General features: G+C 66.0%; 52 protein-coding genes and 1 pseudogene (2 of these 53 only partly in view). 25 read left to right on the top strand and 28 right to left on the bottom strand.

All coding sequences use genetic code 11. From position 1 onward, the window contains the following. The 9 genes from AB0J47_RS12140 to AB0J47_RS12100 all read right to left on the bottom strand — a co-directional run. On the bottom strand, positions 1 to 177 hold the 5' portion of the coding sequence (locus AB0J47_RS12140; RefSeq protein ID WP_364344138.1) for a glutathione peroxidase. The gene continues 309 nt to the left of window position 1, outside the view; 177 of the gene's 486 nt are visible here — the first part of the coding sequence; its start codon is at positions 175 to 177; its stop codon lies beyond the left edge, outside the window. Next, on the bottom strand, positions 174 to 1400 hold the full coding sequence (locus tag AB0J47_RS12135; RefSeq protein ID WP_364344135.1) for a cytochrome P450: 1227 nt from the start codon (positions 1398 to 1400) through the stop codon (positions 174 to 176). Before AB0J47_RS12135 ends, AB0J47_RS12140 begins: the two co-directional genes overlap by 4 nt. Before the next feature lie 26 nt (positions 1401 to 1426). Then, positions 1427 to 3022 carry a succinic semialdehyde dehydrogenase gene (locus AB0J47_RS12130; protein ID WP_364344132.1) on the bottom strand — a complete coding sequence of 532 codons (1596 nt, stop codon included), beginning with the start codon at positions 3020 to 3022 and terminating at the stop codon, positions 1427 to 1429. 100 nt (positions 3023 to 3122) lie between these two features. Then, the gene (locus tag AB0J47_RS12125; RefSeq protein WP_364344129.1) at positions 3123 to 4730 is read right to left on the bottom strand and encodes an acyl-CoA synthetase; all 1608 of its coding nucleotides are present in this window, start codon (positions 4728 to 4730) and stop codon (positions 3123 to 3125) included. Between the two features lie 12 nt (positions 4731 to 4742). Beyond that, positions 4743 to 5987, bottom strand: a complete 1245-nt coding sequence (locus AB0J47_RS12120) for a hypothetical protein (RefSeq protein WP_364344126.1) — start codon at positions 5985 to 5987, stop codon at positions 4743 to 4745. Next, the gene (locus AB0J47_RS12115) at positions 5981 to 6532 is read right to left on the bottom strand and encodes a nuclear transport factor 2 family protein (protein ID WP_364344123.1); all 552 of its coding nucleotides are present in this window, start codon (positions 6530 to 6532) and stop codon (positions 5981 to 5983) included. Before AB0J47_RS12115 ends, AB0J47_RS12120 begins: the two co-directional genes overlap by 7 nt. Next, a complete protein-coding gene (locus tag AB0J47_RS12110; RefSeq protein WP_364344120.1) occupies positions 6532 to 6747 on the bottom strand; it encodes a ferredoxin in 216 nt (71 codons plus the stop codon). The genes AB0J47_RS12115 and AB0J47_RS12110 overlap by 1 nt, the downstream gene beginning before the upstream one ends. Then, on the bottom strand, positions 6744 to 7550 hold the full coding sequence (locus tag AB0J47_RS12105; RefSeq protein ID WP_364344117.1) for an SDR family oxidoreductase: 807 nt from the start codon (positions 7548 to 7550) through the stop codon (positions 6744 to 6746). The genes AB0J47_RS12110 and AB0J47_RS12105 overlap by 4 nt, the downstream gene beginning before the upstream one ends. Continuing rightward, entirely contained in the window at positions 7550 to 8755 is a 1206-nt protein-coding gene (locus AB0J47_RS12100; RefSeq protein ID WP_364344114.1) for a cytochrome P450, read from the bottom strand. Before AB0J47_RS12100 ends, AB0J47_RS12105 begins: the two co-directional genes overlap by 1 nt. Positions 8756 to 9045: 290 nt before the next feature. Between AB0J47_RS12100 and AB0J47_RS12095 the strand changes: the two genes are divergently transcribed. The 10 genes from AB0J47_RS12095 (at position 9046) to AB0J47_RS12050 (ending at position 19721) form a co-directional block, all read left to right on the top strand. After that, positions 9046 to 10569 carry an aldehyde dehydrogenase gene (locus AB0J47_RS12095; protein ID WP_364344111.1) on the top strand — a complete coding sequence of 508 codons (1524 nt, stop codon included), beginning with the start codon at positions 9046 to 9048 and terminating at the stop codon, positions 10567 to 10569. A gap of 18 nt (positions 10570 to 10587) precedes the next feature. Continuing rightward, positions 10588 to 11340 carry an SDR family oxidoreductase gene (locus tag AB0J47_RS12090; RefSeq protein WP_364344108.1) on the top strand — a complete coding sequence of 251 codons (753 nt, stop codon included), beginning with the start codon at positions 10588 to 10590 and terminating at the stop codon, positions 11338 to 11340. Next, positions 11337 to 12239 carry an NAD(P)-dependent oxidoreductase gene (locus AB0J47_RS12085; protein ID WP_364344105.1) on the top strand — a complete coding sequence of 301 codons (903 nt, stop codon included), beginning with the start codon at positions 11337 to 11339 and terminating at the stop codon, positions 12237 to 12239. Before AB0J47_RS12090 ends, AB0J47_RS12085 begins: the two co-directional genes overlap by 4 nt. A gap of 97 nt (positions 12240 to 12336) precedes the next feature. After that, positions 12337 to 12726, top strand: coding sequence for a carboxymuconolactone decarboxylase family protein (locus AB0J47_RS12080; protein ID WP_364344599.1), 390 nt, complete (start codon positions 12337 to 12339; stop codon positions 12724 to 12726). Positions 12727 to 12738: 12 nt separating this feature from the next. Next, on the top strand, positions 12739 to 14205 hold the full coding sequence (locus AB0J47_RS12075; RefSeq protein ID WP_364344102.1) for an FAD-dependent oxidoreductase: 1467 nt from the start codon (positions 12739 to 12741) through the stop codon (positions 14203 to 14205). Between the two features lie 11 nt (positions 14206 to 14216). Further along, positions 14217 to 14795: a TetR family transcriptional regulator gene (locus tag AB0J47_RS12070; RefSeq protein ID WP_364344099.1), complete on the top strand. Its 579-nt coding sequence runs from the start codon at positions 14217 to 14219 to the stop codon at positions 14793 to 14795. A 78-nt stretch (positions 14796 to 14873) separates the two neighbouring features. Then, positions 14874 to 15692 (top strand): alpha/beta hydrolase, encoded by an 819-nt coding sequence (locus AB0J47_RS12065; protein WP_364344096.1) that lies wholly within the window; start codon positions 14874 to 14876, stop codon positions 15690 to 15692. Positions 15693 to 15746: 54 nt separating this feature from the next. Further along, positions 15747 to 16172 carry an acyl-CoA thioesterase gene (locus AB0J47_RS12060; protein WP_364344093.1) on the top strand — a complete coding sequence of 142 codons (426 nt, stop codon included), beginning with the start codon at positions 15747 to 15749 and terminating at the stop codon, positions 16170 to 16172. 81 nt (positions 16173 to 16253) lie between these two features. Continuing rightward, complete coding sequence (locus AB0J47_RS12055; protein ID WP_364344090.1) at positions 16254 to 17030, top strand: ABC transporter ATP-binding protein; 777 nt, start codon at positions 16254 to 16256, stop codon at positions 17028 to 17030. Positions 17031 to 17204: 174 nt separating this feature from the next. Beyond that, complete coding sequence (locus AB0J47_RS12050) at positions 17205 to 19721, top strand: FtsX-like permease family protein (protein WP_364344596.1); 2517 nt, start codon at positions 17205 to 17207, stop codon at positions 19719 to 19721. Here the strand turns inward: AB0J47_RS12050 and AB0J47_RS12045 are convergent. Both AB0J47_RS12045 and AB0J47_RS12040 read right to left on the bottom strand, forming a co-directional pair. Next, positions 19705 to 19941, bottom strand: a complete 237-nt coding sequence (locus tag AB0J47_RS12045) for a hypothetical protein (protein ID WP_364344087.1) — start codon at positions 19939 to 19941, stop codon at positions 19705 to 19707. The genes AB0J47_RS12050 and AB0J47_RS12045 overlap by 17 nt on opposite strands. Then, the gene (locus AB0J47_RS12040; protein ID WP_364344084.1) at positions 19938 to 20279 is read right to left on the bottom strand and encodes an ADP-ribosylglycohydrolase family protein; all 342 of its coding nucleotides are present in this window, start codon (positions 20277 to 20279) and stop codon (positions 19938 to 19940) included. The genes AB0J47_RS12045 and AB0J47_RS12040 overlap by 4 nt, the downstream gene beginning before the upstream one ends. Before the next feature lie 217 nt (positions 20280 to 20496). Here AB0J47_RS12040 and AB0J47_RS12035 point away from each other — a divergent pair, with 217 nt between their 5' ends. Continuing rightward, positions 20497 to 21324, top strand: a complete 828-nt coding sequence (locus tag AB0J47_RS12035) for a phosphatase PAP2 family protein (RefSeq protein WP_364344081.1) — start codon at positions 20497 to 20499, stop codon at positions 21322 to 21324. A gap of 1 nt (position 21325) precedes the next feature. On the opposite strand, the gene AB0J47_RS12030 is transcribed toward AB0J47_RS12035, so the two are convergent. The 4 genes from AB0J47_RS12030 to AB0J47_RS12015 all read right to left on the bottom strand — a co-directional run bounded on the left by AB0J47_RS12030 (position 21326) and on the right by AB0J47_RS12015 (position 29068). After that, on the bottom strand, positions 21326 to 22486 hold the full coding sequence (locus AB0J47_RS12030) for a VWA domain-containing protein (protein WP_364344078.1): 1161 nt from the start codon (positions 22484 to 22486) through the stop codon (positions 21326 to 21328). A gap of 100 nt (positions 22487 to 22586) precedes the next feature. Beyond that, positions 22587 to 25037: a DUF5682 family protein gene (locus AB0J47_RS12025; RefSeq protein ID WP_364344593.1), complete on the bottom strand. Its 2451-nt coding sequence runs from the start codon at positions 25035 to 25037 to the stop codon at positions 22587 to 22589. An 84-nt stretch (positions 25038 to 25121) separates the two neighbouring features. Beyond that, complete coding sequence (locus tag AB0J47_RS12020; RefSeq protein ID WP_364344590.1) at positions 25122 to 26204, bottom strand: AAA family ATPase; 1083 nt, start codon at positions 26202 to 26204, stop codon at positions 25122 to 25124. Positions 26205 to 26218: 14 nt separating this feature from the next. Continuing rightward, complete coding sequence (locus AB0J47_RS12015) at positions 26219 to 29068, bottom strand: DUF5691 domain-containing protein (RefSeq protein ID WP_364344075.1); 2850 nt, start codon at positions 29066 to 29068, stop codon at positions 26219 to 26221. A 475-nt stretch (positions 29069 to 29543) separates the two neighbouring features. Here AB0J47_RS12015 and AB0J47_RS12010 point away from each other — a divergent pair, with 475 nt between their 5' ends. The 4 genes from AB0J47_RS12010 (at position 29544) to AB0J47_RS11995 (ending at position 33450) form a co-directional block, all read left to right on the top strand. Continuing rightward, positions 29544 to 31970 carry an AAA family ATPase gene (locus tag AB0J47_RS12010; protein ID WP_364344072.1) on the top strand — a complete coding sequence of 809 codons (2427 nt, stop codon included), beginning with the start codon at positions 29544 to 29546 and terminating at the stop codon, positions 31968 to 31970. Between the two features lie 40 nt (positions 31971 to 32010). Continuing rightward, entirely contained in the window at positions 32011 to 32517 is a 507-nt protein-coding gene (locus tag AB0J47_RS12005) for a hypothetical protein (RefSeq protein WP_364344587.1), read from the top strand. Between the two features lie 253 nt (positions 32518 to 32770). Continuing rightward, positions 32771 to 33157, top strand: a complete 387-nt coding sequence (locus AB0J47_RS12000; RefSeq protein WP_364344069.1) for a YchJ family protein — start codon at positions 32771 to 32773, stop codon at positions 33155 to 33157. A gap of 17 nt (positions 33158 to 33174) precedes the next feature. Continuing rightward, a complete protein-coding gene (locus AB0J47_RS11995; protein ID WP_364344066.1) occupies positions 33175 to 33450 on the top strand; it encodes a SelT/SelW/SelH family protein in 276 nt (91 codons plus the stop codon). 32 nt (positions 33451 to 33482) lie between these two features. Here AB0J47_RS11995 and AB0J47_RS11990 read toward each other — a convergent pair whose 3' ends face one another. Beyond that, positions 33483 to 33710 carry a zinc ribbon domain-containing protein gene (locus AB0J47_RS11990; RefSeq protein ID WP_364344063.1) on the bottom strand — a complete coding sequence of 76 codons (228 nt, stop codon included), beginning with the start codon at positions 33708 to 33710 and terminating at the stop codon, positions 33483 to 33485. 151 nt (positions 33711 to 33861) lie between these two features. Here AB0J47_RS11990 and AB0J47_RS11985 point away from each other — a divergent pair, with 151 nt between their 5' ends. Next, the gene (locus AB0J47_RS11985) at positions 33862 to 35439 is read left to right on the top strand and encodes a carboxylesterase/lipase family protein (RefSeq protein ID WP_364344060.1); all 1578 of its coding nucleotides are present in this window, start codon (positions 33862 to 33864) and stop codon (positions 35437 to 35439) included. 213 nt (positions 35440 to 35652) lie between these two features. On the opposite strand, the gene AB0J47_RS11980 is transcribed toward AB0J47_RS11985, so the two are convergent. The 3 genes from AB0J47_RS11980 to rfbD all read right to left on the bottom strand — a co-directional run bounded on the left by AB0J47_RS11980 (position 35653) and on the right by rfbD (position 38705). Beyond that, positions 35653 to 36732, bottom strand: a complete 1080-nt coding sequence (locus tag AB0J47_RS11980) for an NDP-sugar synthase (protein ID WP_364344057.1) — start codon at positions 36730 to 36732, stop codon at positions 35653 to 35655. 115 nt (positions 36733 to 36847) lie between these two features. Beyond that, positions 36848 to 37747, bottom strand: coding sequence for a glycosyltransferase family 2 protein (locus AB0J47_RS11975; protein WP_364344054.1), 900 nt, complete (start codon positions 37745 to 37747; stop codon positions 36848 to 36850). 91 nt (positions 37748 to 37838) lie between these two features. Continuing rightward, positions 37839 to 38705: a dTDP-4-dehydrorhamnose reductase gene (gene rfbD / locus AB0J47_RS11970; RefSeq protein ID WP_364344051.1), complete on the bottom strand. Its 867-nt coding sequence runs from the start codon at positions 38703 to 38705 to the stop codon at positions 37839 to 37841. A 297-nt stretch (positions 38706 to 39002) separates the two neighbouring features. Between rfbD and AB0J47_RS11965 the strand changes: the two genes are divergently transcribed. From AB0J47_RS11965 to AB0J47_RS11955, 3 genes are all read left to right on the top strand, one after another. Continuing rightward, on the top strand, positions 39003 to 40424 hold the full coding sequence (locus AB0J47_RS11965; RefSeq protein WP_364344584.1) for an LCP family protein: 1422 nt from the start codon (positions 39003 to 39005) through the stop codon (positions 40422 to 40424). 18 nt (positions 40425 to 40442) lie between these two features. Then, positions 40443 to 41165, top strand: a complete 723-nt coding sequence (locus AB0J47_RS11960; protein WP_364344048.1) for a TIGR03089 family protein — start codon at positions 40443 to 40445, stop codon at positions 41163 to 41165. A gap of 103 nt (positions 41166 to 41268) precedes the next feature. Continuing rightward, on the top strand, positions 41269 to 42582 hold the full coding sequence (locus AB0J47_RS11955; protein WP_364344045.1) for a cytochrome P450: 1314 nt from the start codon (positions 41269 to 41271) through the stop codon (positions 42580 to 42582). Positions 42583 to 42585: 3 nt separating this feature from the next. Here AB0J47_RS11955 and AB0J47_RS11950 read toward each other — a convergent pair whose 3' ends face one another. Beyond that, positions 42586 to 43608: an NAD(P)/FAD-dependent oxidoreductase gene (locus AB0J47_RS11950; RefSeq protein ID WP_364344042.1), complete on the bottom strand. Its 1023-nt coding sequence runs from the start codon at positions 43606 to 43608 to the stop codon at positions 42586 to 42588. A 237-nt stretch (positions 43609 to 43845) separates the two neighbouring features. Here AB0J47_RS11950 and AB0J47_RS11945 point away from each other — a divergent pair, with 237 nt between their 5' ends. Continuing rightward, on the top strand, positions 43846 to 44436 hold the full coding sequence (locus AB0J47_RS11945) for an XRE family transcriptional regulator (RefSeq protein ID WP_364344039.1): 591 nt from the start codon (positions 43846 to 43848) through the stop codon (positions 44434 to 44436). A gap of 121 nt (positions 44437 to 44557) precedes the next feature. After that, positions 44558 to 45478: a class A beta-lactamase gene (gene bla, locus AB0J47_RS11940; RefSeq protein ID WP_364344036.1), complete on the top strand. Its 921-nt coding sequence runs from the start codon at positions 44558 to 44560 to the stop codon at positions 45476 to 45478. Positions 45479 to 45567: 89 nt separating this feature from the next. On the opposite strand, the gene AB0J47_RS11935 is transcribed toward bla, so the two are convergent. Further along, positions 45568 to 46269, bottom strand: a complete 702-nt coding sequence (locus tag AB0J47_RS11935) for a response regulator (RefSeq protein WP_364344034.1) — start codon at positions 46267 to 46269, stop codon at positions 45568 to 45570. Beyond that, positions 46266 to 47954 carry a sensor histidine kinase gene (locus AB0J47_RS11930; protein ID WP_364344031.1) on the bottom strand — a complete coding sequence of 563 codons (1689 nt, stop codon included), beginning with the start codon at positions 47952 to 47954 and terminating at the stop codon, positions 46266 to 46268. Before AB0J47_RS11930 ends, AB0J47_RS11935 begins: the two co-directional genes overlap by 4 nt. Positions 47955 to 48063: 109 nt before the next feature. On the opposite strand from AB0J47_RS11930, the gene AB0J47_RS11925 reads away from it, so the two are divergent. Both AB0J47_RS11925 and AB0J47_RS11920 read left to right on the top strand, forming a co-directional pair. Then, a complete protein-coding gene (locus tag AB0J47_RS11925) occupies positions 48064 to 49422 on the top strand; it encodes a cation:dicarboxylase symporter family transporter (RefSeq protein ID WP_364344028.1) in 1359 nt (452 codons plus the stop codon). A gap of 27 nt (positions 49423 to 49449) precedes the next feature. Next, entirely contained in the window at positions 49450 to 49671 is a 222-nt protein-coding gene (locus AB0J47_RS11920) for a hypothetical protein (protein ID WP_364344025.1), read from the top strand. Between the two features lie 74 nt (positions 49672 to 49745). Here the strand turns inward: AB0J47_RS11920 and AB0J47_RS11915 are convergent. Both AB0J47_RS11915 and AB0J47_RS11910 read right to left on the bottom strand, forming a co-directional pair. Next, positions 49746 to 49961 (bottom strand): annotated as a pseudogene (locus AB0J47_RS11915) (DUF4287 domain-containing protein). 183 nt (positions 49962 to 50144) lie between these two features. Next, the gene (locus AB0J47_RS11910) at positions 50145 to 50570 is read right to left on the bottom strand and encodes a DUF4267 domain-containing protein (RefSeq protein ID WP_364344022.1); all 426 of its coding nucleotides are present in this window, start codon (positions 50568 to 50570) and stop codon (positions 50145 to 50147) included. Positions 50571 to 50674: 104 nt separating this feature from the next. On the opposite strand from AB0J47_RS11910, the gene AB0J47_RS11905 reads away from it, so the two are divergent. After that, positions 50675 to 51259 (top strand): TetR/AcrR family transcriptional regulator, encoded by a 585-nt coding sequence (locus tag AB0J47_RS11905; RefSeq protein WP_364344019.1) that lies wholly within the window; start codon positions 50675 to 50677, stop codon positions 51257 to 51259. Between the two features lie 55 nt (positions 51260 to 51314). Further along, complete coding sequence (locus tag AB0J47_RS11900) at positions 51315 to 52778, top strand: NAD(P)/FAD-dependent oxidoreductase (protein WP_364344015.1); 1464 nt, start codon at positions 51315 to 51317, stop codon at positions 52776 to 52778. An 82-nt stretch (positions 52779 to 52860) separates the two neighbouring features. On the opposite strand, the gene AB0J47_RS11895 is transcribed toward AB0J47_RS11900, so the two are convergent. The 4 genes from AB0J47_RS11895 to AB0J47_RS11880 all read right to left on the bottom strand — a co-directional run. Next, positions 52861 to 53781, bottom strand: coding sequence for a cation diffusion facilitator family transporter (locus AB0J47_RS11895; RefSeq protein ID WP_364344012.1), 921 nt, complete (start codon positions 53779 to 53781; stop codon positions 52861 to 52863). A 296-nt stretch (positions 53782 to 54077) separates the two neighbouring features. After that, on the bottom strand, positions 54078 to 55298 hold the full coding sequence (manA, locus tag AB0J47_RS11890; protein ID WP_364344009.1) for a mannose-6-phosphate isomerase, class I: 1221 nt from the start codon (positions 55296 to 55298) through the stop codon (positions 54078 to 54080). After that, positions 55298 to 56521: a tobH protein gene (locus AB0J47_RS11885; protein WP_364344006.1), complete on the bottom strand. Its 1224-nt coding sequence runs from the start codon at positions 56519 to 56521 to the stop codon at positions 55298 to 55300. The genes manA and AB0J47_RS11885 overlap by 1 nt, the downstream gene beginning before the upstream one ends. 241 nt (positions 56522 to 56762) lie before the next feature. Then, positions 56763 to 57247, bottom strand: the 3' end of a protein-coding gene (locus tag AB0J47_RS11880) for a phosphomannomutase/phosphoglucomutase (RefSeq protein ID WP_364344581.1). The gene runs 886 nt beyond the window's last position; the window shows 485 of its 1371 coding nt (coding positions 887-1371); the start codon falls outside the window, past its right edge — the gene reads right to left on this strand; its stop codon occupies positions 56763 to 56765.

The following is a 57247-nucleotide window of genomic DNA, read 5'->3' as shown; positions in this document are numbered from 1 at the left end:
CACGCTGAAACCGCGTTCGCCGTAAATTTTCTGAAGTTCGACGAGCCCGGTGTACTGCGGTGTCAGCCCACACTTAGAGGCCACATTGACCAGCAGTACCGCCTTGTCTCCGACCAATTCGCCCAGTGTTGCCGGGGCGCCGGAGAGGGTACGTAGGGGAATGTTGCGGATATTCATTCGTATCGCACCTGCCAGTTCTTGATTCCGTTGATCCACCCCGATCGCAACCGTACCGGATCGGCGACCTGGCTGATCTCGGGCATCTCATCGGCGATCGCATTGAACATCAGGTCGATCTCCAGTCGCGCCAGATTCGCCCCGACGCAATAATGCGCACCGGTGCCGCCGAATCCGACGTGCGGATTCGGATCGCGCAATACGTCGAAGGTGAACGGATTTTCGAAGGCGTCCTCGTCGAAGTTGGCCGAACTGTAGAAGATTCCCAACCGTTGGCCCTGCTTGATCTGCTGTCCGCCGAGTTCGGTGTCCTGGGCGGCGGTGCGCTGGAAGGCATTCACCGGGGTCGCCCAGCGCACGATCTCATCGGGTGCGGTGCGCGGCCGCTGCGCCCGGTACAGCTCCCACTGCTGCGGATGGTCCACGAAGGCCTTCATGCCGTGGGTGATGGCATTGCGGGTGGTCTCATTGCCCGCGATGGCGAGCAGGATGACGAAGAAGCCGAATTCGTCCGAACCGAGTCCTTCGCCGTCGACATCGGCATGCACCAATTGGCTGACGATATCGTCGACCGGACAGGCGCGCCGCTCTTCGGCCATGTTCCAGGCATAGCCGAGGATTTCGGCGAAGGCGGTGGTGGCGTCGCCGTATTCCGGATCGTCGTAGTTCAGCGTCTGGTTGGACCATTCGAACAGCTTGTGGCGGTCGTCATTCGGTACGCCGAGCAGTTCCGCGATGGCCTGCAGCGGCAGTTCGCAGGCCACCTGCTGGACGAAATCGCCGCCGCCGCTTCGCTTGGCCTCGTGCACGATTCGCGCCGCGCGTTCGGCGAGCGTGGCGCGCAGGCCCTCCACCGCACGCGGGGTGAAGCCCTTGGAGACGATCCGGCGGATCTTGGCATGCTTGGGCGCATCCATATTGACCAGCAGCGCACCGGTGAGTTCGATCTGCTCCGGAGTGACATCGTCGGGCAGCCGGATGATCGCGCCCTTCTGTGCCGAGGAGTAGATTTCCGGGCTGCGCGAAATCTCCTTCACGTCTTCGTGTTTGCTGACCACCCAGTAGCCGCCGTCACGAAAGCCGCCCGAGGTCGCATCCGGCTGCGCGCACCACCACACCGGCGCCGTGCGGCGCAGGGTTGCGAATTCCTCGACCGGCATGCGGTTTTCCCACAGCCCCGGGTCGGTGAAATCGAAGCCTGCCGGGAACGCGGGCGCTGCCATAGCTACCTCCTGGGGTGAAAAGTGTTTCAGCGCAGCCTGAGTCGGCGCATGAGTCGTAGCGTCGTCAGCGTCGTCTTCAGTTGCTTCTCGTAGGGCAGGCCCGCGCGGGCCGCCATGACCTGGCGCTTCTGCACGCCGATATTCACGGTGTCGGTGTATTTGAGCAGGCCCTGATCGCCATGCCTGGTGCCGACGCCGGATTGTTTGACGCCGCCGGACGGGGTGCCCTTGGCGGCGTAGGTGGTCACGAAGCCGTCGTTGATATTGATATTCCCGGCCTCGAGCTGCGCGCCGATGCGGTTGGCGCGGGCCAGGTCTCGGCTCCAGACGCTGGCATTCAAACCGTAGGTGGTGTCGTTGGCGAGCCGGATGGCCTCCTGCTCGTCGGTGAACCGGTAGACGCTCACCACCGGACCGAAGGTTTCCGCGGTCGCGTGCGTCATCTCCGGGGTGACATCGGTCAGCACGGTGGGTTCATAGAATGCCGGGCCGATATCCGCTCGCGCTTTGCCACCGGTCAGTACTGTCGCGCCCTTCGCCCGGGCGTCCTCGACATGCGCCGCGACTCGCTCCATATGTTGCACCGATACCAACGAACCGAATTCTGGTGTGAAGTCGTAAGCCGCGCCGATCTCGGCGTTCAATTCCTCCGCGGCTGTGACCAATCGGCGCACGAACTCGTCATACAACTTGTCCTGCACATAGATCCGCTCGATGTGCATACATGCCTGGCCGGAATTCGCGAAGACCGCGAATGACGCACCGGGAATCACCTCGTCGAGATTCGCGTCGTCCAGCACGATCATCGGGTTCTTGCCGCCGAGTTCGAGGCTGCAGCCGATCAGATTGCGGCCCGCGCCTTCGCCGACCACCCGTCCGGTCGCGGTGGAGCCGGTGAACATGACGAAGTCGGCATTGTCGATCAAGGCCGGCCCCACATCGGGACCCTCACCGCAGACGACCTGGAACAGCCCCGTCGGCAGACCCGCCCGATACAGCAGCTCCACCCCGAATAGCGCGCACAGCGCGGTCTTGTTATCGGGCTTGAGTACGACGCCGTTGCCCGCCATCAGCGCGGGCATCGAATCCGACAGTGCGATGGCGAATGGGAAATTCCACGGCGCGATGACCGCGACGACGCCCTTGGGGCGGTGTTCCTCGGTCGAGGTGGTGATCAGTGGCACCGGGCCGCCGCGCCGCTTGGGCGCGAGCGCCCGGCGTGCGGTCTTCAGGTAGTGGCTGATGACCATCGGGACATCGCAGGATTCCTCGAAGGCCATGCGGCGGGTCTTACCGCAGCCGATCTGGATCAGGTCGGCAATGGTTTCGTATTCGGCGAGTATCAGGTCGTGTGCGCGTTGGAAGACCTCGAGGCGGCGCTGCAGCGGCCAGGCGGCCCACTCCTTCTGGGCCGCGCGTGCGGTCGCATAGGCGGCGGCGACGTCCTCGGGCGTCGATTGCGGTAGTTCGCCGACCACGGCGCCGGTGTAGACCTCGACCATCGAATACGCAGCGGCGGTGCCGGAGGCCGCGATCATTTCGGTGAGCCTGCCGATCAACGTTTCGGTGATCCGGGCGGGCAGCGCCGGTGCGGAATCCTTCTTTGCTTCGGTTGTATTCATCGGACCTTCTCCGTGCTGACGGCATATGCCCTCAAATTAGAACACGTTCTCATCACGACTGTCAGCGGCTTGATGGGGGATGACCTGGTCGAATGCATATTCAGTCCGCCTGATGATCCGGTGCGCGGCTCGCCGCGAACTCGCGTGCCCAGCGGTAGTCGGGCTTGCCGCTCGGGGCGCGCGTAACGACGTCGGCGAGCCAGATCTGCCTCGGCACCTTGTACCCCGCGAGGTGCTTGCGCACGTGGCGCTCCAGCGCGGCGAAATCCACCTCGGCACCCGCTACGGATATGACCGCGGCCACCTGCTGGCCCCAACGCTCGTGCGGTACCCCGATCACTACCGCGTCATAGACGGACTCATGCGCCTTGACCACACTCTCGACCTCTTCGACGAAGACCTTCTCGCCGCCGGTGTTGACGACCATATTGCCGCGCCCGATCAGTGTTACCGAGCCGTCCGGCTCGACCCTGGCGCGATCGTCGGTCACCACGATCCGGGCACCGTCGACCGTCTTGAACAGTCGCTCGGTCTTCTCCGGATCCTTGTAATAGCCGATCGGCACCGCGCCGGTCTTGGCCAGCCAGCCCTCGGCACCGGGTTCGACCGGTCGTCCCGCATCATCGACCACTATCGCGCCGCGCCCGCTCTGCACCCGCGGACCGCGGCCTGGATTGTCGTCCTTCTGCGCGAAACCGATACCGCCGAAACCGGTTTCGGAGGAGCCGATGGAATCGGAGATGATCGTCGACGGAAACAATTCCAGCAGTGCGTTTTTCACCGGCTGCGACAGCAGCGCGGCACCGGAGCCGATGGCGACGAGCGAGGAGGCGTCGACCGGTGCGGCACGGTAGGCATCGATCAGTGGACGTGCCATGGCATCGCCGGTGATCACCATGATCTGTGGGCGGCGCTGTTCGACCACCTGCCACACTCGCCGCGCATCGAATTTGGGCTCGAAGATCACGGCATTGCCGGACCACAGGGCGGTGAAGGACGGCATCATGGCGGCGGCGTGGATGAGCGGCGGGAGCACGAACCAGGTGCTCGGTTCGCCCTGCGCGCCGACACGGGACTGTTGATATTCGTCGGAAACCGGTTCATTCGTGTAGAAGTCGATGCCGCCGCCGAGAACCCGCCACATATCCTCTTGCCGCCACATGACGCCCTTGGGTCGGCCGGTGGTGCCGCCGGTGTACATCATGAACAGGTCGTCGGGGCTGCGGTCTATGACGCGGCGGGTGGGGGAGCCGCTGAGCAGTGCCTGCTCGAACGAGGCGGACAGGTCTGCCGGGGCGATGGTGTCGGCGGGTGGCCGATCGACGATCAGCACCCGGATCGACGGCGTTTCGGCGAGTGCTTCCAGCGCCGTGTCTGTGTATTTCTCATGGCACACAAGCACTTCGAGATCCGCGTTGTCATAGAGGTAGCGCAGTTCTTCGACGCCGTAGCGGTAGTTGATATTGATCGGCACTGCCCGCGCCTTGAAACAGGCAATGAGGGTGGTCATGGTCTCGATGCCGTTGTGCATCTGGAAACCCACGTGCGTACCGTGGCCGACGCCGATCGAGCCGAGATGATCGGCGAGCCGATTCGCGCGGGCCTCGAGTTCGGCGTAGGTGAGTGCGAGATCGCCCTCGATCAGCGCGGTGCGCTGCGGCATCGCGTCGACCGCGTGCTCGAAGAGGTCGGCGAAGTTGTGGGACATGGCAATTCACTCTCAGTGAATGACGGTGAGCGGTAGCGGGATGCCGCGGTCGGTGAAGGTGAAGGCGGCGCCGGTGCTGATCCGGGTAATGGCCACCTCGGTCGCCTCCTTGAACGGCGCTGCGGCGAGAGCTATCTCAGCGGTCCAGCCGTGTTCGTCAGCGGCGGCGGACCTGACGCCGAATCGCGGGTTCACGCCGCGCACCATGGCTTCCAGTGGTGCGAGATGCTCGGGATCAGTCAGCGTTGGCCAGGTGCGGTCAGTGCTGGCATCGCTGTGCCACGGCACCCGCAACTGCACCGCATCGTCGGCGACGGAGACGTCGAGTTTGCTGTACGGCAAGGGATTCCACGCCGGATGCAAACGCAATACCGCTGCCAACGCGGTTGGATCGTCACCGAGCCCGAGTGCGTTGCGAATCCGCTCGGAGGTTATTCCGGCGATGCCCGTGAATTGTTTGCGGCCGATATCTGTTGCGGTGTCGGCAGATCGAGCGCGCACAGCAGTCATGAAACCGATGGTGAGCAGGTGGTGTTGCAGGCAGACCTCGTCGGCCATCCGCACCAACGCCGATTTGGAGAAGTCCGCGAAGCGCAGATCACTGAGCAGCGGACCCGCGTAATCGCTTTGGCCCGGATCGTCCTTATCGATCGGGGCCAACTCCAGCAATGCGGCTCGGGAATTGGCGACCACCTCGGCATTCGGCGGTGTGGGCGGTGGAATATGTGTCGGGTCGATGATGACGGTCCACGCGCACACCGGCTTTCGGTCCGCTGGCTGACGCGGCGGCCGGTGGATCGGCCGAACCTGGGCATGCGGATTGGTGGCGAGGGCGGTCGCATCGAAGGTCGGATCCTCGATGTCGTGGCACATGGAGACCACGAACTCCTCGCCGAGCGGCTCCACATCCGCCAGCGCGCCGCAGTGGTCCAGCCAGAACTCGCCGTGATCGCGATCCTCGACGCGGAACCGGAAGTCCATGAACTGCGGCGGCGCACCGATATCGAGTTGCAGACCTTTGAAGATCGTCGGCACGTCATCGCCGTCGAAATCGAGCGCGCGGCGCATGCGGCGGGTGTAGACCGGACTGGCCAGCTGCCACTCCTCGATGGCGACCGCCGCCATGCCCTCGCGCCCGAATGCGCCGATGGAGTGCGCCATTCCGGACCGGTCGATCAGATGACCGCACAGCAGCAGTTCGGGCACCAGCGTCGCCAGCTGGGCCCGCGACAATCGGTCGAAGCTCGATATCACCACAGTGGAACCGGTGCTTCGCCGATCCGATACCAGCCCGGCAGCGTCTTACCGGAGACCGAACGCTGGATGCGCTTGTGCATCCCCGCCGTCAGCGCATTGTTCTGGATCATCTCCACGAACAACTGCGAGACATTGCCGAAGTCGAAAAAGTCACGCTGCCAGGTCCATTGGTAGTTGCCGCCGTAGCGGAACCAGCTGCCGCCGATACCCTCCGGACTGTAGTTGCGGCCATCGGGTCGCTTGTTATCGCTGATCTGTTTCCAGAACCCGATGACATCGCCGCTGCGCTCATCGATGACGAACTGTTGGTACGGATAGGACCAGCCCTCCAGCCCCTCCATCTCCTGACCGAGGGCGAGTTCCCGGATCTCGGCCCGCCCGACCGCCATGAATTCCTGTGTCGGTCCGTAGTTCCAGCCGTAGGTCGCGTCCTCGGTGTACATCTCGGCGAGCGGTTTCCAATCGCCCTTTTCCTCGCAGCGCTGGTTCTCCAGCACCCAGCGCCGGACCATCTCGTCGAGTTCGGCGCGGTCGAAATCTGGCATTACCGTGTTCCTTTCACGGGGTCGTCGTCCCGGATCGATAGCGCTTGGGTGGGGCAGTAGCGCACCGCGCGTTCGATATCGGCGCGGTCTTCGGGACCCGGTGTCGGGTCGAGGATTTCGACCTTGCCGCGCTTGGGCACGGTGAAGGCCGAGGGTGCTTCGTCCTGGCAGACGGCATGCCCCTGACACAGATCCAGATCGGCGATGATCCTCAAGGTCGGCTCCCGTCCTCGGCATTCGGTAATGGACGCAGCGGGGCCTCGGGCTGGACCTCGATCAGCACGAGATGTGCCCCGCGCGGTGCGCAGACCACGGCAATGACCGCAGCGGCCAGATCGCCGGCACGCAGCATGTACGGATGACGGGCGAAGCCCCAGGTCTTCCAGTCCTCCAGCATCGGCCCGACTACCTCGGGCGTGGAGTTCATGCCCATGCCGGTCAACGTCGGACCCGGGCGCACGAGTGACGCGCGAACCCCGCTGCCCTCCAGCTCCATTCGCATCTGCTGGACCATTGCCTCGAGCCCGGCCTTAGCCGCGCTGTAGGCGCCGGTGCGCGGGCGCGGTTCCTCGGCGCAGTCGGAGCTGATCAAGACGAAATCACCGCGCTGCCTGCGCATCATCCCCGGCAGTACCCGGTGCACCAACCGGTGCGCACCGACCAGATGCACCTGTACCTGCTGCAGGAACCGTTCCGGTTCCATCTCGTGCACCAGCGAGAATTCGATATCGCCCGCACCGGAGACCAGGATTTCGGTGGGTCCGAGGGTGTCTTCGGCCATGGTGACGAATTCGTCGATGGATGCGGGGTCGGTGACATCGAGCTGATGGGCGAAGGCCTCGCCGCCGTTGGCGCGGATCTTGGCCGCCAGCGCCTCGCATTGATCCACCCGGCGTGCCCCGAGCGCGACGGGATGCCCGAGTTCGGCCAGCGCCTCGGCCGTCGCGGCGCCGATACCGGAGGACGCCCCGGCCACAATCGCCGGTCGACGCATCGGATTCGGTTCGAACCGTGGCATTATTTGGCCTCCACGATGATGGGCAGGTTGGCGAACCCGCGGACATTGCTCGAGTGCACGCGCTTGATCCCGGCGTGGACGACGTCGTAAGACCGCACGCGCGAGGTGAATTCGCGCAGCGCGACGGTGGCTTCCAACCGGGCGAGGTGTGCGCCCAGGCAGAAGTGCACGCCCGCACCGAAACTGGCCATTGCGGCCTTATCGGTGCGTTCGATGCGGTAGCTGTCGCCGTCGGTGAAGACCTCCGGGTCCCGATTGGCCGAACCGATCAGCAGCAGCACCTTCGCGCCCTTCGGGATGGTCCGGCCGTGCTGGTCGATATCCACCGCGGCACAGCGCGCGACCATCTGACTGGAGGTGTCGTAGCGCAGCGTCTCCTCGACCCAGTCGGTGACAAGCTCGGGTTCCGCGACGACCTTGGCGTATTCGCCCGGATTGCGCGCACTCCAATACAGCGCATTGCCGAGGAGTTTGGTGGTGGTCTCGTTACCGGCCACCACCATCAGGAACATGAAGCCGATGATCTCCTCATCGGACAGGGAGTCTCCGTCGATTTCGGCATCCAGCAGCGCCGAGGTGAGATCCATTGTCGGAGCGCGTCTTCGCGCGGCGACCAGATCCGCGTAATAGGTGAGCAGCGTGATCGATGCCTGCGCGGCGGCCATCGGGACATCCAAAACGCCGTCCTCGCGGTGCAGCACCAGATCAGCCAACCTGCGGATCTCCGCACGGTCGGCCTCGGGCACGCCCATTAGTTCGGAGATGACATCCATCGGGAGTTTGCCAGCGACCTCGTCGATCCAGTCGAACTCGCCGGTCGCGAGTGCCGGTTCGAGGTAGGAGAGTGTCAGTGCCCTGATCCGGTCTTCCATCTCGGCCACCCGCTTGGGGGTGAAGCCCTTGTAGACGAGTCGGCGCATGCGCATGTGCCGCGGATCGTCCATGGCCAGGAACGACATCACCCGACTCGCGTGCGGGCCCCAGGCCGCCGGATCCAGCGAGACCCCGTTGGCGCTGGACAGGCGGACGCTGTCGCGGAAGGCCGCGGTCACATCCGCGTGCCGCGACAGCGCCCAGAAATCCAGATCGGCGTTGTGATAGAGCGGCGCCTCGGTGCGCAGCCGCTCATAGGTGGGGTAAGGGTCCTCGTGGAACGCGTAGTCGTAAGGGTCGAAGGTCAGGGGCTCCAGTGAGGCGGCCGTCATCGCGATAACCCGGAATTCGAGAACCGGTTCTCATCAATGACCGGTGCCGCGGCATTGATGGGAGACACATAGCTGGACATGTGTCTGGACGGTACCAGCGGCGCGCCGGAATCGACAGGGGTTTCCTGAACAATCTGTGTAGGGATGAGGCTCGGGCCGAACAATGGCTGGTAGTTCTTCTCGGGTGCCCTCAGGCTAGCTTGCGAGCGCAGTTCTGAAACGGGTTCTTGCGCATGGGAGCGAAGCGAGACTATATTCCGTACACCTGTCCAGACAGTATCGGAGCCTTTATGAATGCAGCATCGCGCAGCGATTCGGTGAGCGGCGGTGATCGGGCGACGGGTGGGCGCAGCATCCTGCCCGCCGACGGTTCGCGCCTGCTGATCGGCGGCAAACTGGTCACCGGTGGGGACGGCGTCTTCGCGACGGTGAACCCGGCGACCGAAGCCGTCATCGGTCAGGCCGCGAATGCGAACGGCGCGGATATGGACGCGGCCATCGCGGCCGCGCGCACCGCCTTCGACGATACGGACTGGTCGCGTGATCACCTCTTCCGCGCCCGCTGCCTCGAACAGTTGCACACCGCATTGCAGGCAAATGTGGACGAACTGCGCGAGATCACCGTCGCCGAGGCGGGCGCACCGACCATGCTGACCAGGGGGCCGCAACTCGAAGGCCCGGTCGCGGACCTGTCCTTTTCCGCATCGCTGGCCGAAACCTACAGCTGGGAAACCGATCTCGGCACCGCGACCCCCATGGGCATCAAAAGTCATCGGGTGCTGCGCCGGGAGGCGGTCGGCGTGGTGGGTGCCATTACGCCGTGGAACTTCCCGCACCAGATCAATTTCGCCAAACTGGGTCCCGCGCTCGCGGCCGGAAATACCGTGGTGCTCAAGCCCGCCCCGGATACCCCGTGGTGTGCGGCGGCCGTCGGCGCGATCATTGCCGAGCAGACCGATATTCCGCCCGGCGTCGTCAATATCGTGACCTCCACCGATCACGGTCTCGGCGCGCAGCTCACCACCGATCCGCGCGTCGACATGATCAGCTTCACCGGTTCGACCCAGACCGGTAGATCGGTAATGACGGGCGCGGCGACGACTTTGAAGAAGACCTTCCTCGAACTCGGCGGCAAATCGGCATTCATCGTGCTCGACGATGCGAATATCGCGGGAGCCTGTTCGGTGGCGGCGTTCTCGGTGGCCGTGCACGCGGGACAGGGATGTGCCCTCACGACCCGACTGCTGGTGCCGCGCGCGGCATACGACGAAGCCATCCAGGCCGCGGCCGCCACTCTGTCGAGCATTGTGCCCGGTGATCCGGCCGATGCGCGCACCGTCTGCGGACCGCTGATCTCCGAACGCCAGCGGGCCAGGGTGGAGCGGTATCTGGAGATCGCGCGCGCCGAAGGCGGCCGGATCGTAGTCGGCGGCGGCCGACCACCGGGCCGCGAGCGCGGGTACTTCATCGAACCCACCCTGATCGCGGATGTGCCGAATACCGCGACGGTCGCTCGCGAGGAAATCTTCGGCCCCGTGCTGGTGGTGATACCGCACGACGGGGACGACGATGCGATCCGGATCGCCAACGACTCACCGTACGGGCTCTCCGGCTCGGTATGGGGCACCGACCCGGACCGAATTCGGCACGTCACCAATGGCGTTCGGACCGGCACGATCGGCGTCAACGGCGGCATCTGGTACTCCGCCGACGCACCGTTCGGCGGCTACAAACAATCCGGCATCGGCCGGGAAATGGGCGTCGCCGGGTTCGAGGAATATCTGGAAACCAAGCTCGTCGCGACCGCCGGATAATTATTAGGAGCTGATTTCATGACTCGATTCCCGGGAAAGACCGCCATCGTCACCGGCGCCGCCCAAGGCATCGGCGCCACATACGCCAAGGCGCTGGCCAACGAAGGCGCCAATGTCGTTGTCGCCGATCTGAATGCCGAACGCGGTAAGGCCGTCGCGGCCGAGATCACCGCCGGCGGCGGCAGTGCCATCTTCGGCGAGGTCGATGTGGCCGATCCGGAATCGGCCACCGCCCTCGCCGAATTGACCGTCCGCGAATTCGGCGCGATCGACCATCTGGTGAACAATGCCGCCATCTACGGCGATATGAAACTCAACCTGCTGCTCAGCGTGCCATGGGACTACTACAAGAAGTTCATGAGCGTGAATATGGACGGCGCGCTGAATATGACTCGCGCGGTGTGGCAGCACATGGTCAAGGCGGGCGGCGGATCGATCGTCAACCAGTCCTCCACGGCCGCATGGACCTACTCCAGCTTCTACGGCCTGGCCAAGGTCGGTATCAACGGCCTGACCCAGCAACTCGCCTTCGAACTCGGCGGTTCCAACATCCGCATCAATGCCATCGCACCCGGCCCCATCGATACCGAAGCCACCAAAACCGTGACACCGAGCGTCATCGTCGACGATATGGTGAAACGGTTGCCGCTCAAGCGAATGGGAACACCGGATGATCTGGTCGGCGCCTGCCTGTATCTGCTCTCGGACGACGCGAGCTGGGTCACCGGGCAGATCTTCAATGTCGACGGCGGACAAGTGTTCCGGTCATGAGTGAGCGCAGCGAGCGAACTATCGGCACGGCTGGCGAATTGCCGGTCGGGTTCATCGGTTTGGGCAATATGGGCGCACCGATGGCCAAGAGTCTGCTGTCCTGGCCCGGCGGACTCACCGTCTGCGATATGCGCCCCGATGCGGTCGCGCCGCTGACCGAAGCCGGTGCGGCATCGGCGGTTTCGGCCGCCGAAATCGCCGAGAAGGCGGCCGTCATCTCGGTGACCGTTCTGGACGATGCGCAAGTGCGGGCCGTGGTCACCGGACCGGACGGGGTATTGCGAACGGCCGCCCCGGGCACCGTAATCGCCGTGCACTCCACCATCAGCGACCGGACCGCCGAACAGTTGGCGGGCGAATGTGCCGAATACGGCGTCGAATTGGTGGACGCACCGATCAGCGGTGGTGCGGCCGGGGCGACGCGCGGCAAGCTCGCGGTGATGGTCGGCGGCAGCGATACGGCGTTCGAGCGGGTGCGCGGACCGTTCGGCTGCTTCGCCGATCTGGTCGTGCACGCCGGACCGGTCGGCGCGGGCACCCGAATGAAGTTGGCGCGCAACCTCTTGCACTTCATCGCCTTCACCGCCGCCACCGAGGCGCAGCGGCTCGCCGAAGCCGCGGATTTGGATATCACCGTGCTGGGCAATGTCGTCCGGCACTCGGACGCCGTCACCGGCGGCCCCGGCGCGATCATGCTGCGCGACCGCACCGCGCCGATCGAACCGAATGATTTCTGGCTGCCGATCCTGAGCCATGTGCGTGATCTCGGCGAAAAGGATCTGAGCCTGGCCCTGGATCTCGGCGCGCGACTCGGCGTCGAACTGCCGCTGGCGGAACTGGCTCTCGACCGCCTCGGGCCCGGGCTCGGCGTGCCAAAGGAAAGGGAATCCAATGAGTGAAGCATCGCGTAGCGATTCGGTGGAGGGTGGCGGTCGGGTGACGGGTGGGCGTGCGAACGGATCAGCGGATTCCGTGCGTCAGCGCGGGCTGGCCAAGATGGCCGAGGTCTACGGCACCGAATTCCAGAACTACCCCAGCGACCATTTCGCCATGACGGCCGATCATCTCTTCGCCGAAATCTGGTCGCGTCCCGGACTCACCATCCGGGACCGGCGACTGATCCTGCTCGGCGCGCTCACCGCCCAGGGGGCGATGGATACGGCGGGTATCCAGATCGGCGCGGCCCTACGCAACGAGGAGCTGACCGAGGCGCAGCTGCACGAGATCGCGCTGTTCCTCTGCTATTACGTCGGCTGGCCAAGTGGCACCAAACTCGACCTGTTGGTGGGAACGATTGTCGCCCAACAGAAAAAGGCGGCGCGTAAGAAGTCCGAACAGGCAGGGGAGTCCGATTCGCCTGTGCTGTCCGAAGACGTGAGCAAGTGAGGAACGCGAAACATGTCTGATGCCGCAAAGATCCGGCCGCTGCGTGCCGACGCGATCGCCGCGTGGGATTTCGAGGCGGATGTCGTCGTCGCCGGATACGGCATCGCCGGTGTCTGCGCCGCTATCGAGGCCGCCCGTGCGGGTGCCGACGTGCTGATCCTGGAACGCACCGGCGGCTGGGGCGGCGCGGCGGCCATGGCGGGCGGATTCATCTACCTCGGTGGTGGCACGCCCTTGCAGCAGGCGCTCGGGTTCGAGGACACACCGGAGAATATGGAGACATTCCTGCAGGCCGCGCTGGGGCCGGGACAGGATCGGGCGAAGATCGCGGACTACTGCCACAACAGCGTCGAGCACTACAACTGGCTGGTCTCCTGCGGTGTCCCGTTCAAGGAGGAGTTCTGGGGTGAGCCCGGCTGGGAGCCGCCGCACGACGAAGGTCTGATGTACTCCGGCGGCGAGAATGCCGCGCCGTTCAATGCGATCGCGAAACCCGCTCCGCGCGGCCATGTTCCGCAGATGGCGGATAAGAAGATCGGTGCCAAGAGCGGCGGCTACATGCTGATGAAGCCGCTCGCCGACGCCGCCGAAAGTCTCGGTGTCGGTGTCGAATACGACATCAGGATCCGGCGGCTGGTGATCGACGAGAGCGATCGGGTGGTCGGCGTCATCGCGACGCGCTTCGGCAAGGAGGTCGCGGTCCGCGCCGAACGCGGGGTCGTGCTCGCCACCGGCAGTTTCGCCTACCACCAGCAGATGATCGAAGGCTATGCGCCGCGGCTGATCGGGCGGCCCGCCGCCGCCATCGAGGAGCACGACGGCGTCGGCATCCTGGTCGCGCAGGCGCTGGGTGCGGAGTTGGCCCATATGGATGCCACCGAGGTGGCGTTCTTCGGTGATCCGCAGCTGTTGGCGCGCGGCATCCTGGTCAACGGGCGCGGTCAGCGCTATATCCCGGAGGACACCTATCCGGGGCGGATCGGGCAGGCGACGCTGATCCAGCAGGAGAATCAGGCATTTCTGGTCATCGATGAGCAGTCGCTCGAGGCGGCGCTGGCCACGGTGACATCCACGCCGTTCTTTCGGCAGCCGCCGACCTGGGCGGCCGAGACGGTCGCGGAGCTGGAGTCCGATATGGGTCTGCCGGAGCGCGCGTTGCAGGGCACCGTCGATTGCTACAACTTGCACGCCGCCGACGGCAAGGATCCGTTGCTCGGGAAGAAGCCCCAGTGGGTCAAGCCGATCGGCACCCCGGTCGCGGCGTTCGATATGCGGGGATTCACGGCGGGTTTCACCCTCGGCGGGCTGCGCACCGATCTGGATTCGCGGGTGCTGCACGTCTCCGGGGAACCGATTCCCGGTCTGTTCGCCGCGGGCCGCTGCACCTCCGGACTCTGTGCCGGCGGCTATGTCAGCGGTGCGTCCCTCGGTGACGGCAGCTTCTATGGCCGACGCGCCGGTCGTGCCGCCGCAAAGTAGGATCTAGACACATGTCCGAAGGTGAGTCCATCATCCTGGAGGCGACCCGGCGTCGCCTCACCGAGAAGCAGGCCGACACCGTCGACAAGCTGACCAGGGCCGCAGTGGAAGTGCTTGCGCGCGAAGGCTTCGCGGGGATGACCATCCGCATGGTCGCCGCAGCGGCCGGTGTCGGCACCGCCACGGCGTATACCTACTTCTCCTCCAAGGAACACCTCGTCGCCGAGATCTTCTGGCGTCGCCTGTTCGCCAGTTCGGCTCCCGTCAGCGAGGATCCGGACCCCACGGTCCGGGTCGTCGCCGAGCTGCGCAATATCGCCATGCTCGTCGCCGATGAGCAGGAACTCTCGGGCGCGGTGACCAGTGCCCTACTCGGCCGCGATCCCGATGTGGCCCATCTCCGCGCGCGGATCGGGATGGAGATCCGCAAACGACTGGTGCGCGCTCTCGGTCCCGACGCCGACCAGGACGTAGTCGAATCCCTGGAACTCCTCTACGCGGGCGCGCTCGTCCGCGCGGGTATGGGCTACGCCTCCTACTCCGAAATCGCCGACCGCATCGAGAAGTCGGCGCTGCTGATCCTGAAGTAGGGCGCTTACCTGTGAGGTAATCGACTTCATTATCCGGGCTCGCAATGATGGTGGGGCACCTCATGATTGGAGAAACCGATGCCCTACTTCGAATCGCACGACGGCACCGCACTGCACTACCAGGACTGGGGGTCCGGGCAGCCGGTGCTTTTCCTGGCCGGTGGCTGGTTGAGCAGCACCTCGTGGGAGTTGCAGATGCTGCCGCTGTCCAAGCAGGGGCTGCGGTGCCTGTCCTACGACCGGCGTGGACACGGCAAGTCGGACTGGGTCGGGCACGGCTACGACTACGACACGCTGGCCGCGGATCTGGCGGCATTCCTGGAACATCTCGATTTGCGCGAGGTCACCGTGGTCGCACATTCGATGGCGGGCGGTGAGATCGTCCGATACCTGACCCGGTACGGCAGCGATCGGATCAGCCGGGTCGCGCTGGTCTCGGTGACAATGCCGTATTTCGCGCAGGCCGAGGACAATCCGAACGGCGTGCCGAAGGCGGTTTTCGATGCGGTTGGTGCGGCGCGCGCCGCGGACCGGCCGCTGTGGATGGAGCAGAACGCGCAGGCATTCTTCGCGACACATTTGGGCAACCAGGTGTCCTCGGCGCGGATCGCCTGGATGGTCCAGAAGTGCATGGACTGTTCACTTCTGGCGGCGGACGAGATCATGAATACGATCTACAACGCCGACTTCCGCGACGAGTTGCGCGCACTCACCGTGCCCACGCTGGTCATCCACGGTGACGCCGACGCTTCGGCCCCCATCGACCTCTGCGGTCGGGTGATCAAGGACCTGATTCCCGGCAACACCTACAAGGAATACCCGGCTACCGGCCACGGCATCATGATCTCGCACGCCGCGCAACTCAATGCCGACATCCTCGATTTCGTCAAGGCATGAGGCTCGATGCGGTAGCGGCGGATTCTTGTCGTACCCCGCCGCTACCGTGAGCCCATGGGATTCGCGCTCTCGCTCACGGTGTCGCCCGAGGATATCGATGGCAACGGGCATATGAACCAGGCCGTTTATCTGCAATACGCGGAACGAGCGCGGTGGGCCTGCCTGCGGGAGGGCGGCTTATCCCAGGAGAAGCTGCTGGAGGCCGGAGTCGGGCCGATCTCGCTGCAGGTGACGCTCCAATTCAAACAGGAACTGTTCGTGGGCGACGAAGTCACTGTCACTTGCGATTTCGCCTGGGATGGCAAGACCCACCGGACCATCCAGGAGATCCGCAAGGCGGACGGCACGATCTCCGCCGAGATCGTCGGCGTGGGCGGTCTACTCGATCTCACCGAACGGCGCTTGGTGCCGGACGGCGCGCGCTACTTCCGCGACCTCGCGCAGGATCCCACGGTCTTCGGTCTGGGCCGGTCGGAGTAGTTCTAAGGGTTCATTGAGACCTCGAGAGTTGGGGGACGTCCCTGATGGCGCGGGCGCGCGATACCGGACAGACTGGATCCCATGACTTCGCACGCCCTAGGTGCCGACCTCGAGAATTCGGCAGCCGCCACTACTGTGGCGGCCCGCGCCATCGACCTGGTGAAGGTCTATGGACACGGAGATACGCAGGTCAGGGCACTGGATGGGGTATCGGCAGAGTTCGTGAAGGGGGAGTTCACCGCGATCATGGGGCCCTCCGGATCGGGCAAATCGACCCTGATGCACTGCCTGGCCGGCCTGGACAGTGCCAGCACCGGAACCGTGCGGATCGGTGATACCGATCTCGCCGAGCTTTCCGATAAGCAGATGACCAGGCTGCGCCGCGATCGCATCGGCTTCGTCTTCCAGGCGTTCAACCTGGTGCCGACGCTGACCGCGCAAGAGAACATCACCTTGCCGCTGGATATCGCGGGCCGCAAGCCTGACCAGGACTGGCTGGATACGGTCATCAAGCGGCTCGGGCTCACCGATCGACTCACACACCGGCCCAGCGAACTGTCCGGCGGGCAGCAGCAGCGCGTGGCCTGTGCGCGGGCGCTGGCAGGGAAGCCGGAGATCATCTTCGGTGACGAGCCGACCGGCAATCTCGACTCGCGCGCCTCGGAGGAGGTGCTCTCGATCCTGCGCGCGGCGGTGGACGAATTCGGGCAGACCGTCGTCATCGTCACCCATGAGCCGCATGCGGCGGGATATGCCGACCGGGTGGTGTTCCTCGCCGACGGTCGCATTGTCGACGAGTTGCGTGATCCGACCGCCGAATCGGTGCTCGACAAGATGAAGTCGCTGGAGCAGGTGTAGTGAGCGAGCGTCAGCGAGTGAACCAAAGACACAGCGCGCCTTCGCGCACGACGGAGCCGAGGGTCAGCGAGGCGCAGTCGTGAGCGAGCGTCAGCGAGTGAACCAAAGACACAGCGCGCCTTCGCGCACGACGGAGCCGAGCGTCAGCGAGGCGCAGTCGTGAGCGGCAAACCGATGCGCAAGGTGGTCTTGCGCAATCTCGCCGCGCACAAGGTGCGCCTGGCATTGACCCTGCTATCGGTGGTGCTCGGAACCGCATTCATCGCTGGCTCATTCGTCTTCACCGACACGTTGCAGCGCACCTTCGACGGAATCTTCGCCAATCAGGCCAAGGGCGTCGATGTTCGAGTGAGTCCGCAAAAGCAACAGGCACAGGGCATCCCGCTCAGCATGGTCGATCAGATCTCGAAGATGGACGGGGTGCGGGCGGTCGCGCCGAGCGTCAACGGACCGTTGGTGCTGCTGTATCCGGATGGCAAAAAGGCCGTACAGACCGGTGGCGCACCGACTTTCGGTCAGTCCTATATTCCGCCGGATAAGGCGGTCGCCGAACCGGATAAGTTCGTTCACGGCGTTCCGCCCGCGCACGAGGGCGAAATCGCGCTCAATACCGGCGGTGCCGAACGCGCGGGTCTGCATGTCGGTGACAAGACCAAAGTGCTGGTTCCCTCACACGGTAACCCGATCGACGTCACCCTCACCGGAGTCTACGAAGTCCCTTCGGACACCGGCGGATTCATCGGCGTGCTGTTCGACGACACGCAGGCCCGCCAGCTGTTCACCGACGGTTCGCATGTCGCCTATGTCGATATCGCGGCCGCCGCCGGTACGCCCGGCGACGAACTGCGCGACAGCATCGCGAACGTACTGGTGGATTACAAGGTGCAGAACGGCGATCAGGTGCGCGCCGATCTGAAGAAGGAAGTCTCCAACGCGCTCAACTTCATCAATTACTTCCTGCTCGCCTTCGGTGCGATCGCACTGATCGTCGGCACCTTCATCATCTACAACACCTTCTCGATGATCGTGGCCCAGCGGCTGCGTGAGCTGGCGCTACTGCGCGCGGTCGGCGCGAGTCGACAACAGGTGGGCCGATCCGTGGTCACGGAGGCACTGGTCATCGGATTGATCGGCAGCACAATCGGTTTGGCGTGCGGCATCGGTCTGGCCTTCGGGCTTTCGGCACTGCTCAACGCATTCGATCTCGGCCTGCCGACCGGATCGCTGACGGTGCTGCCGCGCACGGCGATCGTAGGACTGCTCGTCGGGCTGCTGGTGACGGTGGTCAGCGCCTATGCGCCCGCGCGTCGCGCCGCCAAGATTCCGCCGGTGGAGGCCATGCGCGAGGAGTTCGCCTCGACCGGTGAATCGCTGCGGCTGCGGACCGGAATCGGTATTGCGCTGGCCGTCGCGGGTGTGGTGCTCGTGGTGCTCGGTGCGCAGAAGACCGGCGGCCATGCCGCATTGACGGTCGGGATCGGCGCACTCGGCCTGATCTTCGCGGTACTGCTGGCCGCACCCGCATTGTCGCGGCCGGTGGTGGGCGGTCTCGGGGTGCTGCTGCGGCCGTTCGGTCCTATTGGTCGGATGTCGCGCAATAATGCCGCGCGCAACCCACGGCGCACTGCCGCAACGGCTTTCGCGCTCACCCTCGGTCTGATGCTGGTGACCGCGATCGGCATGCTCGGCGCATCTGCGAAGGCCAGCGTGACCGTGCTCGTCGACAAGGGTGTGAAGGCCGACTACGTGCTGGCCGGACCGCAGCTGATCGGTGTGCCGCTCGGCGCGGGTGACGCGGTGCGCAAATCGGTGCCCGGGGTGGCGGATGTGGTCGGCTTGCGCGGTGTCACGTTCAAGGTGGGCGATGAGCAGCTGACCGGCACCGAATTCGACGGCTCGCCCGACAGCGTCCTCAACTACGACATGATCGAGGGCACCAACACGCTGGGTGACCGCGATGTCATGGTGTCGGAGAACGAGGCCGACAAGCGCGGCTGGAAGGTCGGCGATCAGGTCACCGTGACGAGCCTCGGGTTCAAGAAGATTCCGGTCAAGGTGGTCGGCATCTACAAGAAGACGCCGTTGCTCGGCCCCTTGGTGGTGTCGCCGGTCATGTACGACGAGGTGATGCCGGTCAACTTCCGGACCAACCTGTTCATGTTCGTCAAGGCCGAGCCCGGTGCCGACCTCACCCGGATGCGTACCGATCTGGAGAATGCGACCGAGCAGTTCGTCGTGGTCCAGGTGCAGGACCGCGAGGAGTTCAAGGGTGCGCAGGGCAAGCAGATCAATACGCTGCTCGCCATCCTGTACGGGCTGCTCGCGCTCGCGGTGGTGATCGCGATTCTCGGCATCGTCAATACTCTGGCGCTGTCGGTGGTGGAACGCCGTCGAGAGATCGGCATGTTGCGCGCGGTCGGCATGCAACGGGCGCAGGTGCGCCGAACCATCTATCTGGAATCCATGCTGATAGCGGTATTCGGTGCGATCGTCGGGATGCTGCTCGGTCTCGGCCTCGGTGTCGGCTTCCTGCGAACCCTGCGTGACCTGGGCATCGATGAGATCGCCATCCCGTGGAACCAACTGGTGCTGGTGCTCATCAGCTCGGCCGTGGTCGGTGTGCTGGCCGCGCTGTGGCCAGGTATCCGTGCCGCCCGTACGCCACCGCTGGCGGCTATCGCGGATCTGTAGGTCCTAGCCAGGGAACCTCGGGTGCGGGCATCCGTCCGCCCTCGTGCGCGGCCAGTTCGATGGCGGTGGCGAGGGCGGTCGAGGTCTCCGCGTGGTTGTTGTGCCGGGTGAATTCGGTGCGGGCCAGGTCGAGTGCGGAACCGAGGTCAGCGCCTCGGGACAGACCCGCGATTATCGCGGCTAGGACCTCGAAATGCGTCGGCTTGTCGTATTCGCTCATCCGACCCGGCAATGGTGCCCCGCAGGCAGTCGGCCGCTCGGATTGCCCTGGGTGAGTGCCGCTGTGTCACAGCCGAATTCGAAGATCTGTCGGATGGTCCTCCGGCGGTCGAGACCGCAGGGTGCCGCGCGGACGACGGCCGCGCAGCCCTTGGAGTCATTGATGGGTGCGGTCCGGGTGCCGAGCGGGCCCGGTTCTCGCCGCTCGGCCGCTCGCCGTAGGGCGGAGATCGCGGCGCGGGTGTTGCCGCGCTGGCTCATGAGTTCCTGCGACAGGATGCTCTGCGGTGCGTAGGGCTGGCGCGGGATGGTGTGCCGCGTACACCGCGCCCATGCCACCGCGGCTCAGTTCCCGTTCGATTACGTTCTCCGCGAATACATCACCACGGCGCAGCGAGCGGGCCCCTCCAACGCGTCGAGATCGCCGAGCAGCCTATCGGAGATGTGTCTGTCCGGTCACAGTGTGCTGAGTCTGGCTAACGAGCAATGCTACGGTAAGCGGAGGTAGTTACTCCGTTTAACATGTGGGGTTGGATGGGGAAGGAGGCCGCTGGCAATGGTGGCAGTGGGTCTCGGTGGTCCGAACGTGGATTTTTCGCCCGCGTTCGGCGGCATCGCCGAGAAGATGGGGGCGGCGGTGCACGGCCGCGGCGGCGAGGCGGTTCGACAGCTCGCATTGATCACCGTGCTTTATCTGGCCTATCGGGTGGGGCGGATGTTCACCGCCGACGACACCGTGCACGCGCTCGGCAATGCCAGGGCCATGCTCGGGCTCGAGGATAAGCTCGGGCTGCCGGAGGAGACCACAGTGCAGGCGGTATTCCTGCACCGGGGTTCTCTCGCGGTACCGGCCAATTTCTATTACGCCACCGCACATTTCACGGTGGCGGTCGCGGTGCTGTTGTGGCTGTGGGCCTTCCGGCCGGAGCACTACCGCTGGACCCGCAACCTGATGGTGGCATTGACCGGGGCCGCGCTCATGGTGCATGTACTGATACCGCTCGCACCGCCGCGCATGCTGCCCGACTACGGTTTCGTCGACCTCGCCGCAGTCCACGGCCAATCCGTCTATGGCTCACCGGATTCCGGCGGACTCTCGAACCAGTTCGCGGCCATGCCCTCGCTGCATGTGGGGTGGGCCCTGCTGCTGGCCTTCGCCATGGTCGCGGCGACCGGTAGTTCCTGGCGGTGGCTGGCATTGGCGCATCCGGTGCTCACCACCGTCGTCGTGGTCGGGACCGGCAATCACTACTGGCTCGACGCGATCGTCGCGGTGGTGCTGCTCGGGTTGGCGGCGCTGCTGCATCCGCTGGTGGTGCCCGCCTCGGCTACGGCGTGGGGCGCCATGGGGCCGGTGGGTCCGCAGCCGGTGCCGACGCGCTGAATCAGCTGGTTCCGGCATTTCGGTTGGCCCAGGCTTGGACATCGCCGCGGTCCAGGGCCAGCGCGAGCAGGTCGGGGAACTTGTCGGGGGTGCAGGCGAAGGCCGGTACGCCGAGGGCGGCCAGAGCGGCGGCATTGTCGTGGTCGAAGGCAGGAGCGCCGTCGTCGGAGAGGGCGAGCAGCACTACCACCTGCACTCCGGATTCCCGCATGGAGTTGACGCGGCGCAGCATCTCTTCACGGATACCGCCCTCGTAGAGATCGGAGATGAGGACGAACAGAGTGTCGGCCGGGCGGGTAATGAGCGACTGGGAGTAGGCGAGGGCGCGATTGATATCGGTGCCGCCGCCGAGTTGGGTGCCGAAGAGCACCTCGACCGGATCGGTGAGTTGTTCGGTCAGGTCGACGACCTCGGTATCGAAAACGACCAGAGATGTTTTCAGCGAGCGCATGGAGGCCAGGACCGCGCCGAAGACGGAGGCGTAGACCACACTCGAGGCCATCGAGCCGGATTGATCGATCGCGAGGACTACGTCCCGGCGCACCGCCTGCGCCTTGCGGCCGTAGCCGACCAGGCGTTCGGGCACCACGGTCCGATGTTCGGGGAGGTAGTTGGCCAGGTTCTTGCGGATGGTGCGGTCCCAGTCGATATCGCGCAGCCGAGGTCGGGTGACGCGGGCGGCGCGATTCAGTGCGCCGGAGACCGCGGCGACGGTGTGCGCGGCAACGCGCTGTTCGATTTCGCGGACCACCTTCTCGACCACCATTCGCGCTGTCGCCTTGGTGGTTTCGGGCATCACCCGATTAAGGCTCAGCAGGGTTCCGACCAGGTGCACGTCGGGTTCCACCGCTTCGAGGAGTTCCGGTTCCAGCAGGAGCTGGGTCAGATTGAGGCGATCCACGGCATCGCGCTGCATGACCTCGACAACGGTGGACGGGAAGTAGGTGCGGATATCGCCGAGCCAGCGGGCCACCTTCGGTGCGGAGCCGCCCAGTCCGGCGGAGCGTTTACCGGAGGTCTGATCATCGGTGTTGTAGAGCGCTCCGAGGGCTCGATCCATCGCCTCGTCGTCCGCGGCACCCAAGCCGCCCAGGGGTTGTTCGGCGGCGGTGCCGAGCACCAGACGCCAACGCCTGGACTGCGTTTCATCGATCGCGTTCATCCGGTCACTCCGAGGAGGTAGGTGACGGCAGGATGCCGCCACATCGTGGTTCGGGATTGATCGAGAGGCCCGAGCGCGGTGCCGAAGGAGCATGTCGGACTCATACCGGTACTCCCAGGATGTCCGCGACTGTGCGCATAGCGACGATCCCGCGTTCGACATCGAACGTCGTGTCCTCGCCGGTACGCGATGCGCCGGAGCCGGTGTCGCGCACCGCCTGGCCGATGGCGCGGCGCTCCCCGGATTCGAACGCGCCGAACGTGCGGCGCAGTAACGGCAGGATCTCGACGAACATATCGTCGCCGAGACCGCGCAGCCAATCGTCGATGAGCCGCAACAACTCTCGGTCGTGGACCAGCAGTAGCCCGCGACCGCCGAGGAACCCGTCGATCCAGGCCGCCTTGCCGGCGGCCGTATTGCCGATCGACAGTGCGGCCGAAAGCCTACGCGCGGACTCGGTTTCGTCGATGCGTCCGGCATCGGCGAGCAATCGGACGGCGCGGCCGACGAGGGCGCCGTGCACATCGTCACGGTCGGCCACGCGGTGCAGGGCGGCGAGCCATTCGCCGGTTGCCCAGTCGTTGTCGCGGGTGTGGATGGCGGTGTGCGCGGCATCGAGTTGAGTGCGCAGATGTTCGGCGGCGTCGGTATCGAGGCCGGTCACCGCGCCGGGCAGGCCCGCGCAGATTCGCACGAGCAGACCGTCCGCGACGTGGGCGAGTGCCTCGGTATCGGTGCCGCGGACGTCGCCGTAGCGCAGTGTGCGGGTCAGGCCGGGAAGGGCGGCGAGCAGGTGGGTTACGTCGTGGTCGAGTGCCGCCGCCGATTCCAGGCGGGTGATCAGACCGTCGGTGGCATCGCCGAGGTCGGCGAGCAGCGCGATCTCGAGCGCGTCGGTGAGATCGCCGACGGTACTGCCCTCGCGGCCAGCGGTATCGAGGATCTTGGCCTGCGCCGCGGTGCGGATGGTGGTGCCCCAGCGGGAGGCCTCGATAATCGAGACGGCGAATTCGGGTCGCCACCGCAGCGTCCAGGATTCGCGGAAGGTGCCGGTGCTGCGCACTTCGCCGGTTGTCGGTGTGCCCCAGTCGATTCCGAGCACGCGCAGCCGGTGCAGCAGTCGCGAACGCTCGACTTCGCGCTCCTTGCGCAGGTCGAGATCGAGGCTGCGGGACAAGGCTTCCTGCTTGAGCCGCAGTGTGCGGATCCGGGCACGCAGATCGGCATCCAGCGGGACTGTCGGCGTGCCATCGGGAACAGCGCCGAGCGCCTCACCGACCACCAGTTCGGAAGCGACGAGCCGCAGCATCGACTCATCACCGGCGCACATCACCGACCGCACTGCCTCGGTGACCTCCGACAGTCCGGCCAGTGGCCGTGCCCGCAGCACCGCGAGCGTGTCGGCGAGCCGGACGGCTTCGATGATGTGCGCGCTCGAGACCGGTAGATCGTGGGCGCGCAGCACTCCAGCCACCTTGGTCAGCCAGCGCGCGATCGGCTGCTCGGTCTCGGTGAACAGGTGGTGATACCAGCCCGGCGAGGCGATTCCGGCGCCGTATCCGGAGGTCGTCGCCAGCCGCGAATGCGTCCAGGGCACCCACGTCACCGTCGCCTTCACCTTCGGCAGCCCTTTGAGCAGCTTGGTATCCGCCGTCGCCGGCCCCAACTTCCCCGCCAACGCCGGCGCATGCCACGCCCCACACACCACCGCAACCCGCCGCGCCCCCTCTTTCAACACCTTCCGTATCGTCTGCCGCATATACGCTTCACGCCGCAAGGTGTGCGCGTCGATGCCGATGGGTTCGCGCTCAACGTCTTCGGGACCGATCGCTTCGTCGACAGTGTCGCCGGTCGGTGAGTTGGGCGACCCATCATGTGCGGTGGGCCGGGGTTCGCCGTTGGACATGAGCGTCTCGTCGTCAGCGCCACCCGTGGCTGAGCGATCAGCCGCTCGTATGCCGCGCACTTCGTCCGGCTGGTGACCCGAAGCGTCGTCCGTTGGGGCCGTGGCAGGTCCGATCGCGAACATGCCTTGTCCGGCAGCGTCCCGCAGTGCGCCCATTGCCTCGGTGATCGCTTCGAAAGCGTCGGCGTCGGCCACGGATTCGACTACCGCGTCCCACCAGCGTTCGGCATCGTCGTAGCCCGCGGCAGCGGCCAATTCGGCGAGTGGGTCGATGCGGTCACCTGGTTCGTCTTCGGTGGCCAGGACGGTGCTCGCGGGCAGATCGCAGAACCGCACCGGCACTGCGTGTTCCACCGCATATTGCAGCGCCTGCCATTCGGGGGAGAACACTGCGAACGGCCAGAAAGCGGCCTTGGCGGGCTGGTCCGGCACATAGGCCAGTAGCGCGACGGGCGGCGACATGCCCTCGGCCGCGACGTATCCGACCAAGGGGTCGGCATCGGCCGGGCCCTCGATCAGTATCGCGTCGGGACGAAACTGTTCCAGCGCGGCGCGCAGGGATCTGGCCGAACCCGGGCCGTGATGACGGATACCGAATACGTGGGTCACCGGACCACTCGAGGCGACGCTCTGCTGGACGTCCATATGGTCGTCGGTCGTGTTTGTCTTGCTCACCGTGTCACCCCCGGTTGAACATGCGCTGTGGTCGGATCAGGCGGCGCCTAGCCCTCATCCCGTGACCTCGCGGCAGGCGCGGTAGAAGTCGGACCACTCGGGGCGTTCACGCACAACGGCTTCCAGATATTCGGTCCAGATGACTGCGTCGGCCACCGGATCCTTGACGACAGAGCCGAGGACCGCGCCCGCTATATCGGACGCACGCAAGGTGCCGTCACCGAAGTGCGCCGACAGGGCAATCCCATTGGTGATCACCGAGATCGCCTCGGCGGTGGACAGGGTGCCGGAGGGCGTCTTGAGTTTGGTGCGGCCGTCGGCGGTCATACCGGAGCGCAGCTCGCGGAAGATGCGAACAACCCGCCGCACCTCCTCGGCCGCAGCCGGAACAGTTGGGAGTTCGAGCGCGGAGCCGAGCTGTTCGACGCGGCGGGCCACAATGGCGACCTCCTCGTCCTCACTGGCGGGCAGCGGCAGCACAACGGTATTGAAGCGGCGCCGCAAAGCAGAGGACAGGTCGTTGACGCCACGGTCGCGGTCATTGGCGGTGGCAATGACATTGAAGCCCTTGGCCGCCTGCACCTCCATCCCGAGTTCCGGCACCGGCAGCGTCTTCTCGGACAGCACGGTGATCAGCGCATCCTGCACATCGGACGGGATACGGGTGAGTTCCTCGATCCGCGCGATCGCACCGCGGCGCATCGCCGTCATTACCGGCGACGGCACCAGCGCACCCTCGCTCGGCCCCTCCGCGAGCAGTCGCGCATAGTTCCAGCCATAGCGGATCGCCTCTTCGGCAGTGCCGGACGTGCCCTGGACCAGCAGTGTCGAAGCACCGCTGATCGCGGCCGAAAGATGTTCCGATACCCAGGTTTTCGCGGTGCCCGGCACGCCGAGCAGCAGCAGCGCCCGATCGGTCGCCAGCGTCGCGACCGCCACCTCCATAAGCCGGCGCGGCCCGACGTACTTGGGGCTGATCACGGTGCCGTCGTCGAGCGTGCCACCGAGTAGATAAGTGACCACCGCCCACGGCGACAGTTGCCAAGACGGCGGTCGCGGCCGATCATCGATCGCGGTCAGTGCCCGCAACTCCTCGGCATAGGCCTGTTCGGCATGTGGACGCAACAGCTCCGGCATCGAATCGGTAGTGGTCACTGCAACTCCTCGAGCATCATCGAGCGGTGGTTGAGGTCATGGGCGAGCTGATCGAATGCTCGCTCCCAATTGGGATCGGTGCAGCGGCGCGCCACCGCGGTGGTCGTCCGCGCCGCGGTGACGGGCAGATGCACGGCCGCCGCGGACAGCAGCGACCGATGTGCGTTCGGGCCGGTGCCATGCGCTTCTGGGCGTTTGGCCGCGGCACGTGCGCGTTCGAACAACAACAGAATCAAGTGTTGGGCAAGAGGTTCCGGCCACGGATGGCCCATGGCGGGCAACAATGCCTCGAGCTCCGAGAGCCAAGCGCCGTCCAATTGGAGCAAATGTGTGGTGCGATCCGGCAGCGGCAGCAGTGCGAACAATTCGCGACGCCGCAGCATTGCCAGGTCGGTCGGCACGCCTGCATCGAACAGCGCCCGCGCCCAGGCCGGATCATGTTGTGCCAGTGTGGCATCCACCCAGCCGTCGAACAGCGGCTGCCGGAACCGGTCACTGATCTTGGCCCGAGTGGCCTTATCCGGTGCGCCTAGTTCCGACTCCCAGTGCGTCAGTGGTGTCGCCGCGACGAGTTGCCGCAGCCTACCGGCACGCAGATCCGGTGCTCCGTCCCAGCGATAGGTGAACTCAACGGTGCGGTCGTTGATGCCGTCCCTGCGGTCGGCATCGTCGAGTTCCTCCGGTATGCGGACAACCAGATTCGGATGCAGCAGCAGATGTTCGACCGTGACCCATGCGCTCGAGCGCCGAGTCACGCGCTGGGTGAATGCCGAATTCGGCAGCAGCGGCAGCAATCCGGCCGCGACTCGCCGCACATCCGATCGCCGATCGTCCAATGCCGTCTCGAGCAGTGGTTCGTCGTCGGCCGAAATCCCGTCGGCGAGTACGGCCAATAGCTCCGCTTTCAGCGGACCGGATTCCTTCGGCCAAGCCGCGGTCAGTGCTTCACGTGCGGCCTTGGCATCTCGGCCGCGCAGTTCGATGAGCCATTCGCGGCGCTCGGACGGTTGGCCGAACAGCCAGCTCTGCTCCGTCGGCGCATCGGAATGTCCTCGCGGCACCAGGTCGCGCCAGTCCGGATGTTGGTCGGCCAGCCAGCGGCCGCGGGTTCCGGCCAGGCGCAATAGCGGCTCGCGCAGGTCGGTATTCGCCTTCGCCTGTTCGAGCAGTAGCGCACACAGTGCATCCGGGGCGCGATAGTCGAAGGGTGCTGCGCCCGCGAACCATTCGGGCAGAAAGGGGGACCGGTCCCGCAACAGGCGGGCGAGACGGGATGCCGCGGCGCGGGGCAGGAGTCGCCGCGCGTCATCCACGGCGGGTTCGGGTTCGGCCGCCGTGCTGACGGATACGCCGCCGCGCGCGAAAGCGCCACGCAGCGCGGCAGATTCGAGCAGCAGCAGTGCGGGATCGGTGCGCAACCGGGTCGCGACGGCCGCCACCGGAGCCTCGAGCCGCGCGGGATCCGCTGCCCTACGCGCAGTGCCGAGCAGCGCCACCGAGGTCAGCTCCGCAGACACCGGCGCATTCGACGCCCCACGCGGGCCGAACTCGGCGCTACCGACGTCGACGACCTCACCCGCGGTGAATACCGAGATCGGCACCAATCCGGCCGCTCCCCATTCGGCCGCCAGCGTCACTGGATGCCCTCCGGACACGCCGAGCAGTCGCCACGGCTGCTCGGTGGCCGCAACAGGTAGTGCAGTGCCGTCGGATTCGGTGATATACCAGCCATTTTCGGTCCACACCGGCACGACATCGGTGAGCAGCAGCGGTCGCAATCGCAGCCACGGATCGCCCGCGAGCGCCTTGGCATGTTCGGCTAATGCGGCGGCGATCGTTCCGTCGGTGACCGGCAGCGTGGTGAATGGTTCGGCCGCGCGGTGCCGTTCGCCCCAGAGCGCCCGCAGCGGCGCGCCACCCGGGTAGTAGTGCAGATCCGCTTCGGCCATCATGCCAGGAAGTGGTACCTCCGCCGAGAAGCTCGGCGAACCGAAGGAATGCTCGAGCAGCAATGCCCAGCGTCGAGTCTGCCTGCCGTACAACCAGGTTCGGCGCGTATAGAGCCGCTCCTCCTCGCTGGTCCGGATCCCGAGTACCTGCCACTGGTCCCGAACTGCCGATTCGGCGCGCACGGATTCGGCTGACGTCGGATAGCCGATATGGGTACGGACGCTCGCCCGCAGCTCCGGTGACAATTCGTCGAGGCGGCGGTGCGCGGCGATCAGCAGATGCAGTCTCGCGTATTCGGCGAGTACGACATCTGGCCAATCCGCCCTGGTCACCAGGGTGGTCGGCAACTGGCGCAGCACGGCGGCGACGCCGGGGGCCTGCGCGTCGACCATTCGGGCCGCGATCGCCTCGAATGCCCGAAACGAGCGATCTGTCTGGGCCAATCCGGTCCGCACCTGATCGCCGAGCCAGATATCGAGTTCCTCCAGACCCTCCGTCACCCGCAGCCGCCGCTGTTCGGCGGTCGCCGGATTGGCAGTGCGGGCCTGCGGGTCGGCGGCGGGCTCGGCCGCGCGGACCGCGCGTGCGTTGATCCACTCCGCCGCGAAGTCCGCGATAGCGGCTTCGGCGACCGCACCGCCCGACCAGCCGAGTAAGAGCGACAAAGCGTGCTTGCACGGGAACTTGCGGCTGGGACACGAGCACTTGTATGCCGGACCCGCCAGATCCACGATCGTCTGATACGGCTTGGAGCCGCTGCCCTGGCACAGGCCCCACAATGCGGTGTCCGACTGCCCGGTGCCGTGCCACCGCCCGGCGAGCTTGCGCGCGGCCGATAGCGAGCTCGCATCCGGTGCGAGCGCGCTGACCTGTTCCTCGGTCCACAGCGCGGTCATGTGTTGGCTCCCGCCTGGTTCATCCGGCGGCCCCGGATCGACTGTATGTCATGTCTTCCCCCGTTACTAGGTTGTCGAATTTCTACCGCACCCCACCGACAAGTTGGGTGGTGAGCGGGTGTTTTTCCTGGAATACGCTGCGCGGACGGCAGATTCGGCAGCAAATGCGCCTTGCGCTGGTTGTCTGATTCTGGCATTCTGTCCTGTTCGGCTCCGACCGAGCCACCCGAATCGGGTGACACACCATCGAGCTGCCCGCCGGGGTTGGCGAGGGGTGGACATCGAGCGGGGCCCAGCCTGTTCGATGGCCATACCATCCCCGCGGGCAGATTCGCATTTCCGCTTCCCACCAGGCGAAACGGTGCCGCTGTGGGCGAATTCCACGCCATCGGGTAGCGTTTCGCTCAGCTTTCAACAGTGATACCCGTGCGGGGTTGGAGGACATGCCGCGGTTCGGTGGTGTAGGGGGTTACGCATGCGTACAGATCCCGGAACTGATACTGCGACGGTGCCGCGCCTGACCGAAGTGGTATCCAGGCGGCTCGCCGCGGATCCCGCGGTCACCCCCGATGTCGCGCATACCGTGCTCCGCGCCCTCGGTGGCGGCGAGTCCGATGATCTGACAACCGAATTCGACGGTTCCGGCATATTCCTGCGTGCGATCCGGGTGCGCGGCTTCCGCGGCATCGGACCCGAGGCAACACTGGAGCTGCCGCCCGGTCCCGGTCTCACATTGGTGGTGGGCCGCAACGGAAGTGGAAAGTCGAGCTTCGCCGAGGCCGCTGAACTGGTGCTCACCGGTAGTAATCGCCGCTGGGACGGCCGGTCCGCGGCGTGGCGCGAGGGTTGGCGGAATCTGCACGATGGTGGGTCGGCGCGCATCGAACTCGAATTGCTCACCGCCGGTGCCGATCCCGAACTCACCATCGCCAAAGAGTGGTCACCACAGGCAGATCTCGGCCAGGCGCATTGGACCGAGCAGCGATCCCGCACCGCGCCAACGGATTTCGACGGCCACCGCTGGGCTGGTCTACTGGAGTTGTATCGCCCATTCCTGTCCTACAGCGAACTCGGCGCACTCGTCGACGGCAAACCGAGCGATCTGTTCGACGCGCTGCATCGGCTGCTCGGCCTCGACGAATTGACCGTGGCGCAGGAGCGGATTCGCACTCGCCGACTGGAACTCGAACGCGCCGTACGGGATTCGCGTCAGGAACGCATCGAACTGGTGACCGCGCTCGGTGCGGTGGCCGATGACCGTGCGGTGCGGATGGCGGCACTACTGCGCCCGGACCGTCCCGATCTCACGGCCATTGGTCGCGAAATACTCGGTACGGCAGAGAATCCGGTCGGGCCGGATGGGTTGCGGGCAATCGTGCGACTTGTTTTGCCGTCGGGTGCCGAGGTCGAGGCCATAGCCGCGCGCCTCGAAGGATGCCGCGCGGTGCTCGCTCGCGATTCGACCGCTGATGCCGAGGCCGATCTGCGGGTATTGGAGTTGCTGCGGCGGGCACGCGATCATGTCGGTGCCAGCGGACAATGCCCATGCCCGGTCTGTGGACGCGGGGAATTGGATGCGACGTGGCTGCGCGGTGCGCAAGCCTCGATCGCCGAGCTGACCTCCCGGGTCGACGCGCTCGCGACCGCGCGCGCCGCGCTGCGGCAGGCCGTCCGTGACGCCCGCGCGCTACCGGAACATATCCCGCCGGAACTGGATTTCGATCCACGCAATCCGCCCACCGTCGACACCACCGCGGTGCGTCGGGCCTGGACGGACTGGGCGGCGCTGACCGGCGCCGATTACTCGCCTGACCTGCCCGATCGCCTGCGTGGTGCGCATACGCGTCTGGTCGACGAACTCGAACTGCTGCAGCAGGGCACCCGCAAGGAACTGAACCGCCTCGACGAGGTGTGGTCGCCGCTGGTGCCACGCATCAGTGGCTGGCTGGCGGGGGCACGCGCTGTCGTCGCGAACGGCAGCGAACTGCGCACGCTCAAGCGCGCCGAGGATTGGCTCAAATCCGCGACGGCCGGATTGCGCGGGGAGCGGATGGCGCCGCTGGAGACCACGGCGCGCTGGGTGTGGCGCACGCTGCGTCAGCAGAGCAATGTCGAACTCGGTGCGATTCGATTGCAGGGCAATGCCGGAACCGCGCGTCGGGTGCTGCTCGATGTCACCGTCGACGAGGTGGATGGCGCCGCGCTCGGCGTGATGAGTCAGGGTGAGCTGCACGCCCTCGGACTTTCGCTGTTTCTGCCGCGAGCGACGGTGGAGGACAGTCCTTTTCGCTTCGTCATGATCGATGACCCGGTGCAGGCCATGGATCCGGCGAAGGTGGATGGACTGGCCAGGGTGTTAGAGGTCATGGCGTGGACGCGCCAGGTGATCGTCTTCACCCATGACGAGCGGCTGGCCGAGGCGGTGCGGCGCATGCAACTGGATGCCAGCGTGCTGGAAGTGCAGCGCCGCGAGCGCTCGGTGGTGGAAGTACGGGTCTCCAGCGACCCCATCCGCCGCTACCTCGACGACGCCCGCTCCCTCGTCCGCACCCCCCAACTTCCTCCGGCGATCGCCGACGAACTGGTGGCCACCTGCTGCCGCTCGGCCGTCGAAGCGGCCAGTCTGGCCCGAGCTCGACGCAATCTGCTTGCCGACGGCATGGACCATCGTGACGTCGAACGCCACATCGAAGGCGCGCAAACCACCCGCGCAATGGTCGCGCTCGCGGTAATGGGTATCGACGGCCGAGTAGACGACCTCAACAAACACCTTGCCCGGGAAGGCAAATGGGTCGTCGACGCCTTACGGGACGCCACCGCAGGAGCCCACGTACCCATCGGCCGCAGCATGCGCGACCTGATCGCGGACACCGAAAAGTTCGTCGGCTGGCTACGACGATGAACGAGGGCTGCGCATCGATAGCTAAGGGGTGGCGTTGAGCGTGGCGCATGATGACGTGGGCGCTGCGGGCGACGGTCGGCCTCGGCGGCCGAAGGTGGACGGGGCGCGGCGGCGAGGTGGCGCGCGCAAGCAAGGGGCGGCGCGCAAGCAAGGGGCGGCGCGGAAACCACATCCGCCGCGGCCGACAGTGGCCGAGCGGTTCGATGCGGTGGATCGGCTGCTCGACGGGTCGGTGACCGATGCCGACGGGCTGTGGTCGCGGGCGACGGTGTGGATTCTGCGGCTCGCGCTCGAACAGTCCGTCGACGAGCTGTGGTTGAAGGTGGCACCGGAATTGGCGCGCTGCCCGATGCGCGCACAACTGCTCGCCCTGCGCGTATTCGCGGGCGACGCCACCGCCGCGCAGGTCGCAACGGTATGGGCCGCCCTATCCCGCGCCGCCCACCACCACGATTACGAACTCGCCCCGAGCGTCACCGAATTACGCCGCTGGCGCGAACAGACCGTCGCGATCGCCACCGCACTAGCCAAAGCCGCCACCCGATGACCACACGCTGCGCGAGGGTGACCGCCCCGACCATCGATGGCGTCAATCCGCTCGACGATCGTTGCTAGACGATATGTCGGCGCTTCGGTATGGCCGCGCATGAGTCGCGCGGCGGCGCAAGGCATGTGGATCGAGATCAGGTGGAATCTGTGCAGGCGCCAAGCGAGTAGCCCCTCCACCAGTGCCACCTGATCTTGATAAGGCCCGGCCCCGGTGCACGCAGTGATCCGCGCGACGAGCAAGATTCGGAGTCATGGACCAGTCGCAGCCATGCCCGTGTAAGCGTGGGGAGCCGTTCGGCGCCTGTTGTGGACCGGTGCTGGCAGGGGAGCGGTCCGCGGCGACTGCCGAGGCGCTGATGCGCTCGCGCTACACCGCATTCGCGGTCGGCGATACCGAATATCTGCTGCGGTCCTGGCATCCGCGCACCCGACCGAAGACGCTCGACCTGGATCCGGACCAGCGCTGGCTGTTCCTGGAGATCGTGCGTACCGAGCGCGGCGGACCATTCGACGACACCGGCATCGTGGAATTCATCGCCCACTACAAGGCCGATCGACGCGGATCCCTGCACGAGGTCAGCACATTCACACGTGTGGAGGGCGTCTGGGTCTACCTCGACGGCGTCCTCGAACCATGACGGGTAGCGTGCCAACCATGCCACGTGTCGCGATCGAATACTGCACGCAATGTCGCTGGTTGCTGCGCGCGAGCTGGATGGCACAGGAATTGTTGAGCACCTTCGCCACCGAACTCGGTGAGGTGGCACTGATCCCCGGGTCGGGCGGTGTATTCCGCATCACCATCGACGGCGACCAGATCTGGGAGCGCAAGGCGGACGGCGGGTTCCCGGATATCGCGGTACTCAAACAGCGTGTGCGCGATCGCGTCGCGCCCGACCGTGACCTCGGCCACGTCGACAAGCGGCACTGACCCAACCGAGCGTGATATCGACCACGCCGGATTCAGGAACAGCAGCCGCCACCGCAGCATCCACCACCGGCGGGCCGCGGCGCGGGTGCAGGTGACGCGGCACCGCCGCCACCCCTGCTGACCGTGCCAAATGTGGTCAGCAGCTTGACCGTGTCATCGTGACCGTTCGGGCAGGCCGCCGGATTCGACGCCTCCGCCATCGGACGGTTTACCTCGAAAGTGTCGCCACAGCTGCGGCACCGGAAGCTATAGCTCGGCATCGGCCCAGCGTAGCGCCAAGGGTGAGTGGTGCGTCCCACCTATCCCACTGTCCAACTGGACGTACTCTCGATAAGAGATCGCTAGGTGCTTGGACCCGGCCGGAGCAAACTCGCAGCGCACTGCCCGGGTTGTAGGCAGGAGGTGCGGAAGATGACCACGCAGTTCGATATCGAACCTGGCTCCGAGGTCGGCGACACCGAGCCGGTCGCGCAAACGACCTGGGGCCGCGTGAGTGGACGCTGGGACGGACCGGTCGCGGTGTGGCGCAGCATTCCGTACGCATCCGCGCCGTCCGGTCCGAACCGGTTCCGGCCGCCACTGCCGCCGCAGCCATGGGACGGCATCCGCGAGTGCACCACTTTCGGCGAGATCGCCCCGCAGACAATGGGCAATATGGTCCCGGTCGACTCCGACCTGCGGATGGGCGAGGACTGCCTGTGGCTCAATGTGTGGTCGCCGCGCAGTTCTGCCGATACCGGTGCGCCGCGCCCGGTGCTGGTGTGGTTGCACGGCGGCGCCTACTGCCTCGGCACGGCGGCCCAGGCGATCTACGACGGTCGCAAGCTGGCCGAAGCCGGTGACGTGGTCGTGGTGACGGTCAATTATCGCCTCGGCGCGCTCGGCTTCCTCGACTTGTCCTCGCTCTCCGACGATTTCACGCCGAATCTCGGTCTGCACGACCAGATCGCCGCGCTCGAGTGGGTCCGGGACAATATCGCCGCATTCGGCGGCGATCCAGGCAATGTGACGCTGTTCGGTGAATCGTCCGGCGCCGGATGCGTGACCGCACTGCTGACCTCACCGCGCGCCGCTGGTCTGTTCCACCAGGCAATCGCGCAAAGCCCGCCCGCGACAACGGTTTTCGGCCAGGCGCGCGCTGCCGGTGTGGCTCAACGCTTTCTGGAACTGATCGAACTCCCGTATTCGCGCGCAAGCGAATTGCTGGAGTGCCCGATCGAACGGATCGTGACCGCTGCGGGCGTACTGCTGGACGAGATTCCGTTGAAGGAGCCGGGCCGACTGGCAGCCGCGCCGGTGGTCGACGGCGATCTGGTGCCGACCTATCCGATCGACCGCTTCCAACAAGGCCGTTCACATCGTGTGCCGCTGATCATCGGCACCAATAAGGACGAGGCCTCGCTGTTCCGCGTCTTCCGCTCGCCGATCATGCCGGTGACCCCGGATGCGGTGAACGTCATGCTGCGCGATGTGGCCGCAAGCCATCCGGATATGTCGCCCGAGCGTATCGCCGAAATCACCTCGGCCTATCCGGATCTCGCGAAAACACGTGGCGCACTTGCCATGTCCACCGACGCGGCCTTCCGCATGCCCGCCCACTGGGTTGCCGACGGCCACGCTCAACACTCACCGACTTGGATCTACCGCTTCGACCATGCCACCCCCATGTTGAAGGCGGCCCGCGTCGGTGCCGGTCACGCCACCGAATTACCTTATGTATTCGGCAATTTCGGCACTCTGAACCATGACCCCACCTTCTGGCTCGGCGGCCGCAAGGTTGCCTTGGAAGTCTCCGGTCGCATGCAGCGCCGCTGGCTTGCCTTCGCCACCCACGGCGTACCGGCTGCCATCGACGGCTCCAAACACTGGCCCCCCTACCGCCCCGACACCCGCACCACCCTCCTCATCGACAACATCGACCGCGTAATCGACGACCCGGACCGCGACCTGCACACCGCCTGGGGCGAACAAGCCGTCGGCTTCAGCTGAGTCGCCGCACCTTCCGACGGGCAGCCAGGGTGTGGGGTGGCGGCCGTTGCTGCGGGAAACCTAGTGCCATGGTTGCCCCAGAGGCATCCGGTGCGGCAACCGTGCCCACGCCCCATGCGAGCTTGCGGGTGGTTCACCATGTGCTGCGTCGAGCTCGCGCACGGCTCACCGTGCGCCACCTCGCGAACGTCGAATGCCTTGTGCGCCTTACTATTACACGTCCGTGGAGAAGCGGATGCCGCCGTCCGGGATGTCGACGCCGGGCCAGATGCGGGCGCCGCGCAGTAGCTCGCAGCGGGCGCCGATGTTCGCGCCGTCGCCGATGACGGCGTCGCGGACGAGGGCGCGGGGACCGATGCGCGCGCCGAAGCCGATGATGGAGCGCTCCACGGTGGCGCCTGCTTCGATGCGGGCGCCGTCGAAGAGCACCGCGCCGTCGAGGCGAGCGCCTGCGCCTACTTCAGCGCCGCGACCGACGACGGTACCGCCGATGAGCAGCGCGCCGGGAGCGACGCCCGCACCCTCGTGGACCAGGGATTCACCACGCTGACCGGGCAGGGCCGGGGAAGGGGCGATGCCCCGGACCAGGTCGGCCGAGCCGCGGACGAAGTCCTCGGGAGTACCCATATCGCGCCAGTAGGACGAGTCGACATGGCCTTGGACGCGGGCGCCTTCGGCGAGCAGCGCCGGGAACACCTCACGTTCCACCGACACCGGCCGCCCGGCCGGAATCTTCTCGATGTATTCGCGCCGGAAGACATAGCAACCGGCATTGATCTGATCGGTGGGCGGATCCTGCGTCTTCTCCAGGAACGCGGTGACCCGCCCATCCTCGTCGGTCGGCACACAGCCGAATGCGCGCGGGTCGCTCACCCGAACCAGATGCAGGGTCACATCCGCGTTCGTGGACTCGTGGGTGTCCAGGATCGCGCCGAGATCGGTGCCGCCGAGGACGTCGCCGTTGAACACCATGATGTTGTCGGCGCGCAGCTTGGGCAGCACATTGCGGATGCCGCCACCGGTGCCGAGCGGTTCGGTCTCGGTGACGTACTCGAGCTCCAGGCCCAGGTCTGTGCCGTCACCGAAGTGTTCCTCGAAGACCTCCGCCTTGAACGAGGTGCCGAGCACGACGTGGGTGATTCCGGCGTCCGCGATGCGGGCGAGCAGGTGGGTCAGGAACGGCAGTCCGGCGGTAGGCAGCATCGGCTTGGGCGCCGACAGGGTGAGCGGACGTAACCGCGTGCCCTGGCCGCCGACCAGAATCACGGCGTCGGTGCCTACATTTCCTGCCATCATGCTCCCTGTTCACAGTGGATCGTGTGCTCGGTAGGTGCGCGCCTACAGACAGACACCAGTTTCGGTACCCAGCGACACGGGTTCGGCACCGTTGTGTGCCGAACTTGTGACGTTAGCTCTGGGCTTCCCGCGCCTGTTGGCGCAGCGCAGATCGAACCGCAATTCGGGAACGGATCGCAAGTCCGGCCCGCAACGCCAACCGCAACGGCGCCTGCCACCAGTGCGGATGCCGATCGGCCTGGAATCGGTACGCGCTCGCGTGGTGCGCGGGGAGCATCACCTCGGGATGGCGTCCGGCCGCATGCCCCTTGGCGTGGGTGACCTCGGCGTCGGGCACGAAGACGTTGTGCCAACCGGCCTTGCCCATCCGGTCGCCGAAGTCCACGTCCTCCATGTACATGAAGTAGCGCGAGTCGAAGCCGTCGATCGAATCGAAGGCCGCGCGCCGGACCAGCAGGCAGGAACCGGACAACCAGCCGACGGCCCGCTCGGAGATCTGCTCGTTGTCCTGGCGGTAGCGCAGGGTCCATGGATTCGACGGCCATACCGTGCCGAGGATGGCGTGTCCGGCGCCATCGAGCAGGCCCGGCACTGAGCGCGCGGACGGGTAGACGCTGCCGTCGGGCTCGCGCACCATCGGTCCGAGCGCGCCCGCCCGCGGCCAGCGCTTGGCGGCGGCGAGCAGTTTGTCGATGGAATCGGTGCCCCAGCGAATATCCGGATTGGCGATGACGATGAATTCGACACTCGGATCGATCTCCGCGACCGCCCGGTTGATCGCGCCGCCGTAACCGATATTTCCGCCGGTCCGCAGCAGTCGCACGTGTGCGTTCGCCTCCGCCGCGAGCTCCGGCGCACCGTCCACCGAGCCATTGTCGGCCAGGATCACCTGCGGTTTTTCGCTGGTGGCAGCGGACAGGGTGGTGATGAAGTGCTCGAGGTGCTCGCCGGGTGAATAAGTCACCGTGACGACGACAAGGCCGCCGGGGGCCAAGGATCCGGAATCGCTCACGACTGCGCCTCGCTGACGCTCGGCTCCGTTGTGCGCGATTGCGCGCTGTGTTGATGGTTCACTCGCTGTGGCTCCCTCACGGGCAAGCAGCCTACTGTGACAACCTCGCCAGCGCGTCCCCGAGTGCGACCTTCCACGGCCGCAATGGCGTCAGCCCGGCATCGGCCCAGGAACGGTTGGCCAACACCGAATACGCCGGGCGCCGTGCGGGTCTCGGAAATGCGGTCGAGTCACACGGGCGCACCCGAGTCGGATCCGCGCCGATTCCGGCGAATATCGCCCGCGCGAATTCGAACCAGCTGACTTGGCCGGAATTAGTGGCGTGCAGCACTCGCGGCGCATCCGGTCGACCCGCCAATTCAAGGAGTCCGGCGGCCAGGTCGGCGGCGTAGGTCGGGGAGCCGAGCTGGTCCTCGACCACGTCGAGGGTGTCGCGTTCGCGTTCCAGCCGCAGCATGGTCGCGACGAAATCGCTTCCGCGCCCGGTGTATACCCATGCCGTGCGCACCACATGAGCGTGCGGCGCGGTTTCCAGCACGGCCTGTTCACCTGCCAATTTCGAGCGGCCGTAGACCGTGGCGGGTTCGGTCGGGTCGTCGGTGTCGTACGGCTTGTCGTGTGTTCCCGCGAACACGTAGTCGGTCGAAATATGGATCAATCGAGCGTCCACCTCCGCACATGCGGCAGCGAGTACGGCCGGTCCGGTCGCATTGACCGTGAAGGCGGCCTCGGGATCGGATTCGGCCTGGTCGACGGCGGTGTAGGCGGCACAGTTCAGCACGACATCGCCCGGTTCGATTGCGGCGCGCACGGCGGCCGCGTCCGTGATGTCCAATTCGTCGCGGGCGAAGGCGTGGGCGTCGGGTGCGCGGCGCAGGAGTTCGCGTCCCAACTGCCCGCCGGCTCCGGTCACGACGAGGCGCGCGGCTACGGTCGACAAGGGCGATATCGCGGTCACGGGCACGAGTCTGGCACGCCGTGGCACCTGCGGTTGAGGTCTGCCGCGGTAGCCGTCGGTTAGCCTCGGGGCGACGGTGACGGGGGCTACCGGAGGCGGGGCGGTCGAGTCAGCGACGCGTCGGCTTCGACGAAACCGGCGCTGCGCAGTCGGAATCAGCTGGGAGCGCGCGGGGCAAGCGCAGCATGGTGCTTGGGCAGGATGCTCGGTTTTTGGCGAGAGGATGCAGTGGTGCCGCAGAAGGTGAGGGCGACAGCGTCGTCGCGACTGTCCGATGCTGCGAGCGGCTTGGGGCCGCTGCGCACGTTCATCGCGGTCGGGGCGGTGCTGGTCCTGCTCATCACCGGATTCGCCTGGCACAGCGTGGACTCGCTGATCTCGAATATCGAACGCATCGGCGGCCTCGGCCTCGGCGGTGGGCACGACGGCGCCGTCGACATCCTGCTGGTCGGTGTGGACAGCCGCACCGACGCGCACGGCAATCCGCTCAGCGGCAATGAGCGCGCCATGCTGCACGCGGGCGATGAGGTCGGCACCAATACCGACACCATCGTGCTGGTTCGTGTACCGAACGACGGTCGCTCCGCCACCGCCCTCTCGATTCCGCGCGACTCCTATGTCGACATTCCGGGTATGGGCAAGGGCAAGATCAACTCGGCTTATGGCGCAACCAAGGAGGCCCAGCGGCTAAAGCTGACCAACCAGGGCGTTTCGGAAGCCGACGCGGACAAGCAGTCCACCCAGGCGGGACGGCAGGCGCTGATCAAGACCGTGGCCAATCTCACCGGCATCACGGTCGACCACTATGCCGAGGTCAGTTTGCTCGGGTTCGTGCTGCTGACCGATGCGGTCGGCGGGGTCGATGTGTGCCTGAACAGTCCGGTGGACGAATGGATGTCCGGCGCCGACTTCCGGGCGGGGCGCCAGAAGCTCGACGGCCCACAGGCTTTGAGTTTCGTGCGCCAGCGCCATGATCTGCCGCGCGGCGACCTGGACCGGATCGTGCGCCAGCAGGTCTTCATGGCGCGGCTGGTCGGCCAGGTGCTCAGCGCCAAGACGCTGAGCAATCCGGGCAAGTTGCATAATCTCAGCGATGCCGTCGGTCGCACCGTGGTGCTGGACGACGATTGGGACGTGCTGGCGTTTCTGCAACAGTTGAAGGACCTTTCGGGCGGTCAGGTCAGTTTCGCGACGATTCCGGTCGCCGATCTCAACGACACGACCAGCGACGGTGAATCGGTCGTGCGGGTGGATTCGAAGACGGTCAAGTCTTATGTGGCATCGCTGGTCGACGGCAAGTCGCAGGATCATGCCGAGCCGACAATCGATCCGGCATCGGTGAGCGTCAGCGTGTTCAATGCGAGCGGGATCGGCGGGCTCGCGGGACAGGTGGCACAGGCGTTGACGGCTAAGGGATTCCAGGAGGGATTGGTCGGCAATTACACCGGACCCAGCGTCACCGGCAGTCGAGTCCTCGCGATGGATGCCTCCAATCCGAAGGCCAAGGCGGTCGCGCAGGCGCTCGGCGGGTTGACGGTCATCGCGGACAGCACGTTGTCCCCGGATTCGGTCAGCGTCGTGTTGGCAAGCGACTATTCTGGTCCGGGCTCGACCGCGGGCAGCATGTTCGACTTCTCCGGAACGTCGAGCACCGCGACGCCCGTACCACCGGCTCCACCGATCGACGCAGGCCAGAATGGACCGAAATGCGTGAATTGACCATGCGTGAATTGACCTATGCGTGACCACGACCAGGTACTGACTCTCACCGAGGCGGTGCTGGATCCAATCCTCGAGCGCGATCCGGCAGGTCCGCGTGTCACCTACTACGACGATGCCACCGGCGCCCGGATCGAACTATCCGGGCTGACCCTGGCGAACTGGGCGGCCAAGACCGCCAATCTGATCCGCGACGAATTCGGGCTGAGCCCGGGTGCGCGCGTCGCGGTGCTGCTGCCCGCGCACTGGCAGACCGCCGCGGTGCTGCTCGGCTGCTGGTGGGCCGGGACCGAGGTGGTGCTCGGGCCCGATGCGGATGCCGATCTGGCGCTCGCGACCGCCGAACGGTTGGACGAGACCGACAGTATTGCGGAGGTCGCGGCGCTTTCGCTGGATGCCTTCGGCATGCCGGTGCGCGATCTGCCGATCGGCATCACCGATTTCGCCACCTCCGTGCGGGTGCACGGGGACCAGTTCATGCCGCGCGGCGCCGGGGTGGCGCTGGACGGGATGCCGGTCTCCGAGGTTCTCGCCGAGGCGAGGAAATCCGCTGTGCTACAAGGGTTTTCCGAGGGTGACCGGGTGCTGTCGAGCGCGTCGTGGGATACCCCGGCCGAGCTGATCGACGGGTTCGTCTCGGTGCTCGTCGCGGGGGCCTCACTGGTGCAGGTGGTCAATCCGGATCCGGCGCTGCGCGAGCGACGCATCGAATCCGAGCGGGTCACCGCGCAGCGCGGCTGAGCTCCTACCCTGGTATAGGTCGGCGTCCGACCATGGGACGTTCCACCCTGGCCGGGGAGTCCGTACGGTGGAATTGTCGCGCAACGATGGGGTTGGTGAAGTGATGAAGCCGCAGTATTGGTTCCGGTGGTTATCGGTGCAGGGTGCGCCGCGGTTTGCCCTGCGCACCCAGGCGCGACGCGGCGATCCGTTCGCCCAACTCATGGGCGGACCGGACGGTCTCGCCGACCCCTATCCACTGATCGAGCGGCTACGCGGGCAGGGCCGGGTGCAGCGCACCTCGATCGCGTGGGCGAGCTTCGACCACGACCTGTGCCGAGCCGTGCTGCGGGACAACCGATTCGGTGTGCGTACCACCGACTCCTTCAATATTCCGAAGCCGCTGCAGTTGCTCGCCAAGCGACTTCCCTTGCCGCCCAATCCGGTTGAGCCGCCATCCATGCTGGTCATCGACCCGCCCGAGCATACGCAGATGCGCAAGCCGGTCGCCGCGGCCTTCACTCCACGCGCAATCGGACGATTGCGCGAACGGGTCGAGACGGTCACCGAGGAACTGCTCGGTGCGCTGCCCTCGGGCGGTTCGGCCGATCTGATCGAGTCATACGCCGCGCAGGTGCCGATTGCCATCATCTCCGAAATGCTCGGCTTCCCGGAAAGGGACCGAAAGTTATTCCTGGACTGGGGCGATCGGATGACGCCCCTGCTCGACGTCGGGATTTCCTGGCGGGCATTCCGGCGGGCGCTCGGCTCGATGGAGGTGATGAACGATTACCTCGACGGACATATCGCGCGACTGCGCCGCGAACCGGGCGATGACATCCTCAGCAGTCTGGTCACCGCGGGTGAACTCGACGATTACGCCTTGAAGGCGACCGCGAGCCTGTTGATGGGCGCGGGTTTCGAGACCACGGTCAACCTGATCGGCAACGGCGTCGCACAATTGGTCACCCACCCCGAACAATTGGATCGATTGCGGGCCCAACCCGATCTCTGGCCGAATGCGGTCGAAGAGGTGCTGCGCATCGATGCGCCGGTACAGACGACGGCACGAATCGCATTGACCGACTTGGAGCTCGAGGGTGTGCGGTTGCACAAGGGCAATACCCTGGTGCTGTCGCTGGCAGGTGCGAACCGCGACCCCGCCGTCTTCGCCGATCCGGCTGTCTTCGATGTCGGACGCTCGAATGCCAAGGAGCACTTGACATTCAGCAGTGGCCTCCACGCCTGCCTCGGTGCGAGCCTGGCCCGCATGGAAGCCACCTACGCGCTGCAATCGTTGTTCGAGCGGTTCCCGGACCTGCGACTCGATGGGACACCGCAACGGCGAGAACTGTTCACGCTGCACGGATATGAACGGATGCCGGTTCGGCTCGGTCGCCGGGCCAGCGCCCCGGCTCCCGAACCGACGACGGTCTGAGGGCTACATGCCGTGCCGATGGTCGCCCGTAACGGCTTCGCACAGCTGCGCTTCGGTTTCGGGTGAGAACGGTTCGCGGTAGGCGGCAACGGCTCGGCGGGTCTCCTCGTCCACCAAATCGGCGTTGATCTGGGCTGCGGCGGCTGCGCCCGCTGCCGCGGCCGCACCGACCTGGGACGTCAGGTCGGTGACATTGCCTGCGGCCCAGACACCGGGCACGTCGGTCCGGCCGGTGGCGTCGGTGGGGATGTATTCGCCGACGCCAGCCGGGTGCTCAGTTGGTTGCAGTCCGAGTTTTTCGAGAAAGTTCGCTCGGGCCACCATCCGTGAGCCGACCACCACGACCTCGCGGGGGACTACGGTGCCGTCGCTCAACCGGACTCCCGCGAGGCGGTCGTCGGTAATCTCCAGCGCGGTCACTTCACCGCGCACCATGCGAATACCGCGGGCATTCAACTCTTCGGCCTGTTCGGCGGTGAGTGGGATGGTGTGCGAGAAGTACGTGACATCGGCGGTGAGCTGACGGAACAGCAGTGCTTGGTGCACCCCCATAGGGCCGGTGCCCAGGACACCGATGGCCTGGTCGCGGACCTCCCAGCCGTGGCAGTACGGGCAGTGGATCACATCGCGACCCCAATGCTCCCGCAGTCCCGCGATCTCGGGTAGCTCATCGACCAGCCCGGTTGTCACCAAAAGCCGACGCGCCCGCACGGATCTGTCACCGAGGCATACCGCGAATCCCTCGGCATCCCTCGCGACCGTGACGACCTCGCCGTTCACCACATGCCCGCCATAGCCGCGAACCTCGGCCCGACCGCGTTCCAGCAACTCGCCGGGCGGTGTTCCGTCCCTGGCGAGCAGTCCGTGCACACCCTCGGCCGGGGCATTACGCGGCTGCCCCGCATCAATGACAACCACCGACCGGCGCATCCTGGCCAGTATCAGCGCACCGCTCAATCCGGCCGCGCCACCGCCGATCACCACCACGTCATAGCCGTCTTTCAGCTGATCGCTTCGCTCGGTCACAGGTGCGCCTCGCTGGCGCTCGGCTCCGCTGCGACCGTTGGTGCTGTGCTGATCGGTTCCCTCGCTTCGCTCGGTCACAGCTGCGCCTCGCTGGCGCTCGGCTCCGCTGCGACCGTTGGTGCTGTGCTGATCGGTTCCCTCGCTTCGCTCGGTCACATGACCACCTCCTCCAGGCAACCATGCAGGCTGGGCGGCGATAATGGCAAACAAACTTGCCGTTATGGCAAACTGGTGGGCATGGACAATGACCTCGGCCGAGCCCTCGACGCGGTCGGACCTCGGTTACGCGCGCTGCGTCGCCAGCGCGAAACCACACTGGCCGACCTGTCGACGGAAACCGGCATCTCGGTTAGCACGCTGTCGCGCCTGGAATCCGGTGACCGCCGCCCAACCCTCGAACTGCTGCTGCCGCTGGCCAAGGCGCACGGCGTCACTCTCGACGAACTCGTCGACGCCCCACCCACCGGCGACCCGCGCATCCACCTGCGCCCCATCACCCGCCACGGCATGACCATGCTGCCCCTGACCCGCCGAGCAGGCGGGATCCAGGCATACAAGCTCGTCATCCCGGCCTACAGCCCCCGTCAGGAGCCCGACCCGCGAACCCACGAGGGCTATGAATGGCTCTACGTCCTCAACGGACGCCTACGCCTCGTCCTCGGCGAACATGACGTGATTCTCGTGCCCAGCGAAGCCGCCGAATTCGACACCCGCGTCCCGCACTGGTTCGGCGCGGCGGACAACGAGCCGGTCGAATTCCTCAGCCTTTTCGGGAAACAGGGCGAACGCGCCCATGTTCGCGCCGCGCCGAAATCCGCCCGTCGGTAGGGCGTGCCGAGCAGTCGCCGTGCCGCCTGCCGCGCAGCTGAATGGTTGCCAGAACTCGCTCGACGGCTCGGGTCTTCGTTGCGAAGATCGAACAAGTGCCGCGATCTACGAAAGTTGTGACATGACTCATTCTGCCGGAACCGATTCCAGGCGGCGCGCGCTGCTCGGTATTGCTCTGCTGTCCACGCTGGCCGCCTGCGCGAAGGCACCCGCGCGCGAGATCGCCCCTGCACCAGTATCGGATTCAGTGGCGCGCCCGGACTCGACGGCGCACTTCGCCGAACTGGAGCGACGATTCGACGCTCGACTGGGGATCTTCGCTGTCGCGACCGGATCCGGATCCACGCTCGCGTATCGGGCGGATGAGCGCTTCGCGTTCTGCTCGACATTCAAGGCGCTTGCCGCGGCCGCGGTGCTGTCGCGAAATCCGCTGTCGCATTTGGATACTCGGATACGGTTCACTCGCGGGGACATCCGATCCATCTCACCGATCACCCAGCACCGGGTAGATTCCGGCATGACAATCGGCGAGCTGTGTGACGCGGCGGTCCGCTACAGCGACGGCACCGCAGGCAATCTGCTACTCGATGATATCGGCGGAACGGCTGGATTCACCGACTACCTACGCGGCCTCGGCGACCAGGTCAGCCAGCTGGACAACTACGAACCCGAGCTCAATAGCGTTGTCCCGGGCGATGATTCCGACACCACCACCCCGCGCGCGATCGCCGCCGATTTCCGGACGCTGATCCTGGGCTCGGCGCTACCGGATGACAAGCGCGCACTCCTGACGGATTGGCTCAGGCGCAATGTCACCGGTGCGAAACGCATCAAAGCCGCCACCCCCGACGGCTGGACTATCGCCAACAAGACCGGCACCGGCAACTATGGCCGTGCCAACGACATTGCCATCGTGACCCCACCCTCGCGCCCGCCGCTGCTGCTGGCGATCATGTCGGACCGCCCCAGCGGCTATGACGCACAACCCAGCGAAGACCTGATAGCCGAGGCCGCCCGACATATCTTCACCATCCTGAACTGATTTCCGGGTTCCGGTCCGAGGTCCGCACGCGGCATCGGTGCGGCAGCGAACGAAGAGTGTGCACATCCCATTCTCTCGCCGTGTCCGAGTCACTCTGGGCGCGGTTTCCAGGTGTAGCGGGTTTTGGGGCGGCCTGCGTGGCCGTAGTCGGACTTACGGTCGACCAGGCCGTCGTCGGCCAGCTTTTCCAAGTAGCGCCATGCCGTAATCCGCGAAACCCCGACGGTGCTGGCCGTATCGGCGGCAGTGAGTCCGCCTGGGGCGTCGCGGACCGTGCGGGAGATTTCGTCCAATGTTTGCGGGGCAACGCCTTTGGGTGCGGTGGCGCGTTGGTCGGAGGTGCGTAGGGCGCTGAGGGCGCGGTCGATATCCTGTTGGGAGATGGCGGTTTCGCCCGCGGGTAGGGCGGTGCGGAATTCGCGGTAGCGTTCGAGTTTGTCGCGGAAGGCGGCGAAGGTGAACGGTTTCAGCAGGTAGAGGACCACCCCGTAGGAGACCGCGGTGCGCACCATGGCCAGGTCGCGGGCCGAGGTGATGGCGATGACGTCGGGGCGGGGTGCGAGGCCGGTCAGGGCGGCGGCCACATCCAGGCCGCTGGCATCGGGAAGTCCGATATCCATGAGCACCAGGTCGATCGGTGCATTCTCGGCAGCCGCATCGGCCGCGGCGCGCATGGCCTCGCGACCGGTGTGTGCGACGGCGACCGCGCTGAAGCCCGGAATCCGTTCGACGTAGGCGCGGTGCGCCTCGGCGATCAATGGCTCGTCCTCGACGATCAACACTCGGATCATCGCGCATCCTTTCGTGGGATCGTCACGGTCACGGCACTTTCCGGATCGCGTTCGGTGTCGATTACGCCGCTGTGCCGGTCGATAAGGCGATGGACCAGTGCCAGCCCGAGGCCCTGATGGTCGGCCTTGGTGGAGTAGCCGCGTTCGGCGGCGCGGGCGAAGGCTTCGGCCGACATGCCGGGTCCGCTATCCGCGACGCGCAAATACAGTGCCGAATCGTTCGCCGGTCGCACCGAATCGAACGCCGCCGCCATCTCGATGGCCAGTGCTGGCTCCGGTGCCAGCGCCGGATCGGCAGCAGCCGACGCATCCTGCTGGCGCACAGTAACTTCCACCCATCCAGCGTCACCTTCGGCAGCCGCGTCGATGGCATTATCGATCAGATTGCCGACCAGTGTCACTGTCTCCTGCGCGGACAGCGGCGCGGTCGAGTCGAGCGCCGTATCCTCGGTGATCGTCAACTCGATGCCGCGCTCGGCCGCCTGGTTCACCTTGCCGAGCAACAGTGCCGCAAGCGCCGGATCGCCGACCGAGGCGAGTAGCCGATCGATAAGAGCTTGGGACAGTTGAAGTTCCGCGGTCGCGAACTCCACCGCCTCCCGATAGCGTCCCAACTCCACCATGGTGATCACGGTGTGCAGCCGGTTGGCCGATTCGTGCGCCTGTGCGCGCAGCGATTCCGCGAATCCGCGCACCGAATCGAGTTCGCCCATCACGGTACGCAATTCGGTGTGGTCGCGGATGGTGATCACGGTGCCGATCGGCCGCCGCTCCCAGGTGACGACATCCTGATTGACCAGCAGAATCCGGTCCGTGGTCACATGCATCTCGTCGCGAACCACCCCCCAACTCATCCGCTGCATCGAAATCGGCAGATCCGCACGCGCGACGGGTCCATCGGGCAGATCCAGCAACCTGCGCGCCTCGTCGTTGACGACCTCCGCGCCATCGGCGTTCGGACCGAACACCACCAGCCCCTCGTGGATCGAATGCAGCACCGCATCGTGCTGTTCGTACAGCGTGCGCAGCTCATCCGGCGCGAGACCGTGCGTCTGTCGACGAATCCGGCGACTCAACAGAAACGAACCCGCCGCCGCTACCACTAGACCCGCTGCGGCCACGCCGAGAATCAACGGCAATTGCGTACCGACCTGAGCGCCGATCCGTGCCCGGGTGACACCCGCCGAGACCAATGCGACGATGCGCCCGTCGTCATAGACCGGCGTGACCGCCCGAATGGAGGGCCCGAGCGTTCCGGTGTACGTCTCGGTGAACGTCTCCCCGGCCAGCGCCCGATCGATATTGCCGCTGAATGGTTGCCCGATGAGTGCGGGCGTGGTGTGGGTGTAGCGGGTCCGATCACGTGCCATCACCACGATGAAGTCCATCCCGGTCGCCATGCGGGTCCGTTCGGTCACCGGTTGCAGTAACTCGGTGGGGTCGGGGGTGCGCAGGGCCTCGATGGTGGACGGCGCGTCCGCCACGGCCAAAGCGACATCGGTGACCTCGCGCGAGGTGGTGACATCGCTGTCGTGCCTGGCGTCGAGTACGGCTAGCACCGCCCCGATGCCGATGACCAGCCCGAGCACCACCAGTTGCAGCACGAAGGCCTGTCCGGCCAGCGATAGCCGACCGCGTCCCCCGTGTTTCTCACCGCGCAACACTTGCTTTTCCCTCGTGCCCATTGAACGTAATGCACCAAAGCGTGACCGCCGTCACCCCTAGCAGCCAACATTGTGCACGTGAGGGCGTGAGCCACCTCACGCCGGTACCACTGAAGAGGACTTTCCCGATATGAGCGATGTAGCAAAACGACAGCCGCGCGACCGTACGCACTGGCTGTATCTGGGCGTGATTGTCGCCGTAATCGCGGGAATTCTGGTGGGCTGGTTGGCGCCTGAATTCGGTCAGGACCTCGCACCGCTCGGCACCATGTTCGTCAATCTGATCAAGATGATGATCGCGCCGGTCATCTTCTGCACGATCGTGCTCGGCATCGGATCGGTGCGCTCCGCGGCCAGCGTCGGCAAGGTGGGCGGACTCGCGATCGGTTACTTCCTGGTGATGTCGACGATCGCACTCGGCATCGGGCTGGTCGTCGGCAATCTGCTCGAACCGGGCTCCGGCATGAATGTCGCCACTACCGCCAAGCAGGGCGCGAAGCTCGCCGATCAGGCGCACGCCGCCGGCGGCACCTGGGATTTCATCCAGAGCATTATCCCGACCACACTGGTCTCCTCGCTGACCACCGGCAGCGTGCTGCAGGCGCTGTTCATCGCGCTGCTGGTCGGATTCGCGCTGCAGGCGATGGGTACGACGGGGGAGCCGATCCTGCGCGGTGTCGCATCGCTGCAGAAGTTGGTGTTCCGGATCCTGTCGATGATCCTGTGGCTGGCCCCGATCGGCGCGTTCGGCGCCATCGCGAATGTGGTCGGTAAGACCGGCCTGGACGCGGTGAAGCAGTTGGCGTTGTTGATGTTCGCGTTCTACCTGACCTGTCTGGTGTTCGTCTTCGGTGTGCTCGGCGTGCTGCTGTGGTCGGTATCGCGGGTGTCGATCTTCAAGCTGGTCCGGTACCTGGCCCGGGAATACCTGCTGATCCTCGGTACCTCGTCCTCCGAGTCCGCGCTGCCGCGGCTGATCGCCAAGATGGAGCACCTGGGCGTCGAGCGGACCACCGTCGGTGTCGTCGTACCGACCGGATATTCGTTCAACCTGGACGGCACTGCCATCTACCTGACCATGGCGTCGCTATTCATCGCCGATGCGATGGGCAAACCGCTCAACATTGGTGAGCAGGTCGGCCTGCTGCTGTTCATGATCGTCGCATCCAAGGGCGCGGCCGGGGTGACCGGCGCGGGTCTGGCCACGCTGGCGGGCGGGCTACAGAGCCATCGCCCCGAACTGCTCGACGGCGTCGGACTGATCGTCGGCATCGACCGGTTCATGTCCGAAGCCCGTGCGTTGACCAACTTCTCGGGCAATGCGGTCGCCACCGTGCTGGTCGGCACCTGGACCAAGACCATCGACATGGATTGGGTCCACTCGGTCCTCGACCGCAAACTGCCCTTCGACGAGCGGACCATGATCGACGACGACCACGAGCCGCGGACACCGCAGCAGCCAGACGCCGTAGACATGGTCAAGGCCTAGTGCCTCGCGCGGACGATGAGATAAGCCATGACCGCCGAACGATGGTTCCCGCCCGAAGATGATCTGCACCTGCGGATCTGGATGGCCGGTGTGGTCTTCGACTACGCCGCCACCGCGGCGGCGGTACACAATCTGATCCACGATTGGCGGCGAAAGCACTGGTGCACAATCGAATTGATTCGTGACACCGTCGAGAACTGCCGGCTGCTACCGCGCCTGCCGTGCGAACGCTTGTTCCTCGGACCGTGACCGGGCCGAGGCACCAGCGCTTCCCGAATACGAAGGGGCCCGCAGGATCTGCGGGCCCCTTCGTGGCGTGCGGCTCAACTGGCCCACTTCTCGGGGTTCAGGTAGTGCTGGGTAATCGCGGTCGCGTGCCCGTGCCCGAAGCCGTGCTCGGACTTCAGTCACTCGACGAGTTCCTTGTGCGACTTCTGGTTCGAGGCGACCATTGCGGCCTTCCACTCGTCGATCGTTCTGCCGTATTTGGCTTCGATCGACGGGAAGTAGGATGCGGGGCCTTTGGGTTCGGTCGCCATGCTCGTCTCCTGTATTCGCTGGACGTTCCGCAATATCGACGGGGCCGATTGCCGAAACTTATCGGTGCGCGCGGGAATGTGTGCCTGATCACGAACACCGGCGCCGACCTCGCGGGGTACGAGGTCGGCAAACGGGGATCCGGTTGCGGCGAAACCTGGTGTCGACCAGCGTGCTCCGGACAATCAGGCGTTGACGGCGACGCGCTGGGAGTCCTGCCGGTGCGCGACGGTACGCTCGCGGATCAGCAGGACGCCCGTGACGGCGACCAGCGCTGCGGTGAGGCCGTGGATGCCGAACGCGGCCGCGGCCGAGCCGCCCCAGCTGAGCACGGTGAGCATGTCGCCGATCGGAATCAGTGCGATCACCAAGGTGACGATGCCGAGGGCGTAGCGCTGCTTGATGGCGAGCAGCACCAGGATGATCAGCCCGGAGACGGTATCGCGGACGCCCTTGAGATTCATGAATGCGACCGCATCACCCGTGGGCCATTGCGGCAGGCCGAACCCGTTGGCGATGGTCTCCGGGGTGACCAGGTAGCTGATGCCGATGTAGAGGATGAAGGCGGCGCCGATCAGGGAAAGGGCGGTGGCGATGCGCGATATGGTCATGACGTGCTCCTCGAAATCGTGCTCTAGTTTCTAGCGTCGCTAGGTGTGATAGCAACGATAGCGAAGGCCCCGTTAGTTTGTCTAGCGATGCTAGAATTTCGAATATGACCACGCAGAACCGCAAAGAACGCGAACGCGCCGAACGCCACCAGCGCATCATCGACGCGGCCCGCGAACTCGCCGAAACATCGGGCTGGGAGGCGGTGACCGTGCGCCGCCTCGCGGAGAAGATCGAATACAGCCAGCCGGTGCTATACAGCCACTTCGCGGGTAAGGCTGCGATCGTCTCGGCCGTCGCCGAAGAAGGCATCGCCGAACTCACCGCACAGCTGCGCGAGCGGCGGGCCCGCGCGAAAACCCCGGTCGAGGCACTCGAGGCCATGGTGCGCGGCTATCTGGACTTCGCGACCGAGAATCCGGCGCGCTACGACGCGATGTTCGTCCTCAACACCGAACTCACCTTCGGCAATGACGCGCCACAGGTGCTGCGCGACGCATTCGGCGAGATCCAGAGCGCGTATGCGCCGTTCGCCGGCGATTTCAACCTACAGGCGGGCACCGAGGTGGCCTGGAGCACCCTGCACGGCATCGCCACCCTGGATCGCAGCGGTCGCCTGGTCGATGACCTGCGCGAGGACCGCATCCGGGTGCTGCTCGGCCAATGGGCACATCAGGGAGCGAATGGGTGACCGATACCTCGCAGGGGTGACGGCACAGCCCGGGTCGGCCCGGCAGAATCGAGGTATGCCCGATGTCGTGGTGGTCGGTTCCGGTCCCAACGGTCTCGCCGCGGCGGTGATCCTGGCCCGTGCCGGTCTCACCGTCGAGGTGTACGAGGCGCAGGGCACCGCAGGCGGCGGCAGCCGCACCGCCGAGCTGACGCTGCCCGGATACCGACACGATGTCTGCGCTGGTGCGCATCCGATGGCCTTGGCATCGCCATTCTTCCGCGCCTTCGATCTGGCCGCGCACGGTGTCGAACTGCTCGCGCCCGAGGTGTCATACGCGCATCCGCTCGACGGCGGCACGGCCGGTCTGGCTTGGCGCGATCTGGACCGCACCGCCGCCGGCCTCGGCCGGGACGGCACCGCATGGCGTGCGCTCTTCGAACCGATGGTCCGGCATTGGCGGCAGGTCGTGGATTTCGCGATGTCGGATCTGCGCCGCCCGCCTGCAGACCTGCTGACCGGACTGCGCTTCGGACTGCGCGTGCTCGAGCAGGGATCGCCCCTGTGGAACCTGCGATTTCGTGAACAGACGGCACCCGCGCTGCTGACCGGCGTCGCCACGCATGCGATCACGCCGCCGCGCGCCATTCCGGCGGCCGGAGCGGGCATGCTGCTCGCGACCCTCGCCCACGCCGGAGGCTGGGTGCTGCCACGCGGCGGGAGTCAGGCCATTCCAGATGCGCTGAGCGCCGAACTCGAACGGCTCGGCGGCAAGCTCGTCACCGGACACCGCGTCGATTCGCTCGACGAATTCGGCGGCGCGCGGGCGGTTGTGCTGGATACCGCGCCCACCGAACTGCTGCGCATGGCGGGAGATCGGCTACCGAATCATTACGCAAACGGGTTGCGCCGCTTCCGTTATGGCGGCGCGGCCTGCAAGGTCGACTTCGCTTTGTCCGGTCCGGTGCCGTGGCAGGCCCCGGGCTGCGAACTCGCCGGGACGCTGCATCTGGTCGGCACCCGCGCCGAGGCAATGGCCGTCGAAAAGACCATCGCCGCAGGACAACACGCGGATCGTCCGTATGTCCTTGCCATCCAGCCGGGCGTGGTCGACTCGACGCGGGCGCCGGCGGGCGGCCACACGCTCTACACCTACGCCCACGTTCCGAACGGGTCCACCCGCGATATCAGCGCCTCCGTCATCGCCCAATTGGAACGCTTCGCCCCGGGCTTCACCGACCTGATCCTGGCCAGGAACGTCGTCACCGGCGCCGAAATGCCGACGCACAATGCCAACTACATCGGCGGCGATATCTCCGCGGGCGCGATGACCCTGCGCCAGTTCGTCTTCCGTCCGGTCCCGCGCTGGAATCCCTACGCCACACCACTACCCGGCGTCTACCTCTGCTCCGCCTCGACCCCGCCCGGCCCCGGTGTCCATGGCATATCCGGTTCGAATGCCGCGCGGCACGTGCTGCGCACGGAGTTCGGCATCCACATCAACCCATTGGATCTGCTGCGCACACCGAATCCGGCCTGAGCATGTACTTTTCGCCGGATCTGACAAAGCCGCCGGATTTGGCGGAAAGTGCGCCCAGGCCGGATTACGCGGGCGATCCGGCTCAGGCCCGCGGCGTCCGGTACAGGTCGGGTTCCAGATACATCACCCGCGCGGCGGGCACGGCCGCCCGCACCCTGGCCTCCGCGTCATCGATGGCCGCGGCGATATCGTCGATATCCAGATCCGGCACGATCGAGATCTTGGCTGCGACCAGGATCTCCTCCGGCCCGAGATACTGAGTCTTGAGGTGGATCACCCGGTCGATGCGGTTGCCGTCGACCAAGTTGGCGCGAATCGCCTTATCCTCTTCCGGCGTCGCGCCCTCACCGATCAGCAGGCTCTGCATCTCCACGATCAGGATCACCGCGATAATGCCGAGCAGCGCACCGATGGCCAGCGTGCCGATGCCGTCCCAGACCGGATCATCGGTGAGCATGGTCAGCCCGACCGCCGCGAATGCGAAGACCAAACCGACCAGCGCGCCGGTGTCCTCCAACAGCACCACCGGCAGTTCCGGACTGCGCGAATTGCGGATGAACCGCCACCAACTCGAATTGCCTTTGAGCGGGATGGATTCCCGCATCGCGGTCGTAAAGCTGTAGCCCTCGAGACAGATCGCGAGGAACAGGATGACAATCGCGACTATCGGGTTGGTCAGCTCCTCCGGATGCTGAATCTTGTGGATGCCCTCGTAGATGGCATAGATCGAGCCGAGCGTGAACAGCACCAGCGCCACGATGAACGAGTAGAAGTAGCGATTGCGCCCGTAACCGAATGGGTGCAGTTCATCGGCATCCTGCGCGGCCCGGCGCTGCCCGAGCAGCAGCAGCCCCTGGTTCGCGGTGTCCGCGACCGAGTGCACCGCCTCGGCCAGCATCGATCCCGAACCGGTGATGAACGCGCCGACGAACTTCGCCACCGCGATCCCCGCATTCGCCGACAATGCGGCGAGAATCGCCTTTTTGCCACCACCAGCCGACATCTAGGTAGTTCCTCCTGTGTCCGATTTGCCGCGCCTTCGGCGCTGCTCTGTCTAATTGCTGCGCCTGCGGCGCGTCGTGTTCGCGGCCCCCCGGTGTCTCGCGTCCGACCCTTACGAGCGACCTGCAAGTCGCTGGCGGGTGTCGTCGAGACTCGCGCCTGCGGCGCGTGCGCTTCGACAACTCGGACGCGAGACGGGCCGCGAACGTCGCTCGTAAGACTCGCTCCGGTGTGGTCCGGTTAGGAGGCCGTCGAACGAACAGCCTAGGGCAGCACACGGGCAAACTGGGCGACAGGTCAGTTCGAGCCACCGACGCATGCGCAGAACAACTGGGCGTCAGCGTCTAGGGCCTGGGCGTGAATCTCGGTGTCGGCCGCCGATATCCACGCCGCCGCACCCCGCGCCAGCACCAGCTCACTCACCCCTTGCAACAGTCGCACCCTACCCGCGGTGCACAGCATGATTCCTGGCCCCGCGGATGTCAGCGGCACCTGCCCGGATTCGGTGGTCAGGTCGAACCGCCGCAGCGCGAACTCGGGGGCGGGCGTCCGATAACGCAGTGACCCATCGTCGACCGCTTCCGGCAGCACCACCGGCAGATCGATCGGCTCGAAATCCAGTACCCGCAGCAATTCCGGCACATCGACATGCTTGGGCGTGAGACCGCCGCGCAGCACATTGTCGGAGTTGGCCATGATCTCCACACCGAGTCCGCGCAGATACGCATGCAGATTGCCCGCCGCGAGGAACAGCCCCTGTCCCGGTTCCAGCGTCAACCGATTGAGCAGCAGCGCGGCCAGCACACCGGCGTCGCCCGGATATGCCTCGGCGAGTTCGAGCGCGGTGCGCGCCTCGGCGGTGAACTCACGAGTGCCCTTCTCCGAGAGATAGCGCACGCACCCGTCGAGCACCTGGGGCAGCAGGGTGCCGAGGACATTCTGCGGCAGCGTGATCCAGGTCGTGAACAGCGTGCGCAGTCCGGCCGAATCGGGTTGGGCGGCAAGCAGATCCGCATACGAACGCAGCCCGGGCACATCCAGTGCGCGCAGCAACTCGACCGTGCGCCGCGGATCCCGGAATCCGGCCAGCGCCTCGAATCGGTCCAGCGCCACAACCAATTCCGGCTTGTGGTTCTCGTCGCGATAGTTGCGCATCGGCGAATCCAGCGGCACCCGCGCGAGATTCTCTCGTTCGAACCCGGTCCGCGCCTGGGCCGAACTCGGATGCGCCTGCAGCGATAGCGGTTCCTCGGCGGCGAGGACCTTTAACAGGAACGGCAGCCGCCCGCCGAATTCCGGTGCGGCGGGACCGAGTTCGCGCTCCGGATCCTCGGCGACCAACTCCAGCAGCGAGCGGGTGCTGTTCTCCAAGCGGACATGCGCCGGATCGGCGGGATGCGCGCCGAACCACAGCTCCGCCTCCGGATGCGCGGAAGGAACCGGTCGACCGCACAACCTAGCGAGTGCGGTGCGTGAACCCCAGGCATAGGAACGCAGCGCACCAACGAGTTCGTGCACTAGTAGTGTCCCCCGTCGAGCTGTTCGGTGGACGGTGCCGCACCGCCACGCGAGCCGATCAAGCGTAGATACGCAGCGGCCATTTCCAAGCGCACCGCGAGCACCGCGAGTTGTTCGAGTTCGCTGGCGTGGGCGATGGTGCCGGGCAGGGGTGCACCCGAATCATCCACTCGGGCAGGCATGGGCGCGGCCGGATCGTTGAGCGAGGTGTGCAGCAGTTCGACATCCGCACTCACCAGATCGGCGTCGACCAGACCCGATCCGGTGCCGCCGAAAACGGCGAGCCGGCGATGCGCCGCGGCCTGATCCAGATCCGCGCTGAGCACGAACACCCCGATGCGCTCCACCGGCGCGGGACCGTCGAGTTCCTCGTCGTGGAACAGCGGGTCGAAGTTCGGCGCGGATTCGCCTGCGGCCTCGACCATTCGGGGATTGGCGGCAACGGCCTCGGCCAGATGCACCGCGGTGGCCACCTTGCCCGCCGACTGCAACAGCACCTCGGCGCCGTGCTCGGCGAGCTCACTGGCGGCAGGGGAGTCCCCGGCCAGCACGATGGCGCGCTGCTGCATGCGGGCGGCCAGCGTCTTGGCCGGATTGCGGAAGACCTCATTGTGCGGGCCGTCGCGCAATGCCTCGGCATCGAGCACGTCGGCCAGCTCGGTCAGATCGGGTACGAGCGCACCTGCGCGGGTCGGATCGACGATGCGCAGCACCGCTATACAGGCGGAGAGGAAGCGCAGCAGCCGATTGTGGTCCAGAACCGGAATCCGGGGTTCCAGTAGGGACGTACGCCCGGCCGCGGCGGCCCGCAGCGGCCCCTCGTGCGGAGCCACGACCACGACCTCCGCGCCCCGGCGCCGTGCCCGGTCGACCGCATCGATCAGCCGGGGATCGCCGGCGTCGTCACCAGCGACGAGCACCACGTCCAGCGGACCGACCCATGGCGGAAGGGCGGCGACCGGGACCACGGGTAGGCCAGCGCGGTCGCCGAGTGCGGCGACGATCAGACTCGCGGCGCGTGCGGCTCGGCCCGCGCCGGAGACCAACACCACGCTGCGTGGTCGCAGATCCGCGAGGCGCGCGAGCGCGTCCTCACCGACCGCGGCCGCGGTCGCACGTACCTGCGCGCCGCCGGATGCCGCGGAGCGCAGGGCGCCGCCGACATCGGCAGCCTCGAGCGAAGCGGCATCATCGAGGTCGAGCACCGGTGTTCCAGCGATCATCGGGCATCCCACCTCCCCTCATCGCGCTGTGTGCGGTCCCGCCCTGCTCCCACCCGGGCTGTCGATTCGGAGGGATCGACAGGGGCACCCAGGTCGGGCGAATCCAACGTCTGTAATTCCACTATTCCAGTCAGGAGCAAACGATGCTCAGAATCTCGGTATCGGGCTGAGTCGTCTACTTCCTCGGGCGTCGAATCCTGAGCCTGCGTGTCCATTCCGGGCTGTGATTCCACTATCCCAGTCAGGACCGGACGATGCTCAGGATCTCGGTCACGAGTGCGGTTACTTCCTCCGTCGACCTGGCCTCGACGTTCAGCCGCAGCAACGGTTCGGTATTCGACGCGCGCAGATTGAACCAGGCGTCATCGGCGAGCTGAACGGTGACCCCGTCCAACCGGTCCACCGATTTGGCCCGATCACCGAATGCGTCCACTACAGCCATCGTCCGCTCCTTCGCGTCCGCCACTGTCGAGTTGATCTCTCCGGAGGCCGCATATGTTTCGTACGACGACATGAGCTCCGAGATCGGCCGGTTCTTTTCGCCGAGCGCCGCGAGCACGTGCAGGGCCGCGAGCATGCCGGAATCGGCGCCCCAGAAATCGCGGAAGTAGTAGTGCGCGGAATGCTCGCCGCCGAATACCGCGCCGGTGGCCGCCATCTCCTGCTTGATGAACGAGTGCCCGACCCGGGTGCGCACCGGGGTGCCGCCGAGTTCGTGCACGAGTT

Source organism: Nocardia sp. NPDC049737 (genome assembly GCF_040674755.1).
In the GTDB taxonomy this organism is placed as follows: Bacteria; Actinomycetota; Actinomycetes; order Mycobacteriales; family Mycobacteriaceae; genus Nocardia.
Note: the sequence above shows the minus strand (reverse complement) of the source record. Positions and strands in the feature narration are given on the sequence as shown.

Coding starts and splice junctions, on each gene's coding strand:
- AB0J47_RS12090 (WP_364344108.1), top strand. CDS start 10,588: ATGACTCGATTCCCGGGAAAGACCGCCATCGTCACCGGCGCCGCCCAA.
- AB0J47_RS12035 (WP_364344081.1), top strand. CDS start 20,497: ATGGTGGCAGTGGGTCTCGGTGGTCCGAACGTGGATTTTTCGCCCGCG.
- AB0J47_RS12025 (WP_364344593.1), bottom strand. CDS start 25,037: ATGGACGTCCAGCAGAGCGTCGCCTCGAGTGGTCCGGTGACCCACGTA.
- AB0J47_RS11935 (WP_364344034.1), bottom strand. CDS start 46,269: ATGATCCGAGTGTTGATCGTCGAGGACGAGCCATTGATCGCCGAGGCG.
- AB0J47_RS11960 (WP_364344048.1), top strand. CDS start 40,443: ATGCGTGACCACGACCAGGTACTGACTCTCACCGAGGCGGTGCTGGAT.
- AB0J47_RS11900 (WP_364344015.1), top strand. CDS start 51,315: ATGCCCGATGTCGTGGTGGTCGGTTCCGGTCCCAACGGTCTCGCCGCG.
- AB0J47_RS12125 (WP_364344129.1), bottom strand. CDS start 4,730: ATGTCCCACAACTTCGCCGACCTCTTCGAGCACGCGGTCGACGCGATG.
- AB0J47_RS12115 (WP_364344123.1), bottom strand. CDS start 6,532: ATGCCAGATTTCGACCGCGCCGAACTCGACGAGATGGTCCGGCGCTGG.
- AB0J47_RS12015 (WP_364344075.1), bottom strand. CDS start 29,068: ATGACCGCGCTGTGGACCGAGGAACAGGTCAGCGCGCTCGCACCGGAT.
- AB0J47_RS11980 (WP_364344057.1), bottom strand. CDS start 36,732: ATGGCAGGAAATGTAGGCACCGACGCCGTGATTCTGGTCGGCGGCCAG.
- AB0J47_RS12075 (WP_364344102.1), top strand. CDS start 12,739: ATGTCTGATGCCGCAAAGATCCGGCCGCTGCGTGCCGACGCGATCGCC.
- AB0J47_RS12050 (WP_364344596.1), top strand. CDS start 17,205: ATGCGCAAGGTGGTCTTGCGCAATCTCGCCGCGCACAAGGTGCGCCTG.
- AB0J47_RS12080 (WP_364344599.1), top strand. CDS start 12,337: ATGGCCGAGGTCTACGGCACCGAATTCCAGAACTACCCCAGCGACCAT.
- AB0J47_RS12055 (WP_364344090.1), top strand. CDS start 16,254: ATGACTTCGCACGCCCTAGGTGCCGACCTCGAGAATTCGGCAGCCGCC.
- AB0J47_RS11925 (WP_364344028.1), top strand. CDS start 48,064: ATGAGCGATGTAGCAAAACGACAGCCGCGCGACCGTACGCACTGGCTG.
- AB0J47_RS12000 (WP_364344069.1), top strand. CDS start 32,771: ATGGACCAGTCGCAGCCATGCCCGTGTAAGCGTGGGGAGCCGTTCGGC.
- AB0J47_RS11985 (WP_364344060.1), top strand. CDS start 33,862: ATGACCACGCAGTTCGATATCGAACCTGGCTCCGAGGTCGGCGACACC.
- AB0J47_RS12135 (WP_364344135.1), bottom strand. CDS start 1,400: ATGGCAGCGCCCGCGTTCCCGGCAGGCTTCGATTTCACCGACCCGGGG.
- AB0J47_RS12070 (WP_364344099.1), top strand. CDS start 14,217: ATGTCCGAAGGTGAGTCCATCATCCTGGAGGCGACCCGGCGTCGCCTC.
- AB0J47_RS12085 (WP_364344105.1), top strand. CDS start 11,337: ATGAGTGAGCGCAGCGAGCGAACTATCGGCACGGCTGGCGAATTGCCG.
- AB0J47_RS12130 (WP_364344132.1), bottom strand. CDS start 3,022: ATGAATACAACCGAAGCAAAGAAGGATTCCGCACCGGCGCTGCCCGCC.
- AB0J47_RS12010 (WP_364344072.1), top strand. CDS start 29,544: ATGCGTACAGATCCCGGAACTGATACTGCGACGGTGCCGCGCCTGACC.
- AB0J47_RS11990 (WP_364344063.1), bottom strand. CDS start 33,710: ATGCCGAGCTATAGCTTCCGGTGCCGCAGCTGTGGCGACACTTTCGAG.
- AB0J47_RS12045 (WP_364344087.1), bottom strand. CDS start 19,941: ATGAGCGAATACGACAAGCCGACGCATTTCGAGGTCCTAGCCGCGATA.
- AB0J47_RS12095 (WP_364344111.1), top strand. CDS start 9,046: ATGAATGCAGCATCGCGCAGCGATTCGGTGAGCGGCGGTGATCGGGCG.
- AB0J47_RS11905 (WP_364344019.1), top strand. CDS start 50,675: ATGACCACGCAGAACCGCAAAGAACGCGAACGCGCCGAACGCCACCAG.
- AB0J47_RS12020 (WP_364344590.1), bottom strand. CDS start 26,204: ATGCCGGAGCTGTTGCGTCCACATGCCGAACAGGCCTATGCCGAGGAG.
- AB0J47_RS11895 (WP_364344012.1), bottom strand. CDS start 53,781: ATGTCGGCTGGTGGTGGCAAAAAGGCGATTCTCGCCGCATTGTCGGCG.
- AB0J47_RS11885 (WP_364344006.1), bottom strand. CDS start 56,521: ATGATCGCTGGAACACCGGTGCTCGACCTCGATGATGCCGCTTCGCTC.
- AB0J47_RS11945 (WP_364344039.1), top strand. CDS start 43,846: ATGGACAATGACCTCGGCCGAGCCCTCGACGCGGTCGGACCTCGGTTA.
- AB0J47_RS11930 (WP_364344031.1), bottom strand. CDS start 47,954: ATGGGCACGAGGGAAAAGCAAGTGTTGCGCGGTGAGAAACACGGGGGA.
- AB0J47_RS11955 (WP_364344045.1), top strand. CDS start 41,269: ATGAAGCCGCAGTATTGGTTCCGGTGGTTATCGGTGCAGGGTGCGCCG.
- AB0J47_RS11910 (WP_364344022.1), bottom strand. CDS start 50,570: ATGACCATATCGCGCATCGCCACCGCCCTTTCCCTGATCGGCGCCGCC.
- AB0J47_RS11995 (WP_364344066.1), top strand. CDS start 33,175: ATGCCACGTGTCGCGATCGAATACTGCACGCAATGTCGCTGGTTGCTG.
- AB0J47_RS12065 (WP_364344096.1), top strand. CDS start 14,874: ATGCCCTACTTCGAATCGCACGACGGCACCGCACTGCACTACCAGGAC.
- AB0J47_RS12105 (WP_364344117.1), bottom strand. CDS start 7,550: ATGCCACGGTTCGAACCGAATCCGATGCGTCGACCGGCGATTGTGGCC.
- AB0J47_RS12030 (WP_364344078.1), bottom strand. CDS start 22,486: ATGAACGCGATCGATGAAACGCAGTCCAGGCGTTGGCGTCTGGTGCTC.
- AB0J47_RS12060 (WP_364344093.1), top strand. CDS start 15,747: ATGGGATTCGCGCTCTCGCTCACGGTGTCGCCCGAGGATATCGATGGC.
- AB0J47_RS11920 (WP_364344025.1), top strand. CDS start 49,450: ATGACCGCCGAACGATGGTTCCCGCCCGAAGATGATCTGCACCTGCGG.
- bla (WP_364344036.1), top strand. CDS start 44,558: ATGACTCATTCTGCCGGAACCGATTCCAGGCGGCGCGCGCTGCTCGGT.
- AB0J47_RS12100 (WP_364344114.1), bottom strand. CDS start 8,755: ATGACGGCCGCCTCACTGGAGCCCCTGACCTTCGACCCTTACGACTAC.